The 57,671-nt window shown below is 33.4% G+C and carries 62 protein-coding genes (2 of these 62 cut by a window edge); 31 read left to right on the forward strand and 31 right to left on the reverse strand.

What is annotated here, in order from left to right; translation table 11 throughout:
* From DTUR_RS00285 to DTUR_RS00295, 3 genes are all read right to left on the reverse strand, one after another.
* Window positions 1–758 carry the start of a Na/Pi cotransporter family protein gene (locus DTUR_RS00285; RefSeq protein ID WP_012582481.1) on the reverse strand. 892 nt of this gene lie to the left of the window's left edge, so 758 of the gene's 1,650 nt are visible here — the first part of the coding sequence; it begins with the start codon at window positions 756–758; its stop codon lies beyond the left edge, outside the window.
* A gap of 116 nt (window positions 759–874) precedes the next feature.
* Complete coding sequence (locus DTUR_RS00290; protein WP_012582482.1) at window positions 875–1,888, reverse strand: NAD-dependent epimerase/dehydratase family protein; 1,014 nt, start codon at window positions 1,886–1,888, stop codon at window positions 875–877.
* Between the two features lies 1 nt (window position 1,889).
* A complete protein-coding gene (locus DTUR_RS00295) occupies window positions 1,890–2,474 on the reverse strand; it encodes a TetR/AcrR family transcriptional regulator (protein ID WP_012582483.1) in 585 nt (194 codons plus the stop codon).
* A gap of 173 nt (window positions 2,475–2,647) precedes the next feature.
* Between DTUR_RS00295 and DTUR_RS00300 the strand changes: the two genes are divergently transcribed.
* From DTUR_RS00300 to DTUR_RS00310, 3 genes are read left to right on the forward strand one after another with little or no spacing between them, the layout of a single operon-like run.
* The gene (locus tag DTUR_RS00300) at window positions 2,648–2,893 is read left to right on the forward strand and encodes an AbrB/MazE/SpoVT family DNA-binding domain-containing protein (protein WP_012582484.1); all 246 of its coding nucleotides are present in this window, start codon (window positions 2,648–2,650) and stop codon (window positions 2,891–2,893) included.
* The gene (locus DTUR_RS00305) at window positions 2,890–3,906 is read left to right on the forward strand and encodes an ATP-binding cassette domain-containing protein (RefSeq protein WP_012582485.1); all 1,017 of its coding nucleotides are present in this window, start codon (window positions 2,890–2,892) and stop codon (window positions 3,904–3,906) included. The genes DTUR_RS00300 and DTUR_RS00305 overlap by 4 nt, the downstream gene beginning before the upstream one ends.
* Window positions 3,906–4,688 (forward strand): ABC transporter permease, encoded by a 783-nt coding sequence (locus DTUR_RS00310; RefSeq protein ID WP_012582486.1) that lies wholly within the window; start codon window positions 3,906–3,908, stop codon window positions 4,686–4,688. The genes DTUR_RS00305 and DTUR_RS00310 overlap by 1 nt, the downstream gene beginning before the upstream one ends.
* Window positions 4,689–4,727: 39 nt before the next feature.
* Here the strand turns inward: DTUR_RS00310 and DTUR_RS00315 are convergent, their stop codons facing one another.
* Window positions 4,728–5,747 carry a helix-turn-helix transcriptional regulator gene (locus tag DTUR_RS00315; protein WP_012582487.1) on the reverse strand — a complete coding sequence of 340 codons (1,020 nt, stop codon included), beginning with the start codon at window positions 5,745–5,747 and terminating at the stop codon, window positions 4,728–4,730.
* Window positions 5,744–6,979, reverse strand: coding sequence for a competence/damage-inducible protein A (locus tag DTUR_RS00320; protein WP_012582488.1), 1,236 nt, complete (start codon window positions 6,977–6,979; stop codon window positions 5,744–5,746). Before DTUR_RS00320 ends, DTUR_RS00315 begins: the two co-directional genes overlap by 4 nt.
* Window positions 6,980–7,064: 85 nt before the next feature.
* Between DTUR_RS00320 and DTUR_RS00325 the strand changes: the two genes are divergently transcribed.
* From DTUR_RS00325 to DTUR_RS00335, 3 genes are read left to right on the forward strand one after another with little or no spacing between them, the layout of a single operon-like run.
* On the forward strand, window positions 7,065–8,423 hold the full coding sequence (locus DTUR_RS00325) for an HD domain-containing phosphohydrolase (RefSeq protein WP_012582489.1): 1,359 nt from the start codon (window positions 7,065–7,067) through the stop codon (window positions 8,421–8,423).
* A complete protein-coding gene (locus tag DTUR_RS00330; RefSeq protein ID WP_012582490.1) occupies window positions 8,420–9,592 on the forward strand; it encodes a M20 family metallopeptidase in 1,173 nt (390 codons plus the stop codon). Before DTUR_RS00325 ends, DTUR_RS00330 begins: the two co-directional genes overlap by 4 nt.
* A 39-nt stretch (window positions 9,593–9,631) precedes the next feature.
* Window positions 9,632–11,059, forward strand: a complete 1,428-nt coding sequence (locus DTUR_RS00335) for a phosphomannomutase/phosphoglucomutase (RefSeq protein ID WP_012582491.1) — start codon at window positions 9,632–9,634, stop codon at window positions 11,057–11,059.
* A 31-nt stretch (window positions 11,060–11,090) separates the two neighbouring features.
* Here DTUR_RS00335 and DTUR_RS00340 read toward each other — a convergent pair whose 3' ends face one another.
* The 3 genes from DTUR_RS00340 to DTUR_RS00350 are packed head-to-tail and all read right to left on the reverse strand — an operon-like array spanning window position 11,091 to window position 12,439.
* Window positions 11,091–11,537: a hypothetical protein gene (locus tag DTUR_RS00340; protein WP_012582492.1), complete on the reverse strand. Its 447-nt coding sequence runs from the start codon at window positions 11,535–11,537 to the stop codon at window positions 11,091–11,093.
* Window positions 11,538–11,546: 9 nt separating this feature from the next.
* On the reverse strand, window positions 11,547–11,993 hold the full coding sequence (locus DTUR_RS00345; protein ID WP_012582493.1) for an anti-sigma factor: 447 nt from the start codon (window positions 11,991–11,993) through the stop codon (window positions 11,547–11,549).
* A complete protein-coding gene (locus DTUR_RS00350) occupies window positions 11,990–12,439 on the reverse strand; it encodes an RNA polymerase sigma factor (protein ID WP_012582494.1) in 450 nt (149 codons plus the stop codon). Before DTUR_RS00350 ends, DTUR_RS00345 begins: the two co-directional genes overlap by 4 nt.
* Window positions 12,440–12,507: 68 nt before the next feature.
* On the opposite strand from DTUR_RS00350, the gene DTUR_RS00355 reads away from it, so the two are divergent.
* Window positions 12,508–13,218, forward strand: a complete 711-nt coding sequence (locus DTUR_RS00355; RefSeq protein ID WP_012582495.1) for a glycosyltransferase family 2 protein — start codon at window positions 12,508–12,510, stop codon at window positions 13,216–13,218.
* Window positions 13,219–13,224: 6 nt separating this feature from the next.
* On the opposite strand, the gene DTUR_RS00360 is transcribed toward DTUR_RS00355, so the two are convergent.
* A complete protein-coding gene (locus tag DTUR_RS00360; RefSeq protein ID WP_012582496.1) occupies window positions 13,225–14,457 on the reverse strand; it encodes a glycerol-3-phosphate acyltransferase in 1,233 nt (410 codons plus the stop codon).
* A gap of 73 nt (window positions 14,458–14,530) precedes the next feature.
* Between DTUR_RS00360 and DTUR_RS00365 the strand changes: the two genes are divergently transcribed.
* The 8 genes from DTUR_RS00365 (at window position 14,531) to hypF (ending at window position 22,973) form a co-directional block, all read left to right on the forward strand.
* Window positions 14,531–15,403, forward strand: a complete 873-nt coding sequence (locus DTUR_RS00365; protein ID WP_012582497.1) for a homocysteine S-methyltransferase family protein — start codon at window positions 14,531–14,533, stop codon at window positions 15,401–15,403.
* 99 nt (window positions 15,404–15,502) lie between these two features.
* The gene (gene hypA / locus DTUR_RS00370; RefSeq protein ID WP_012582498.1) at window positions 15,503–15,901 is read left to right on the forward strand and encodes a hydrogenase nickel incorporation protein HypA; all 399 of its coding nucleotides are present in this window, start codon (window positions 15,503–15,505) and stop codon (window positions 15,899–15,901) included.
* The gene (locus DTUR_RS00375) at window positions 15,898–16,635 is read left to right on the forward strand and encodes a P-loop NTPase (RefSeq protein WP_012582499.1); all 738 of its coding nucleotides are present in this window, start codon (window positions 15,898–15,900) and stop codon (window positions 16,633–16,635) included. Before hypA ends, DTUR_RS00375 begins: the two co-directional genes overlap by 4 nt.
* 18 nt (window positions 16,636–16,653) lie before the next feature.
* A complete protein-coding gene (locus DTUR_RS00380; protein ID WP_012582500.1) occupies window positions 16,654–18,333 on the forward strand; it encodes a 2Fe-2S iron-sulfur cluster-binding protein in 1,680 nt (559 codons plus the stop codon).
* 19 nt (window positions 18,334–18,352) lie between these two features.
* Window positions 18,353–18,895: an NADH-quinone oxidoreductase subunit B family protein gene (locus DTUR_RS00385; RefSeq protein WP_012582501.1), complete on the forward strand. Its 543-nt coding sequence runs from the start codon at window positions 18,353–18,355 to the stop codon at window positions 18,893–18,895.
* Between the two features lie 12 nt (window positions 18,896–18,907).
* Window positions 18,908–20,332: a Ni/Fe hydrogenase subunit alpha gene (locus tag DTUR_RS00390; RefSeq protein ID WP_012582502.1), complete on the forward strand. Its 1,425-nt coding sequence runs from the start codon at window positions 18,908–18,910 to the stop codon at window positions 20,330–20,332.
* Window positions 20,329–20,751, forward strand: coding sequence for a hydrogenase maturation protease (locus DTUR_RS00395; RefSeq protein ID WP_012582503.1), 423 nt, complete (start codon window positions 20,329–20,331; stop codon window positions 20,749–20,751). The genes DTUR_RS00390 and DTUR_RS00395 overlap by 4 nt, the downstream gene beginning before the upstream one ends.
* Window positions 20,748–22,973, forward strand: coding sequence for a carbamoyltransferase HypF (gene hypF / locus DTUR_RS00400; protein WP_012582504.1), 2,226 nt, complete (start codon window positions 20,748–20,750; stop codon window positions 22,971–22,973). The genes DTUR_RS00395 and hypF overlap by 4 nt, the downstream gene beginning before the upstream one ends.
* A 3-nt stretch (window positions 22,974–22,976) precedes the next feature.
* Here the strand turns inward: hypF and DTUR_RS00405 are convergent, their stop codons facing one another.
* The gene (locus DTUR_RS00405; protein WP_012582505.1) at window positions 22,977–25,403 is read right to left on the reverse strand and encodes a glycoside hydrolase family 2 TIM barrel-domain containing protein; all 2,427 of its coding nucleotides are present in this window, start codon (window positions 25,401–25,403) and stop codon (window positions 22,977–22,979) included.
* 219 nt (window positions 25,404–25,622) lie between these two features.
* Here DTUR_RS00405 and DTUR_RS00410 point away from each other — a divergent pair, with 219 nt between their 5' ends.
* The 9 genes from DTUR_RS00410 to hypE all read left to right on the forward strand — a co-directional run bounded on the left by DTUR_RS00410 (window position 25,623) and on the right by hypE (window position 34,167).
* Entirely contained in the window at window positions 25,623–27,533 is a 1,911-nt protein-coding gene (locus DTUR_RS00410; protein WP_012582506.1) for an ABC transporter substrate-binding protein, read from the forward strand.
* 65 nt (window positions 27,534–27,598) lie between these two features.
* Window positions 27,599–28,603: an ABC transporter permease gene (locus tag DTUR_RS00415; protein ID WP_012582507.1), complete on the forward strand. Its 1,005-nt coding sequence runs from the start codon at window positions 27,599–27,601 to the stop codon at window positions 28,601–28,603.
* A 40-nt stretch (window positions 28,604–28,643) separates the two neighbouring features.
* Window positions 28,644–29,501: an ABC transporter permease gene (locus tag DTUR_RS00420; protein WP_165442154.1), complete on the forward strand. Its 858-nt coding sequence runs from the start codon at window positions 28,644–28,646 to the stop codon at window positions 29,499–29,501.
* Between the two features lie 18 nt (window positions 29,502–29,519).
* On the forward strand, window positions 29,520–30,494 hold the full coding sequence (locus tag DTUR_RS00425; RefSeq protein ID WP_012582509.1) for an ABC transporter ATP-binding protein: 975 nt from the start codon (window positions 29,520–29,522) through the stop codon (window positions 30,492–30,494).
* Window positions 30,495–30,510: 16 nt separating this feature from the next.
* Window positions 30,511–31,491 (forward strand): ABC transporter ATP-binding protein, encoded by a 981-nt coding sequence (locus DTUR_RS00430; protein ID WP_012582510.1) that lies wholly within the window; start codon window positions 30,511–30,513, stop codon window positions 31,489–31,491.
* A complete protein-coding gene (locus DTUR_RS00435; RefSeq protein ID WP_207285069.1) occupies window positions 31,473–31,706 on the forward strand; it encodes a nucleoside hydrolase in 234 nt (77 codons plus the stop codon). Before DTUR_RS00430 ends, DTUR_RS00435 begins: the two co-directional genes overlap by 19 nt.
* 181 nt (window positions 31,707–31,887) lie before the next feature.
* On the forward strand, window positions 31,888–32,103 hold the full coding sequence (locus tag DTUR_RS00440) for a HypC/HybG/HupF family hydrogenase formation chaperone (RefSeq protein WP_012582512.1): 216 nt from the start codon (window positions 31,888–31,890) through the stop codon (window positions 32,101–32,103).
* Window positions 32,104–33,162, forward strand: a complete 1,059-nt coding sequence (gene hypD, locus DTUR_RS00445; RefSeq protein WP_012582513.1) for a hydrogenase formation protein HypD — start codon at window positions 32,104–32,106, stop codon at window positions 33,160–33,162.
* A gap of 3 nt (window positions 33,163–33,165) precedes the next feature.
* Complete coding sequence (gene hypE, locus DTUR_RS00450) at window positions 33,166–34,167, forward strand: hydrogenase expression/formation protein HypE (protein WP_012582514.1); 1,002 nt, start codon at window positions 33,166–33,168, stop codon at window positions 34,165–34,167.
* 6 nt (window positions 34,168–34,173) lie between these two features.
* Here hypE and DTUR_RS00455 read toward each other — a convergent pair whose 3' ends face one another.
* Complete coding sequence (locus tag DTUR_RS00455; RefSeq protein ID WP_012582515.1) at window positions 34,174–35,007, reverse strand: MFS transporter; 834 nt, start codon at window positions 35,005–35,007, stop codon at window positions 34,174–34,176.
* A gap of 451 nt (window positions 35,008–35,458) precedes the next feature.
* Between DTUR_RS00455 and DTUR_RS00460 the strand changes: the two genes are divergently transcribed.
* Window positions 35,459–36,595, forward strand: a complete 1,137-nt coding sequence (locus tag DTUR_RS00460; protein ID WP_012582516.1) for a DUF362 domain-containing protein — start codon at window positions 35,459–35,461, stop codon at window positions 36,593–36,595.
* A 2-nt stretch (window positions 36,596–36,597) separates the two neighbouring features.
* Here the strand turns inward: DTUR_RS00460 and DTUR_RS00465 are convergent, their stop codons facing one another.
* The 8 genes from DTUR_RS00465 to DTUR_RS09585 form a co-directional block, all read right to left on the reverse strand.
* On the reverse strand, window positions 36,598–37,668 hold the full coding sequence (locus DTUR_RS00465; protein ID WP_012582517.1) for an ABC transporter permease: 1,071 nt from the start codon (window positions 37,666–37,668) through the stop codon (window positions 36,598–36,600).
* Window positions 37,665–38,831 carry an ABC transporter permease gene (locus tag DTUR_RS00470; protein ID WP_012582518.1) on the reverse strand — a complete coding sequence of 389 codons (1,167 nt, stop codon included), beginning with the start codon at window positions 38,829–38,831 and terminating at the stop codon, window positions 37,665–37,667. Before DTUR_RS00470 ends, DTUR_RS00465 begins: the two co-directional genes overlap by 4 nt.
* Entirely contained in the window at window positions 38,828–39,760 is a 933-nt protein-coding gene (locus DTUR_RS00475) for an ABC transporter ATP-binding protein (RefSeq protein WP_012582519.1), read from the reverse strand. Before DTUR_RS00475 ends, DTUR_RS00470 begins: the two co-directional genes overlap by 4 nt.
* Window positions 39,761–39,811: 51 nt before the next feature.
* The gene (locus DTUR_RS00480; RefSeq protein ID WP_012582520.1) at window positions 39,812–40,543 is read right to left on the reverse strand and encodes a pseudouridine synthase; all 732 of its coding nucleotides are present in this window, start codon (window positions 40,541–40,543) and stop codon (window positions 39,812–39,814) included.
* A gap of 46 nt (window positions 40,544–40,589) precedes the next feature.
* Window positions 40,590–42,191: a glycoside hydrolase family 44 protein gene (locus tag DTUR_RS00485; protein ID WP_242603705.1), complete on the reverse strand. Its 1,602-nt coding sequence runs from the start codon at window positions 42,189–42,191 to the stop codon at window positions 40,590–40,592.
* A gap of 478 nt (window positions 42,192–42,669) precedes the next feature.
* Window positions 42,670–43,068 carry a hypothetical protein gene (locus tag DTUR_RS00490; protein WP_012582522.1) on the reverse strand — a complete coding sequence of 133 codons (399 nt, stop codon included), beginning with the start codon at window positions 43,066–43,068 and terminating at the stop codon, window positions 42,670–42,672.
* A 201-nt stretch (window positions 43,069–43,269) separates the two neighbouring features.
* Window positions 43,270–43,524 (reverse strand): hypothetical protein, encoded by a 255-nt coding sequence (locus DTUR_RS00495; protein ID WP_164930933.1) that lies wholly within the window; start codon window positions 43,522–43,524, stop codon window positions 43,270–43,272.
* Window positions 43,525–43,637: 113 nt separating this feature from the next.
* Window positions 43,638–43,844, reverse strand: coding sequence for a HEPN domain-containing protein (locus DTUR_RS09585; protein WP_341271215.1), 207 nt, complete (start codon window positions 43,842–43,844; stop codon window positions 43,638–43,640).
* Between the two features lie 28 nt (window positions 43,845–43,872).
* On the opposite strand from DTUR_RS09585, the gene DTUR_RS00505 reads away from it, so the two are divergent.
* On the forward strand, window positions 43,873–44,136 hold the full coding sequence (locus DTUR_RS00505) for a UPF0175 family protein (RefSeq protein ID WP_012582523.1): 264 nt from the start codon (window positions 43,873–43,875) through the stop codon (window positions 44,134–44,136).
* Window positions 44,136–44,615 (forward strand): PIN domain-containing protein, encoded by a 480-nt coding sequence (locus DTUR_RS00510; RefSeq protein WP_012582524.1) that lies wholly within the window; start codon window positions 44,136–44,138, stop codon window positions 44,613–44,615. The genes DTUR_RS00505 and DTUR_RS00510 overlap by 1 nt, the downstream gene beginning before the upstream one ends.
* A gap of 117 nt (window positions 44,616–44,732) precedes the next feature.
* Here the strand turns inward: DTUR_RS00510 and DTUR_RS00515 are convergent, their stop codons facing one another.
* Together DTUR_RS00515 and DTUR_RS00520 are read right to left on the reverse strand one after the other, a co-directional pair.
* Window positions 44,733–45,137, reverse strand: coding sequence for a HEPN domain-containing protein (locus DTUR_RS00515; protein WP_012582525.1), 405 nt, complete (start codon window positions 45,135–45,137; stop codon window positions 44,733–44,735).
* Window positions 45,134–45,478, reverse strand: a complete 345-nt coding sequence (locus tag DTUR_RS00520; RefSeq protein ID WP_012582526.1) for a nucleotidyltransferase domain-containing protein — start codon at window positions 45,476–45,478, stop codon at window positions 45,134–45,136. Before DTUR_RS00520 ends, DTUR_RS00515 begins: the two co-directional genes overlap by 4 nt.
* A 249-nt stretch (window positions 45,479–45,727) precedes the next feature.
* Here DTUR_RS00520 and DTUR_RS00525 point away from each other — a divergent pair, with 249 nt between their 5' ends.
* Complete coding sequence (locus DTUR_RS00525; protein WP_164930934.1) at window positions 45,728–46,120, forward strand: class I SAM-dependent methyltransferase; 393 nt, start codon at window positions 45,728–45,730, stop codon at window positions 46,118–46,120.
* 189 nt (window positions 46,121–46,309) lie between these two features.
* A complete protein-coding gene (locus tag DTUR_RS09520) occupies window positions 46,310–46,582 on the forward strand; it encodes a DUF86 domain-containing protein (RefSeq protein ID WP_278007873.1) in 273 nt (90 codons plus the stop codon).
* 76 nt (window positions 46,583–46,658) lie between these two features.
* Here the strand turns inward: DTUR_RS09520 and DTUR_RS00535 are convergent, their stop codons facing one another.
* The 4 genes from DTUR_RS00535 to DTUR_RS09390 form a co-directional block, all read right to left on the reverse strand.
* Window positions 46,659–46,856 (reverse strand): cysteine peptidase family C39 domain-containing protein, encoded by a 198-nt coding sequence (locus DTUR_RS00535; RefSeq protein ID WP_164930935.1) that lies wholly within the window; start codon window positions 46,854–46,856, stop codon window positions 46,659–46,661.
* Window positions 46,857–46,881: 25 nt separating this feature from the next.
* On the reverse strand, window positions 46,882–47,067 hold the full coding sequence (locus DTUR_RS00540; protein WP_012582527.1) for a hypothetical protein: 186 nt from the start codon (window positions 47,065–47,067) through the stop codon (window positions 46,882–46,884).
* A gap of 178 nt (window positions 47,068–47,245) precedes the next feature.
* Complete coding sequence (locus DTUR_RS00545; protein ID WP_012582528.1) at window positions 47,246–47,449, reverse strand: hypothetical protein; 204 nt, start codon at window positions 47,447–47,449, stop codon at window positions 47,246–47,248.
* 29 nt (window positions 47,450–47,478) lie between these two features.
* Window positions 47,479–47,820 carry a hypothetical protein gene (locus tag DTUR_RS09390; RefSeq protein ID WP_012582529.1) on the reverse strand — a complete coding sequence of 114 codons (342 nt, stop codon included), beginning with the start codon at window positions 47,818–47,820 and terminating at the stop codon, window positions 47,479–47,481.
* A gap of 285 nt (window positions 47,821–48,105) precedes the next feature.
* Here DTUR_RS09390 and DTUR_RS00555 point away from each other — a divergent pair, with 285 nt between their 5' ends.
* Together DTUR_RS00555 and DTUR_RS00560 are read left to right on the forward strand one after the other, a co-directional pair.
* Window positions 48,106–49,557 (forward strand): hypothetical protein, encoded by a 1,452-nt coding sequence (locus tag DTUR_RS00555; protein WP_012582530.1) that lies wholly within the window; start codon window positions 48,106–48,108, stop codon window positions 49,555–49,557.
* A 60-nt stretch (window positions 49,558–49,617) separates the two neighbouring features.
* Window positions 49,618–52,884, forward strand: coding sequence for a hypothetical protein (locus DTUR_RS00560; RefSeq protein WP_012582531.1), 3,267 nt, complete (start codon window positions 49,618–49,620; stop codon window positions 52,882–52,884).
* Window positions 52,885–53,612: 728 nt separating this feature from the next.
* On the opposite strand, the gene DTUR_RS00565 is transcribed toward DTUR_RS00560, so the two are convergent.
* The 6 genes from DTUR_RS00565 to jag form a co-directional block, all read right to left on the reverse strand.
* Window positions 53,613–53,921: a hypothetical protein gene (locus tag DTUR_RS00565; protein WP_164930936.1), complete on the reverse strand. Its 309-nt coding sequence runs from the start codon at window positions 53,919–53,921 to the stop codon at window positions 53,613–53,615.
* Between the two features lie 7 nt (window positions 53,922–53,928).
* A complete protein-coding gene (locus tag DTUR_RS09525; protein WP_278007862.1) occupies window positions 53,929–54,063 on the reverse strand; it encodes a hypothetical protein in 135 nt (44 codons plus the stop codon).
* A gap of 139 nt (window positions 54,064–54,202) precedes the next feature.
* Window positions 54,203–55,033, reverse strand: a complete 831-nt coding sequence (locus DTUR_RS00570) for a hypothetical protein (RefSeq protein ID WP_012582533.1) — start codon at window positions 55,031–55,033, stop codon at window positions 54,203–54,205.
* Window positions 55,034–55,401: 368 nt separating this feature from the next.
* A complete protein-coding gene (locus DTUR_RS00575; RefSeq protein ID WP_012582534.1) occupies window positions 55,402–56,283 on the reverse strand; it encodes an undecaprenyl-diphosphate phosphatase in 882 nt (293 codons plus the stop codon).
* 9 nt (window positions 56,284–56,292) lie between these two features.
* A complete protein-coding gene (gene mnmE / locus DTUR_RS00580; RefSeq protein WP_012582535.1) occupies window positions 56,293–57,660 on the reverse strand; it encodes a tRNA uridine-5-carboxymethylaminomethyl(34) synthesis GTPase MnmE in 1,368 nt (455 codons plus the stop codon).
* Window positions 57,650–57,671, reverse strand: partial view of an RNA-binding cell elongation regulator Jag/EloR gene (jag, locus tag DTUR_RS00585; RefSeq protein ID WP_012582536.1) — the final stretch only. 602 nt of this gene lie beyond the right edge of the window; the window shows 22 of its 624 coding nt (coding positions 603–624); its start codon lies beyond the right edge, outside the window; the stop codon is at window positions 57,650–57,652. Before jag ends, mnmE begins: the two co-directional genes overlap by 11 nt.

Here is a 57,671-nt window from a genome sequence, read left to right on the forward strand (position 1 = left end):
TTAAAAAATAAATGGGCAAGCGCAGCTCTTTTTGCAGAAATACTTGTACCAATAGAGGCAAGAAGAGCGGTAACACATGTTCCAATATTAGCACCTAATATCACAGGGACCGCAGAAGTCAAATCAATTGCTCCCTTTGCTGCAAGAGCTACCACAATACTCGTAGTAACACTACTACTTTGAATAATTGCAGTTATAATTGCTCCTACAAGTATTCCTAAGACAGGGTTTTTTCCCATTGAGATTATCGCATTATGAAAAGGTTCCCAAGTTCTCAAGGCATGTAAAGAAGAATCCATTAAAGAAATACCCATAAATATCATACCAAAACCAATTAAAGCCTCACCAATATTTCGGATATACTTCCTTTTTCCGGCAAAAAATAAAAGAAAACCTAAAAAAAGAAAATAAGGTGCCACATCAGTTAACTTAAAAGCAACCAGTTGAGCAGTTATAGTTGTTCCTATGTTTGCCCCAAAGATGATACCAAGAGCACCTTCTAATGTCAAAAGTCCTGCATTTACAAAAGCTACTGTCAAAACAGTAACTGCACTACTACTTTGAACTATTGCAGTTACAAGAGTACCAATTAAAAGACCTCTAAAGGGAGAAGAATTTAATTTCTCGAAGATGGAACGAAGTTTAGACCCAACAGCTTTTTCAAATCCTGAGCTCATTTGGAGAATACCATAGAGGAAAAGACCTAAACCGCCAAAGAGAAGTCCCACATCTTTGTAAGTTAAAGGAAAACTACTCATATATCAGTCTCCCTTTATTTATAAAAATTTATCACACCAAAGGTATTATATCATTAATAAATCACCTCCCCTTATTTTTAATCTATTTTTAACTTTTTTAATCTTTTCTTAAATTTTTACCATCTATATCCTTCCCATAATACCTTGAGAGGTATGTATCTACGATTATAATAAGGAGATCTTTTAAGAAGAATATATCTAACCACAGGTCTAAAGAGTTTTATAAAAAATATCTTATATCCCAAAGCTTTCTTTACATCCTCCACGTAGTCTTCAATGGTTCTCCTTTGATAATGAAGTAAATTTTCGCTCTCTGTAGTATCCATCCAGTCTGTGGCAAAAGGTATGTTGGAAAAAGCCTCTTCAGGAAGCATCCCCACTCCAATACCTTCAAGAACTTTCTCCAATATCTCCCTATAATAATACCAACATCTCGGACCACCACCTATAAGAAGAACCTTACCCCATATTTTCTCGCTTCTTACTCCCTTTGCAATGGCATATCCTACATCTTTTGTATGCACATATTCCATTCTGTTATTCAAAGGCACATCAAACATTCCCTTATCAAGTTTTAAATTTACAGGAAGAGAAGCTGCAAGCCTATATATAGCCCAAGTTAAATTAGAGTTTTTTATTAGATTCTCACACTCTACTTTATGCCTGGAATAGTGTTCTGGAGGATTTACAGGATCGTCTACCCTTCTTGGAGGATCTAAATGTTGAGTTAAGCCAAAAACATGTACCGAAGAAGTGAAAATAATCTTCTTAGGAGATGGCATTTCCTCCATAGCAGATATCAAATTTTTTGTTCCTATAACATTAATTTTATAAGCGATGTCAGGCACTGTTTCCGACTCAAGCCCTGTTGCTGAAAGCTTTGGAATAATAAAAGCAAGATGAACTATTACATCCTGACCTTCAAGAGCTTTTTTAATGTCTTCAATTTTTGTAATATCTCCCCAAAATACTTCAATACCATCCCCATATAATTTTTTTAAGTTCTTAAAAATCCTTATATTTTTCTTTGTCTTCAAATCAAAACATCTTACCCTGTCTCCCTGATTAATCAACTCATGAATAGCGCTTTGCCCTATATTACCAAAAGCACCTGTAATTAAAACCCTCATATTAAAAACCTCCCTTTTCTATTTCAGAAATGATTATTCTAATACCTTCTCTCGCAATTTTTTCCCAATCTTCTTCTTCAGCAAAAATCTGTTGAAGAATAGTTCCAATAGAGAAGGAAATTAAAATACAAGAGATTATATTTGAATCTACATCTTTCAAGCTTCCTTCTTTTTTACCTTTTTCAATCAAAAAACTAAAATAACTTTTATATTTTTTGAAATACTCTCTGAGTTTCTCAAGTATTTCTTTATCCTTTATCCCTTGTCTTAAAAATTCTAAAAAAAGAAAAAACTTTTCCTTAGACTCCTTAAATATCTCCCTAAATATCTCTGACATCCTTATTATCCCAGAAGACACTCTGTCTTCATCCTCCAAATATCCATCAATCTTTACCGAAAGATCAAAAAGCCACCTATCCAAGATTTCAAGAAAAAAAGCCTCCTTAGTAGGAAAATAATGAAAAAAAGCACCTTTACTTACTCCAGCCCTTTCACATATATCGGATATACTGGTGGCATCATAGCCTTTTTGAGAGAAAAGCTTCTCTCCACTTAAAATTAGTTTGCTTTTGGTATCAAGTTTCATCTTTAAAACCTCCTTATATACCAACCAGTCGGTATGTAAATATTATAACAAAAAATTTTTTAACGTAAAAATATATTTTTTAAATAAAATTTAACATAAAATTATTGACTTTCATCAATTTTTGATTAATCATATCAGTATGAAAAGTATGATTAGGGAGGTAAAATTGACAAATGAATAGAAAAATTTACGGAATGGCAACCCTCAGTGAGAGAGGTCAAATCGTAATTCCTCAAGAAGCCAGAGAAGACTTAGACTTAAAACCAGGAGACAAATTAATCGTCATGTGTGTAGGACCTAAAAATGCCTTAATGCTTGTAAAATCTGATTCTCTCCTTGAGCTATTCTCGGAGCTTACAAAAGAACTCTCAGAGCTTGAAAAATTTATATCTAACATAAAGGAGGCAGAGAAAGAATGAAAGTAATTGAGGTTAAAGACTTAGCAAAGACTTACTATTCGCCCTTTGGAAATATAGAGGCAGTGAAAGGAATATCCTTTGAGGTAGAAGAGGGAGAAATTTTTGGCTTTCTTGGTCCCAATGGCGCAGGAAAAAGTACCACCATAATGATGCTAACCACTCTTGTAAAACCTACAAAGGGCACAGCCAAAATTTTAGGATATGACGTAGTTCACCAACCCAACGAAGTAAGAAGAGTTATTGGATATGTCTCTCAAGACCTTACCGTAGACGACACCCTCACAGGTTGGGAAAATATGTACCTACAGGGCAGATTTTACCATCTACCTAAGGAAGTAATTAAACAGAGATCCGAAGAACTGTTAAAACTTTTAAGGCTTTATGAAAGGGCAAAAGATAAAGCAGAAACATATTCGGGAGGCATGAGAAAAAGACTTGATATAGCTATGGGTCTTATCCACAGACCTAAGATTTTATTCCTTGATGAACCTACCCTTGGGCTTGATGTACAAACAAGGCAGGACATATGGGAGTATGTTCAAAAGATAAGGAAAGAAAATGGGATGACCATATTCTTAACAACTCACTATATGGAAGAGGCTGATTCATTATGTGATCGTATTGCCATTATAGATAAGGGGGAGATAAAAGCTCTTGATACTCCAAGAAGATTAAAAGATTCCATAGGTGGAGATCTCATATCCTTAAAAATTTCCAATGAAAGCTTAGAAGAAATTTCCAAATTCCTTGAAAAGGTAAAAACTCTTGAGGTTGTCAAAAATATAACATCTCAAGATGGAAGATATACCATTGTAGCATCTAATGCAGAAAAACTTATTCCTATGATATTTTCTATTGCCTATGAATCTAATATTAATATCTCATCCATAACCATGAAAAAGCCATCTTTAGATGACGTTTACCTTGCTTATACTGGTAAAGAGTTTAGAGATGAAGAGGGATCAAAAGAGGATGCTATGAGAATGAGAAGATTAGTAAGGAGGACGAGATAATGAGAACGTTGATGTATGACACTTATTCAGTAATGTGGAGAGAACTAAAACATTGGATGGATCAAAAAGTAAGAATATTGGTATCTATATTTCAGCCCCTAATTTGGCTTGCCCTCATGGGAAACGTAATGGCAAAACTTACAGACAACCCTTTTGGAAGACAGGCTTTTGGAGGTGCCAGTTATCTCTCCTTTATGACCCCTGGAATCATAGTTATGACCTCCCTTTTTGGGGGCATTTTTGGTGGAATCTCTGTAGTATGGGATAGAAGATGGGGATATTTAAATAAAATGCTCGCAGCACCTATTTCAAGAACAGCTATTCCTCTTGGGAAAATGCTTGCTACTGCCATCCAGGGAGCTTTTCAATCTCTTATTGTAGTCATAATTGCATCTCTTTTTGGAGTAGAATTTGCAACAGGAATTCCAGGAATCATTGCCATAATTCTTCTTGCTGCATGCTTTAACTTTACCATGGCAGGACTTTCCATTGCTATAGCATCAAGGATAAAAACCATGGAAGTTTTAACAGCTGTAATAAACTTTCTTACAATGCCTTTAATGTTCACAAGTAGTGCCATGTTCCCAATAAACGTGATGCCCGATTGGCTTGCCACCATTGCAAGATGGAATCCTATAACCTACGTGGTAAATCCATTAAGAACTCTTGTGATAAGTGGTTGGGAGACAGGAGACCTAATAAAAGGATTTCTTTATGTACTTTTCCTCGCCATATTAATGCTTTTCATCGCAAGACATGAGTTCAAAAGAAGTATTGCATAAAAAACAAAAGAAAGAGGGGGAGAAATTTCTCCCCCCCTCTTATTTAAAAACTCCGTATATCATACCTAATCTTCTAATCTCCTTCTTAATCTCATTTCTTAAAGATTCCGGTTCCAAAACCTCTGCATGAGCTCCATATCCCATTACCCATCTTTTTATCTCTTCTCTGTTTGCCATAATTTCATAAATTATGCTTCCATCAGGAAGTTCCTCTATACTTTGAGTCTCATGCCAAATCCTCTCTTTTATCCATCGTGCTTGATAAGGATCAAATTTTATTCTTATTCTTTCTACTTCTCCCTTATTTATCCTGAAGGCAGATTTTATATATTCATAAACATTAAAATCTCTCGGTTTTCTAAACTCTTCATAGGTCTCCCTTATGTTTTTTATCCTATCAAGGGCAAAATCTCTTATTTCTTTTCTTAAATGACAATATCCACAGAAGTACCAAACCCCCTCAAAATTATAAAGATGATAAGGATCTACCTTTCTTTCTGTAATTTTATCAGAGGAAAAAGAATGGTATTCTATTATGATACTCTTCCTCTCTCTAATTGCCTTCAATATCTTCACAAATTTATCCCTTATATCTACCTTCGGTTTTATAAAAGTAAAAGGAATAGAAAGAGCACTTTCTATAGAATCTGAGGGAATCACGTTATTATCTCTCAAAAACAATTCTAATTTATTTTTTAACCTCTCAAAATCTTCCTCAAAATCTGTACCTTTAAATTGATGAAGCATATTGGCAGTAATCAAAAGGGACAAAACTTCACCTTCGGTAAGCTTTGGAAAAGGAAATTCACTTTTTGAAAAGAGATAATAACCTCCATTAGCCTTACTATAAGCAATAGGCATTTTGAAGTCATCCCTCAAGGTCTTTATATCTCTTTTTATGGTTCTTACGCTGGTCTCTCCAAATTCATAGCTTATTTTTCTTGTAATTTCATCTAAACTAATATACTTGTTTTCTTTTATTAAAGAGAAAATCCTATATATTCTTGGAAGCATTTTCCTAAAGGCAAGCTTTCTATTACTACTCACAGTTTTGCTCATAAGTTTAAAAGCCCCCTTCTTAAAAGGTCTAATCCATTTATAGTAGTGTATAACCTAATCCTGTTCCTATCACCGCTAAGTCTTAATTCTTTATATGACATTTCTCCTCTTATGTAAAGCCCTATATAGACAAGTCCAATAGGTTTTTCCAAGGTACCACCTTCGGGACCCGCAATACCTGTAGCAGAAAGTCCAACATCTGTCCCCATTTTTTTGGCTATACCTTCTGCCATTTTCATAGCACACTGAGAACTTACAGCTCCATATTCCTTGAAGATTTCCTCAGGAACATTTAGTTCCTTAATTTTTACCTCATTATCGTAGGCTATAATACTTCCCTTAAAAACCTTTGACACTCCTGGAACATTAACAAGCCTTGCTGAAATAAGCCCCCCAGTACAAGATTCTGCTACAGAAATAGTAAGACCTTTTTCCAAAAGTAAATTAACTACTACTTCCTCAAGAGAAGTTTCTCCTTCTCCATATATATAATCTCCAAGCCTTTTCCTTATTTCCTTTACTACTCCCTCAATCATTTTTTCTGCCTCTTCTTTTGACTTAGCTCTTGCAGTTATCCTCAAAATTGCCTCTCCTTCTTTTGCATAAGGAGCAATGGTAGGATTAGTTTGACTTTTAATCAAATCTTTTACTTTTTCCTCCATAAAGCTTTCTCCAATACCACATACTCTCAAAACTTTGGAGTATATAATTCCAGAAGAAAAAGTTGAAAGATAAGGAACCACATAAGTCTCAAACATGGGAATCATTTCCTTAGGAGGACCAGGAAGAAGGATTAAAATTTTACCTCCCTCTTCCAATATTATTCCTGGAGCAGTCCCCCAATCATTGGGAATTACTCTACTTCCTTCTATAATGTACGCCTGCTTAATATTTCCTTCTGTCAAATTAAGCCCTCTTCTCTCAAAAAATTCTTTAATTCTCTTCAAAGATTCCTCATGAAGTACCAGCTTTTTATTAAAAAATTCCGCAGAAATTTCTTTTGTCAAATCATCCTGCGTAGGTCCAAGTCCTCCTGTAGCAATTACCATATCACTTCTTGAAAAAGCAATTTCCAAAGCCTTTTTCAATCTCTCGGGATTATCTCCTACAGTAGTATGAAAATAAACAGGAATACCAAGATCTGCAAGTCTCCTTGATAAATATTGAGCATTAGTATTCAAAATATCTCCTAAAAGGAGTTCTGTACCCACAGATAATATCTCACACCTCATGATGCCTAAATCATCCTTTCTTTTTTTGTATTAGCTAACTAAAAATGATATCATTTAAAAAGTACTTTTTAAATTATAAAATTTTATGAATGAAGAAAAAATTTTGGAATATTTAAAGATAATTTCAAAAATAAAAGAAGAAGAGAAAAACTTTGAAAATGTTGAAGACTTTATATTTAACATACAAAATCTTCTAAAAAAAGTCTCTTTAAAAATATTCATTGAGAAAAACAAAATAACTGTTTCCTCTGAAAATCTTGAAAATTTGGATAAGAAAGATAACCTTTTTATTCATATAATAACCGAAGATGTAAACCAATTTTTAGAGGGCAAAAATTATTCAAATCTATTCAATGAACTAACTATATCTTTAATTGAGCAGAAAAATGTAGAAGATTTGCTGGATGCCATATTAGAAAAGCTGGAAAAAATAATTCCTTATACCTCAGCCAATATTGCTCTATTAGAGAATGATGCTCTTTATTATCTTTCTTTTAGAGGATATGAAAAATATGGAGTAGAAGATTTTATGAGAAACTTTAAAATGGATAAAAGGGAATTTTATACGTTGAAAACCGTTATGGAAACTCAAAAACCTCTCTTTGTAGAAAACACCGATGAATACCCCAACTGGGTAATTATCCCTGAAACCCAATGGATTAAATCTCATCTTATGATTCCCATTATCTATGAAAATAAAATTTTAGGATTAATAAGTTTTGACTCTGATACCCCATATGGCTTTAAGGAGGAAGATATTGAAAAAGTATATCCACTCCTTCCTCTTCTTGGAATAGCATTAGAAAATGCAAAACTTTATGAAAAATTAAAAAAGGAACTTGAAGAAAGAATAATAGCAGAAGAAAAATATAAAAGATCCTTTTATCAAATTGTAAAACTTGCCTCAGACATTGTGGAAATGAAAGATCCCTACACTTCTGGACATCAGAAAAGAGTAGCAAGAATTTCTGTAATAATTGGGAAAGAATTGGGGCTTTCTCAGGAAAAAATAAGAGCTTTAGCCATAAGTTCTCTACTTCACGATATTGGAAAAATTGGCATTCCTTCAGAGATACTTAATAAACCCTCTTCTTTAAATCCCTTAGAGAGAAGGTTTATTAATATACATCCTGAGATAGGCTATAATCTCCTAAGAAAAATTGAAATCATTAGCGATATTGCTCCCATTGTATATCAGCACCATGAAAGAATAAACGGATCTGGTTATCCCAAGGGTCTAAAAGGAGAAGAAATACTTTTGGAAGCAAAAATTATAGGGGTAGCAGATGTATTTGAAGCCATGACCTCCCATAGACCTTATCGCTCTGCCCTTCCCATAGATATGGCAATAAAAGAACTTGTAGAAAACAAAGGTACTCTATATGATCCTGATGTGGTTGATGCCTTTCTTAAATCTTTGAAAGAAGGGAGGATAATATTGTGAACATAAAAGAAGATATTCAAAAAATTATGCCCGAAGTTATAAACATAAGAAGAGATATTCATATGTATCCTGAATTAGGTTTTCAAGAATTTCGAACCTCCCAATTGATAGCCTCCTATCTTGAAAATTTAGAGTTAGAGGTAAGAAAAAACATTGCCCAAACAGGTGTGCTGGGGATATTAAGAGGAAAGGAGGAAGGGAAAACCATACTTCTCAGAGCAGACATAGATGCCCTACCTCTTGAGGAATTAAACGATGTACCCTACAAATCAAAAAATAAAGGCATCATGCACGCATGCGGACATGATGGACATATCGCCATATTACTCGGAACGGCAAAAATTTTAGCGAAATACAAAGATCAAATAAAAGGGATAGTGAAATTTGCCTTTCAACCAGCAGAAGAACTCCCTCCAGGTGGTGCAGAACCCATGATAAAGGAAGGTATATTGGAAAATCCATATGTGGATAAAGTGTATGCTTTACACCTCGCTAATCATCTGAAGGTTGGAAAAATCGCCGTAAGGAAGGGATTTTTCTGTGCTCAAGCCGATGCCTTTACTATTAAAGTAAAGGGAAGGGGAGGACATGGGTCCACACCCGATAAATGCATTGATCCCATAATTATATCCACCCATATTGTCCAAGCTCTTCAAGAAATCCCATCAAGAGAAATTGACCCCCATACTCCCTTTGTGTTAAGCATATGTAAAATACAAAGTGGAAATACTTTTAATGTTATTCCTGAAGATGCTGAAATAGAAGGAACGGTAAGAACTTTCGACAAAAATCTTGCAGAAACCATCTCTAAAAGAATAGAAACCATATCTAAAAATATTGCCGAAGCCTTTAGAGGTAAAGCAGAAATAGAATACCAATTTGGGTATCCTCCAGGAAAAAACGATGAAAAAGAAGCAGAATTTGTAAAAAAGATAGCAGAAGAGGTGGTAGGAAAAGAAAACGTAATAGAAGATAAGCCATCTATGGGAGGAGAAGATTTTTCATACTTTCTTGAGGAAAGACCAGGAGCTATGTTTTGGCTTGGATCAGGTAATGAAGAAAAGGGACTAAACCATCCTCACCATTCTCCCTATTTTGACTTTGACGAAAGTGCCATGGCCATAGGAATAGAAATGTTTGTTAGAATAGTATTAGAAAATCTGTTATAATTTTTCTTACTAAAATAGAAGAAAAGGAGGGAGCAAAGTATGATCACCTTAGATAGAACCATATTTAGAATGTATGATATCCGGGGAGAAGTTCCCAAGAATTTGAATAAAGATGTAGCAAGGATAATTGGAAAAGCTTATGCAATATTTATAAGAAAAAAAACCAATAAAGACACTCTTACAGTATCGGTAGGAAGAGATGCAAGGATTTCCTCAAAGGAACTTTCTGAAGGCTTAATTGAAGGTTTAAGAAGCTCAGGGATAAATGTGATAGACATAGGATTGTGCCCAACTCCTCTTCTCTATTTTTCCCTTTTTACCCTTCCTGTAGATGGAGGAATAATGATTACAGGAAGCCATAATCCTCCTCAATTTAATGGCATGAAAATCTGTGTGGGAAAAGAGACCATTTATGGACCATTAATCCAAGAACTCTATGAGATTGCTTTAAACCTTAAAGATGAATCTTCCTTAAAAGAAGGCACCTACGAAACTCACGATATTATTTCCTCTTACAAGGAATTTCTTTTAAAGGAATTTCAAAACTCTGCCATAACTAAACTTCCCCAAGGGACAATAAAGATTGTAATAGACTCTGGAAATGGATGTGGAGGTCTTGTAGCTCCTGATGTCTTAAGAAAACTTGGAGTAGATGTAATAGACCTTTTCTCAGAACCCGATGGAAACTTCCCTAATCATCATCCAGATCCGACGATAATGGAGACATTAAAAACTTTAAGAGAGACTGTAATTAAAGAAAAGGCAGATTTTGGGGTTGCTTATGACGGAGATGCAGATAGAATTGGAATAATAGATGAAAAAGCAGAAGTGGTATATGGAGATAGGCTTGCTTATATCTTTGCTAAGGGAATATTAAAAGAGCATCCTGGAGCCAAAATTATAGGAGAGGTAAAATGTTCGAAATTTCTCTTTGATGGTATAGAAAAATTAGGAGGAATTCCTGTCCTTTCTCCTGTAGGACACTCCTTAATCAAAAAGAAGTTAAGAGAGGAAAATGCTCTTTTTGCAGGAGAGATGAGTGGTCATATATTCTTCAATGATAGATTCTTTGGATATGATGATGCTATTTATGCTACTATGAGGCTTGTAGAACTCTACGCTATGGAAAAACTTGAAAACCCAAATTTCGTATTTTCAGACTTTCTAAAAGAATTTCCCAAGGTATATGCATCGCCAGAAATCAGAGTTCATTGCAGTGAGGAAAAGAAGTTTGAAATTATTAAGAATTTCTTTGATAAACTCAAGGAGAAATATCCGGATACTGCTAATAAAGTACAAAAAGTTATAACCATAGATGGTGTAAGATTAGAATTTGACGATGGATGGGCTCTTGCAAGGGCAAGTAATACTGAACCTGTGATTGTCCTAAGATTTGAAGCAAATACCGAGGAAAAACTTAAAAAATATCAAGAAATGTTTGAAAACATTATAAAAGAAGAATGCTAAAAGGGAGAGGTTTTACCTCTCCCTGTGTAAACTAAGAGATAACTCTTCTTACGTACTCAAGCACATTTTCTATTATTTCTTCTGAAGGATCATCCTCTTTCATGATAGTATTAAAAATCTTATCTTCTACCTCTTTAAACTCCTTTCCAAGAGTCCTTGCTATATCTCTTGCACTTAAGTTCCAAGCCTCCCCAAGAATCATTTTAGCAAGATTCAATTCCCTTTCAGAAAAAAGTTCCTCAAGAGGAAATCTCGAGACAGAAAGCTTATAAAGAATCACAATACTCCTACTAAAAGCTGGTTCCTCTATAGAGGAATAACTAAAAATCTCTCCTGTATTTAAATCGAGGGCTACAATTCCATTTAAGGTAGGAGGATCATAATGCTCTATAGCCTTTCTTACGATATCCTCTATATTCATCCTTTGAACTATTCTTCTTATCTTTTTTTCAAGCTCTTTAATATCTCTTTTCTCCAAAAAAATCACCTATTTATACTTTCTATGCAATCCGTTCTGATAAATAAAAAGAAGTAAAGTAAAAAGAAATAAATAAAAGTTAACTTGAAAGAGTATTTGAAAAAGAGAATTCAGCATGAAACTTAATAACAAAAAATCCTGCAAAAAAAATCTTCCTACCCTATATACAAAAAAGAAAATTAAGGAAAGAAGAATAATTTCTAAAGATACAAGTAAAAAAATAAAAACCCTTCTTTTTATTTTTTCATACATCAGCCTATTATAAACACTCTTATAAACCCTACTCCACTCCTTGCCACTCTCTTCTTCAAAAACTCTCTCCTTAAGCTTCTCTTCTATTCTTAAGAAATCCTCAAATTCCCTTCTGCATTCATTGCATTCTTCAAGATGAAGAAAGAAATCTTCACCTATTTCTTCATGTAAAAACATTTTCTCCCTAAATTCTTTACAATTCATTTTTCCTCCTTTAGATAATTATATATCTTTTTCTTAGCTCTATAAATATGACTTTTTAAAGTATTCAATGGGATATTTAGCTTCTCACTTATCTCCTCATAAGAATAGCCTTCCTGATAATAAAGAATTAATATACTTTTTTCTAGAGGAGACAAAAGCTTCCATATATCTTTCTTCTCTATTATTTCTTCAGGATCATATTCATCCTTATCCTCTGTATCCAAATCTAAAAACCTATTCCTCTCTTCGAGGTAATCTATAGCAAGATTGTGAGCTATCCTAAAAAGATAGTTTTTAGCAGTTTTTTCCTCAATATTAGTTTTCATAGCCCTTAAAAAAGTCTCTTGAAGGATATCCTTCGCTGCTTCTTCCTCCCTAAGAAGTTTCCTCAAATACCTATATATCTTTTCACCATAAACTTGAAAATAGCTTATTATATCACTCATTTCATAAAATTATACAATAAAAAACACCTATTGTATTCAATCTTCACTTAATTTATAATTTCATTATTATGAAAGAAGTATTTTTCTCCATAGTAATACCTGCCCATAACGAAGAACTATATATTGATAAAACCATTAACTCGTTGAGGGAAATGGAATATCTAAAAGATAGGTTAGAAGTTATTATAGTAGAGAATGGTTCAACAGACAACACCCTTGAGGTAATAAAAAAATTAGCCCCTCCATGGTTTAAGATCATATCCATAAAAGAGGCTGGGGTTTCAAAAGCAAAAAATACAGGTATTGAAAATCTCTCCTCAGAAAGTGAATGGGTAATATTTTTAGACGCAGACACATATCTTGGACAAAGCTTTTTAAAAGATTTAAGCGAGTTCTTAAGAAAAAATGAGGACAAAAATTTAGGGTGTGGAATGGTTTCCCTTCTTCCCTACCCCGACTACAAGTTAGCAAGATGTTGGTACCACTTTTATAATTTTGCAAACCGAGTCACTAAAACCACAAGATCTATTCAAATTATAAGAAGAGATCTTCTTAAAGATTTAAGGTTTGATGAAAACCTTACCTTTGACGAGGACACTATGATGATAAGAGCCTGCAGAAAAAGAGCAAAATACTTCTTTTTCAAAACAAAAAAAGTTTTTTCTTCTACAAGAAGATTTGAGAAAAATGGATGGGTAAAACAGCTTCTACAATGGATTTATTATGCTTCCCTTCCCTATGAGAAAAAGAAGAAAATAAAATATAAAGTATTAAGATAAGATTCTTTAAAAATATTTCTTTATAAATTCCATTACAGCTCCTGATATTATAGGCACACTAAAGTTATCATCAATGGGATTAGGAATTGCCTCTACAATAAAGGCAACAATTGTCCCTACTAATAAAACATAAAGAGAGATCATTCCTTTAAACCATAAAAAGAAAGACACTACAAGAGCCATACTAAAGAAACCAAGAGACCCTTCTAAGGTTTTCTCAGAATTTTTAAAAATCTTTGTCTTTCCAAAATTTATACCAATCCATTTTGCCATCATATCCCCAAGAGAGGTAAATCCTAAGGAAGCAAAAGCAATTTCTTTTTCAAAAAGAATAAAACTTATAAAAATCCCCAGCAAAAAATTAGTTATAGAAGATATCCTCCCAACTTCCTTCTCTTTAAAAATCTTAAAATTTTTTACTCCCCTAAGCTGGAAGAAATCTTCCATCCTTCTTACCAGAATTCTTAACATATCAAGTAAAAAGAAAATTCCAAGAATACCTCCTATTACTAACAGAACAATAAATTTTGAAAAGAAAACATAAATGGGTATAAATAAAAGAGCAAAAGGTCTTGCTAAAATTCTCCAAAAGGTATGCTTTTCTGTATAAAACCTAAATCCATCTCTTAAAAGATTTTTAACAGCCTCATAACTGATAACTCCAGCCAAAATTGCCAGAAATATGGTATCTAAAAGACTTTTGGTATTAATTAACATAAAAAGAGCTATTATAGGAAAAGCGGTGATAGTAAACACATCTCCTACTCCATGGGTGGCTGTATTTAATAGTAAAAAATAAACGATAAGAAAGATAAAAAACTGCAATATCTGAAAAGATGCAAAGTTCTGAATTAAAAGTTTAAAAAACAAAAAGATAAAAAGACTTAAAGAGGTAGCAAAACCTCTTCCACCCCTAAAACCTAAATAGAAAGGAAATTTATGCCCCAAAACAGCAGAAAATCCTCCAAGATAGACAAAAAAATTAGGAAAATTAAAAAGATACTTTAAAAGAATCATAGAAACAAAACCTTTGGAAACATCATATATGGCGGTAAGTATGGCAGGAAAAATTCCTATAGATCTTTTTACATTCAACACCCCAGGATTTCCATCCCCAAGCTTTCTTATATCTACTTTTTTAAACCACAAAGGCAAAAAATATCCAGGCAGAAAAGAACCAAAAAGATAACCCAAAAGAGCTGAAAATATAGCTTTTATTAAGTTTTCTATAATAACCATAATTTAGACCCCCTAAATTTCAAATTAAAAATATTTTATAACAAATAATAAGAAATATGCTATACTTTAATCCATGAGTAATAAAAAGATTAAACTTCCAGAATTTCTATTTTTTGACGGAGCCATGGGAACAGAACTCCAAAGAAGAGGACTTCCTCCTGGAACTCCCCCTGAAATACTCAACTTAGAAAACCCCTCCCTTGTAGAAGAAGTGCATAAAGATTATATTAAAGCGGGGTCTATGGTAATAGAAACTAATACCTTTGGAGGAAATAGAGTTCGCCTCCAAAGAGCAGGTCTTGAAGAAAAAATTAAAGAGATAAATGAAAAGGGAGTTGAAATAGCTCAAAAAGCCTCCGAAGGGAAGGTTCTTATAGCAGGATCGGTAGGACCTTTGGGAGAACTCATTGAGCCTTACGGAGATATCTCGGAAGAAGAAGCAGAAGAGTTTTTCACAGAACAGATAGAAATCTTAGTAAATTCAGGTGTAGATCTAATACTTATTGAAACCATGATCTCATTAAATGAGGCTCTTATTGCCCTCAAATCGGCTAAAAAGTTTGACATTCCTGTAGGAGTAACCATGAGCTTTGAATGGACAGAAAAGGGAGGAAGAACTCCTTTTGGAGATGAAGTGGAATATTCTATTAAAAAGTTAGAAGAAAATGGAGCAGACTTTGTAGGATCAAATTGTGGAAAAGGGTTCGAAGACATGCTAAAGATTGCCCCTATAATAAGAAGATCCACCCGCCTTCCTGTGCTCATCCAACCCAATGCAGGTATACCCCGGTGGGAAAATGGAAAACTTCTCTACCCCGAATCCCCAGAAAAATTTAAAACCTTTGTTGATGAGATGATAAAATTAAAGATCAACTTCATAGGTGGATGTTGTGGTACAACTCCAAAACATATAGAAGTTTTTAAAGAATTTTATTTAAAAAAGTAAATTTTTTAAAACCAAATATTTTATACCCAAGGGGGTATCTCATTTCTTGATATTTATTTAAAGTTAAGATAAAATCAATAAAAAAGGAATTGTTAAAAAATGCACGAGTGGGCTCTTGCTGAAGCAGTAGTAAAATCTGCAATAGATATGGCTCAAAAGAAAAATCTGAGCCAAATAAAACTTTTATTCCTTAGAGTAGGTGAAGTTCAACAAATTGATATGGAAGTATTTAATTATGCCATAAAGGAGCTTTCTAAAGGAACTATTTTAGAAAATTCCGAGATAAAGTACGAGATTTTTCCTGCAAAACTGGTTTGCAATAACTGTGGAAATATATGGAGTTATATGGAAAGTTTTCAAGGACTTACTGATGAAGAAAAAGAAGCTATTCACTTTATACCAGAGACTATTCACGTATATATGAAGTGTCCAAAGTGTAAAAGTGCAGATTTTGAGATAAAAGAAGGGAGAGGGGTCTTTATAGAGGACATAAAATGACACATGATCCAAGACTTTCAATTATAGACAAAAGATTAGAGAGTGTAAAAAACATTATTGCTATAGGAAGTGGAAAGGGAGGAGTTGGAAAAAGTACTTTCTCTTCACTTCTTTCCTTATTCCTAAACAAAAAAGGCTATAAAATAGGCCTCTTAGATTTAGATATTTATGGACCTTCTAACCATGTCATATTAAATGCAGAAGATAAGTATCCTGAAGAAGAATATGGTTTAAAGCCTGTGAATGTAAATGGAATAGATTTTATGTCCATAATCTACTTTACTCAAAATAAACCTCTGATTATGCGAGGAAAAGAGCTTACTGATACCATCCTGGAGATATTTGCTATTACTCGTTGGAGGGATTTGGATTATTTAATCATTGATATGCCTCCTGGAATGGGAGAAGTACTTTTAGACCTCATAAGATTTATAAAAAACTTACAGTTTCTTATCATAACCAATCCCACAAAAATAGCCTTAGAAACAGTAGAAAAACTTATAAATTTCCTAAAAGAAGGAAATTATCTCATATTGGGCCTTGTGGAGAATATGAAGATAAAAGATGGTAATTTTGTGAAGGAAAAGTGTCAAGAACTGAACATTAAATACTTAGGGCATATCTCTTTCTACGAAAATATAGAAGAAAACTATGGAAATATAGAAAAATTAATAAATCCCTCCTTAGAAAAGGAACTTAATCAAATTGTTTCTAATTTCATACAAAAATCTTGAAAAGAGAGAGGGTGGACTATGGAGAAGATTAAGATTAAGGTCAATGGGAATGAAGTAGAAGTCTCTCCTGGTAAAACAGTCCTTCAGGTTTTAAAAGATATGGGAATCCATGTACCTGTCTTATGCCATTATGAACCTCTTATGCCTCAAGGATCTTGCAGACTCTGTGTAGTAGAAGATAGAGGAGTTTTAAAAACCGCCTGTACCACCCCTGTAGAACCTAATATGGACATAAAGACCGATACTCCTAATGTGATAAACTCAAGAAAGTTAGTACTTCAACTACTCTTTAGCGAAAGAAACCACTACTGCATGTACTGTGAAGTTACAGGAGAGTGTGAGCTACAAGATTTAGGCTACGAATTTGGCTTAGATCACTTTGAATTTCCTACGTACGAAAGAAGATTTCCTGTAGATAACTCTCATGAGTTTATAATGATGGATCACAACCGTTGCGTACTCTGTAGAAGATGCGTAAGAGCTTGCTCTGAAGTAGCAGGACATTTCGTATTAGGAGAGATGGAAAGAGGAATAGATACAATGATCATTGCAGATATGGATGTACCTCTTGGGAATTCATCCTGCACCTCCTGTGGATTATGCGCCCAAGTATGTCCTACAGGAGCAATTATTGACAAAAGATCATCTTACCTTGGAAGGGAAGTTCAGTCAGAAATCATATATGCTAATTGCGATATGTGCCCTGTAGGATGTGGAATGGAAATATACAAGAAAAAAGGAGCTAATTTTATAGTTAAAATATATGGAGATTGGAACTCTGATGTATCTCGCGGACTTCTCTGTAAAACAGGAAGATATCTCTCTTTATATGATGCAAAAGAAAGAGTCGTGGGCATAAAATTGAAGGATGAATTTGGATATAGAAGACTTCATGAAGACAATCTAATAAACATCTTCAAGAGCAAATTAGATAATGCAATTGCCTATGTAGATGGCTCTCTTTTCAATGAAGAGATAGAAATGATAAAAGAAATCTTCAAAGACAAAGTATATTCTCTTTATCCTAATGAGTCTCCTATACCTACAAATATTAAGCTATCTGAGCTTGATGACAAAGAATTTTACGTGGTCATAAATGCAGACCTAAACAGGGAATATGGAGCGGTAGGATCCATTGTAAAGAGAAATGTGATAGGCAAAAAGGCAAAGTTAATGGTGATTGATAAGGAGTTCAATAGCCTTGCTAAGATAGCTGATTATGTATTCAATATAAAGGATCTCAATTTAGCATTAGATATATTAAAGAAGCAAAAAGAAGTAATAATTATTTATAAAGATATTAATGAGGAAGAAAAATCAACTCTCAATTCATTGAACAATGCCAAATTCTTATATCTTCCAAAAGAGACTAATTCTATTGGACTTCAAAAATATGGAATTAAGCATGAAAAAGCAAAAGCAGAAAATGTCTTTGTCTTTGGAAAGAATTTAGAGGGTATAAAAGATCTTCCATTACAAAATTCCTTTGTAGTAGTTTTTACTCCTTATGAAGATGAAATTTTAAGAAGGGCAGATGTTATAGTAGGAACAACTAATGGCTTTGAGAGAGAAGGAACCTTCTATAACTTAGAAGGAAAGATACTTAAGAAAGAAAAGGTCTTAAGACCAGATTTTGATGTATTAGATTTAAAATCTTTCCTTTCCAATGTATTAGGAAAAACTGAAAAAGTATCTTAAAAAAACGAGGTGAAAAACTATGGGAAAGATAAAAGTTGCCTCCATATGGTGTGAAGGGTGTTCAGGATGCCATATGTCCTTTCTTGATATGGACGAAAGATTAGTGGAATTAATAAATAAAGGGCTTGAAATAAACGCTACTCCTATAACGGACTTAAAGATTCCTGACGAGGAAACTGATATTGGAATAATTGAAGGAGCAGTAGCAACAGATCACCATGAAGAAGAAGTAAAAATGATGAGGGAGAGATGCAAAATAATTGTAGCCCTTGGAGATTGCGCAGTCTTTGGTGGTATTCCTACCATGAGAAACTACTTCTCAAAAGAAGAATTATTAGAAAGAGGTTATATCACCACAGAAAGCACCGTAGATGGTAAAATACCAACTTCAAAGGAGATAGGAAAACATCTCCCTAAAACAAAGGCGGTAAATGAAGTAATAAAAGTTGACCTCTATATTCCAGGATGTCCCCCTTCAGCAGATGCCATATATTATGTATTAAAGGAAGTTCTTGAGGGAAGAATTCCCAAATTAGAAGGCGAACTTCTTAAGTATGAATAAGAGGTGATAAATATGGAAAAGAAGATTACTATAAGTCCAGTTACAAGAATAGAAGGACATGCAAGGGTTACTATTCATCTTAATGATGACGGAAAAGTAGAAAGTGCTTTCTTCCATGTAGATCAATTTAGAGGATTTGAAAAATTCTCAGAAGGAAGGCACTTTTCAGAAATGCCTGTTATTACTGAAAGAATCTGCGGTATATGTCCTATAAGTCACCACTTAGCCTCTGCAAAGGCCACCGATGAGATCATAGGCGTAGAAATCCCAAGAACCGCTAAACTTCTAAGAGAACTCATTCACATGGGACAGATTATTCAGTCCCATTCCATGCACTTTTTTGAATTAGCAGGACCAGACCTTATTTTAGGTTGGGATGCAGATCCAAAGATCAGAAATGTGGTAGGATTAATTCAGGAAAATCCAGAACTTGCACTAAAAGCAGTAAAATTAAGAAAATTTGGACAAAGAATTATTGAACTTGTAGCAGGAAGAAGAATACATCCTACCTTTGCAGTTCCAGGAGGAGTTAATTCTTCTTTATCTCCCTCTGCAAGAGACGAAATTTTAAGTGGAATTGATGAAATGATTGGATACATTAAAGAGGGAATAAAAATAGCTGAAGACTTCATAGAAAAGAATAAAGAACTCTGCGACGAATTTGCTTCCTTTCCCACAGGTTATATGGGACTTGTAAAAGAAGATGGTTCTCTTGAGCTTTATGATGGAAAAATAAGATTTATGGATAAAGATGGAAATATACTTAAAGAGTTTAAGCCTCAATATTATTTGCGATATATTGGAGAAAGGGTTGAAGATTGGACCTATTTAAAATTCCCATATTATAAACCCTTAGGATATCCTAACGGAGTTTATAGAGTAGGTCCTTTAGCAAGATTAAACATAGCTGACAAAATTAGCACACCTCTTGCCAATGAAGAATTCAAGAAATTTAAATCCATTAATAATGGAAAACCAGTAGAAGGTTCCATATACTACCATTATGCAAGACTTATTGAAACTGTCTATGCCCTTGAAAGAGCAAGAGAAATCTTAGAAGATCCTGAGGTAATGAGCCAGAATGTATTAAAGATGGGAGAGGTGACTAATGAAGAAGGGGTAGGAGTAGTAGAAGCTCCAAGAGGAACCTTAATCCACCATTACTGGGTAGATGAAAGGGGAACCATTGAGAAGGTGAATTTGATTGTATCCACAGGACATAATAATTGGGCTATGAGTAAAGCAGTAGAGATGGTAGCAAAAGCCTTTGTGGATGGTAAAAATCTTAAAGAAGGTATGCTTAATAGGGTTGAGGGGGCTATTAGATGTTATGATCCTTGTCTTTCTTGTTCTACTCATGCTATAGGAAAGATGCCCATTGTAGTTGAACTATACGACAAAGACGGAAACATCATTGATGTTATAAAGAGAGATTGAAGATATTACTTGTGGGATTTGGAAATCCATATAGAAGAGACGATGGATTAGGAATAAAGCTCCTGGACCTTATAGAACACAATGTAGAGAAAATTAAGGTCCAGGAGCTCACTTTTGATATGGCTGAAATCTTTAAAGATTATGATATGGTAATCTTTATAGATGCCTCCTTAGAAGGTAACGAAATAGTCTTTAGAAGAGTAAAAGAAGAAATTACTTTTTCTCCTCTTACCCATCACACTCCCTGCGAAGAACTTCTATCTTGGACAAGGGTACTATACGGAAAAACTCCAGAATTTTATCTTTTGTCCATAAGAGGATACGATTTTGACTTTGGAGAAGAGCTTTCAGAAAAGGCAAAAGAAAATTTAAAAAAGGCAGAAGAATTCCTTAAAAGTTTTCTTGAAAACCATATATGAAAACCTATAAATTAAGAATTTGGGGGATTGTTCAAGGAGTTGGTTTTAGACCCTTTATCTATAGACTTGCCAAAAGTCTAAACCTTAAGGGATGGGTTCTAAACTCCACAGGATCAGTACAGATACTCATTCAAGGAGAAGAAGAAAATATTGAAAAATTCATGGAACTAATTATAAAAGAGGCGCCTCCTTTATCAAGGATTGAAAGAATAGAAAAGGAAGAAGTAAATTCCGAAGAATTAGAAGATTTTAAAATTCTTGAAAGTAAAGAGGATACAGGTTTTAACTTCATATCTCCTGATATTGCCATATGTGAAGACTGTCTAAGGGAAATGAGAGATCCCAAAGACAGAAGATATAAATATCCTTTTATAAACTGCACCAATTGTGGTCCCCGATATACCATAATAGAAGATCTTCCTTATGACAGAGAAAAAACCACCATGAAGATCTTTGAAATGTGTGAAGAGTGCAAAAAAGAATATCATAATCCTTCTTCAAGAAGATTTCATGCCCAACCCATATCCTGCTATGACTGTGGACCCAAAATTTGGATTCATGGAGATAAAGATAAGGATATCTTTGAAAAAATAGCAAAATATCTTGAAGAAGGAAAAATTCTCGCCATAAAAGGCATGGGAGGATTCCATCTTGCCTGTGATGCTACAAAAGAAGACATAGTGAAAAGATTAAGAGAAAGAAAAAAAAGACCCTCAAAACCTTTTGCCCTCATGATGAAAGACATAGAAATGATAAAAGAATACTGCTTTGTAAGTAAAGAGGAAGAAAAAATATTAAAATCCAAAGAAGCTCCTATTGTGCTCTTAAGGACGAGAGAATTAAAAGATATATCTCCTCTTGTGGCCCCTGGAAACAAATACTTAGGAGTTATGCTTCCCTATACTCCTTACCATCATTTAATTTTTGATTATTTCAAAAAGCCCATTATTATGACCAGTGGAAATTTATCCGACGAACCCATAGCAAAAGACAATGAGGAAGCTATGGAGAGATTAAAAAATATCGCGGATGTATTCGTACTTCACAACAGAAATATTAAGCATCGTATAGATGATAGCGTAGTATTTGTGGAAAACAAAGAAATACAAATTATAAGAAGAGCAAGAGGATATGCCCCAGACCCTATTAAAATTCCCATAAAAATAAAGCCTACCCTTGCCCTTGGAGGAGAACTAAAAAATACTTTCTCCTTAGGAAAGGAGAACTACATATTTATAAGTCCTCATATAGGGGATCTCAAGGATAAAGAAACCTTAGAAGTTTACGAAGAGACTATACAAGAGTACATAAGACTTTTTAAGATCGAGCCAGAACTATTGGTACATGATCTTCATCCCCAATATCTTTCTACGGATTTAGCCCAGAGTTTTAAAAAATATATGGAGGTAAAGTCAATTCAACACCACAAAGCCCATTTCTATTCCCTTCTCCTTGATAGAGGAATCACCAAAGATATAATTTGCTTTACTTTTGATGGAACAGGATATGGGGAAGACGGAAAAATATGGGGAGGCGAAGTATTTGTAGGAAATATAGAGGGAGTAAAAAGGGTCGCCCACTTTAAATACTTTCCTATTGTGGGAGGAGATAGCGCCATAGAAAATCCAAGAAAAATTGCCCTATCATACATACTTAAATATTTTCCTAAGGATGCAGATAAAATAATTTCTATGGATGATTTTGAAAAGAATTTAATTAAAATACTCCTTGAAAGGGAAGAAAATATATTTTACACATCCTCTTGTGGAAGAATCTTCGACCTTATATCTGCCCTCTTAGGAATAAGAGAAAAAATTGACTATGAAGGACAAGCGGCAATTGAGTTAGAAATGCATGCCATGGAATCCTATGAAGAAGGTTATTATCCTTTTAAAATTATCGAAAACGAAATCCTTGAAATTGATATTTTGCCAATGATTGAGAAAATCGTAGAAGAAAAAACCAAAAAAGATAAAAGAGATATTGCAAGAAAATTTCACAACACCATCTCTCAAATAATAATTACCCTTTCAGAAATACTTAGAGAAGAATATAACATAAATAAGGTTGGATTTTCAGGAGGAGTTTTTCAAAATAGACTCCTTTTACAAACCACTATTCCTGCCTTAAAAGAAAGCAAATTTGAAGTATATACCCACCAAAAAGTTCCCACAAATGATGGGGGAGTTTCCTTAGGACAAACTATTATGGGATATAAATAATAATTATTCACACTTTATCACTATTTCTTCCTCCTTTAAATTCTCTCCCCAAGCTTTCAACTTTAGCTCTCCAGGTATTCCCATAATTTTTAATATGGCAAGAGCTCTTCCCTGATATAAACTTATTTCATTTGTCACAAAACTTTCTTGAGAAAGAGGATCGGAACTTCCAAGAGCTACCAATTTACCTACTCCCTCTACTTCCACTCTTATTTTATTTCTTGCATTCTTTACCTCTCTTCCCTTCTCATCCACAGCAACAATTTTTATATAGCTTAAATCTCCATAGCAAGATGAAATCCTATTTCTGTCAGGAATTAATTTTAACTTTATAGGCTCTCCTGTAGTCTCCAAAATATCCCTCCCCACTTCTAACCCATCTTTATAGCCTATAACCTCAAGTCTTCCCGGTTCATAATTTATGTCATAGAAAGTCTTGAACTTTACTTTATCTCCAGCAATTTTTCTTCCCATACTTTTTCCATTCAAAAATAGTTCTACCTCATCAGCGTCAGAATACACATAAACCCTTAAAGGTTTACCTTCCCATCCCTTGAAATTGTAATTCCTCTCTACAGGTTCCCATCCCCAGAGTCTTAAATATATCTTTTTACCATACAATTCAGGAGGAAGAACTGCTATATAAGGAACTTTTCTCAAGCTCCAAACTATATCCCTATAATAGGACTGAGGTTTTTTATCACCACAAATATCTATATCACCACAATTAGAGATTAACCAAGGAAAGCCTCCCAAAAAGTTTTTTGCCTCATTCTCATCCAAAGATGCCCTACCAATACCAGCTTCTCCAAGATAATCCATAGCAGTCCATACAAAATCTCCAATTACATTGGGATTTTTTAAGGTCTCTTTCCAATTATCGTATAAGGTATATGGAAAGGTTTCTGTTCCACAAATTATACGATTGGGATATTCTTTACCATCATCCTCATATCTGTCCACTTTATAGTTATATCCAGCCACATCAAGATACTTGAAATACTTCTCAGTTATCTCTCCCCATCTACTTTTTGTTTCCTCATTGCCTTTCCAAACTCCCAATATTACAGTATTATCTTCTTCCACATCTTCCACCTTTACAGCCTCAAAGGGCAATCCACAAAAAGCAGAAGTTACAAATCTCGTAGGATCCAATTCTTTAACCTTTTTAGAAAGTTTTTCACTCCATTCAAAAATATTTGTATATCCCTTTTCCTTCTCCCAATTTACTCCTGATCCCCAAGTTATCTCATTGCCTATGGACCACATAATTATGGAAGGATGATTAAAATCCCTCTTTATAGTATTTTCCACATCTTCTTCCCAGTATTTTTCAAAGAAAAGATGATAATCATAAGCCCTTTTACCAGCAGTCCACACATCAAAAAACTCTTCCATAACCAACATACCCAATCTATCACAGGCATCAAGAAAAGATGGAGAAAAAGGATTATGAGCGGTTCTCACAGCATTAAAACCATTTTGTTTTAAGATCTCAACCTTTCTTTCTTCAGCCCTATCATAACTGGCACTTCCCAAAATCCCGTTATCATGATGTATACATCCACCTTTAAGCTTAATAACCCTACCATTTAATTTAAAGCCCACATTAGGTACAACCTCAATCTTCCTTATACCAAAATAAGTAGAATCTATATCAGATTCTTTATCATCCATCAATATTTTTGCCTCAAGCCTATAAAGATAAGGATCTTCAATATCCCAGGGTATATAGTTATCAATCTCTAATCCTTTTAAAATAACTTTTTCTTCCTTTCCATCTATTTCAAATTTTTCTTCGCTCTCCTTTATCAATTCATCTTCCTTTGAGAAAATTCTAAATTGCAATTTGGCTTTAACTTTTCTTCCACTGCTATTCTTAACTCCCACTTTTATATTCAAAAAAGCCTTTTTTTCATCTAAGATATCACTTTCCACATGAAGCTCCCAAGGTTTGATAAACACCTCTCCCCCTACTCTCAACCACACATGCCTATAAATACCAGTTCCTGCATACCATCTAGAACTTGGCTTATGGGTATTGTTCACATAAACTAACAGAGTATTTTCTCCCTCATGCACATAATTTGTAATATCTACCAAGAAACTTGAATATCCATAAAAATGCTTCTTAAGAAGGATTCCATTTATATAAATTTCTGAATACCCCATTATTCCTTCAAATTCCAGAATTAAATTCTTTTCTAAAAGTTCTTCATCAATAGGCAAATTCCTTTTATAAAAAATATTACTTCCCGCAGTAAACCCCTCATCAGGTCCCGAAGGATTATCCTTCCTTCTTGGTTTTTCAATGGCTATATCATGAGGAATATCCACCTTTTTCCAATCATCTCTTAAAATAACATGTTCTAAAAAAGCCAAATTTTCTTCTAAATATTCCCAATCTCTATCAATATTTATTTTTAACATTTTACAAACCCCCATCTTAAAATTTAAAGTAAAAAATTTATAGAAATTTTAACTATCTCTAATTGAATTTGTCAAGGTTGTTAACACTTACACAGAATTAAGTCAAGATCAAAAACTAAGAATCTGCTTTAATTGATTTTATAGGAAGAAAATGATATCATAACATTGATTTTAGTAAAAAGTTTTATAAAAACCTGACCTAAAGGGAGGTGTCTTTAAATGAAAAAGCTCCTTTTTATTTTCCTTCTTCTCTTTCTCTTAATTGTTTCCTCTGGAAGCTTTGCCCAAGGTCTTCCTGCTGGTATTCCTAGAGATAAAACCTTAATTCTACCATTCTTATTTGCCCCCCTTCCTGTTCCTGGAAACTGGAACTTATGGGCTGGCTGGAGGGCACAAAACTGTGGATTACATCAATTTGTTACAGAACCTCTTTGGACAATAAACCCCGACGTTGTTAAAGGGGGAATAATCAACGCATTAGCAGCGGCGGACCCTATTTATAACAGTGATTTTACAAAATTAGTAATAAAGCTTAGAAAAGGAATATATTGGAGTGATGGTGTTGAATTTACTGCCGATGATTTAGTCTATACTATTCAAACAGTAAAAGATACTGAGGGGCTTGACTATCATGGAGCAATGCAAGATGTAAAAAGGGTTTATGCTCCAGACAAATATACAGTGGTAGTAGAACTTAACAGACCCAACAGTAGATTCCATACTTTCTTCCTTGAAAGATGGGGCGCCCTAAGACCTATGCCAAAACATATTTTTAGCAAAGTCAAAGATGTACTTACTTACGATTTTAACCCTCCAGTAAGTTTAGGACCCTATGTGTATGTAGCCCATGACCCAGCAGGATATTGGGTGCTTTGGAAAAAGAGAGAGGATTGGAAGAGAACAGTTACTGGACAACTGTTTGGTGAACCAAAACCTGAGTATGTATTATTTATAAACCATGGTACACCAGAGAAACAAAACATGGCTATGCTGAGACACGAACTTGACGCAATACAAGGTACAGCAGAACAAATGCTAACAATGTTAAAAATGAGTAATACCACAAGAAGCTACCGTGATACATGGCCCTATATTGATCCAAGAGACATATCTACCAGAGGGCCAGCCTTTAACCATTTAGTACCCCCATACAATAATAAAGACGTAAGATGGGCACTTGCATTATCCATAGATGTGGTTGAAACAATTATATCTACATATAATGGAATGGCTGCAATGACACCAGGACTTCCTCTCGTAGTTGGTAAAAACTTCTATGATTGGTATTTCAAACCCTTAAAACCATGGCTTGAAAACCTAACATTAGATATTGGCGGTGGACAAAAATTTAAACCTTGGGATTCAAAGGCACCTTGGAGACTATTAGAATGGGCAAAGAAAAACTACAAAGTAGATATTGATCCTAATAATGAAGAAGAGGTAAGGCTCACATTAGGTTATGGATGGTGGAAATATGCACCTGATGTGGCAGAGAAATTACTAATAAAGAATGGATTTAAGAAGATAGGAGGAAAATGGTATTTGCCCGACGGCAAACCTTGGAAAATTACTATATTAAGAGGTCCAGATCCAACAGACATGGCAAATATCTTCATTCTTGGTGTAGCTGAGCAGTGGAAAAAGTTTGGTATAGATGTGGTCTTCAATGTGACAACTGCAGCAGCTACATTGGCCTTAAATGGACAATTTGAAGTACTCAATACAGGGCATGGCGGATTTGCAGGAGAGCCTTGGGGATTGCATCCTGATTTATACTTGTGCTTTAATGCTATGAATAGTAAATATGTCAGACCTGTAGGAGAACCAACCCTCGGTTGGGCTGGAAGATGGAGTGATCCTCGCATGGATAAAATAATTGCTGAATTAGAAAGAACTCGTTGGACTGACTTTCCAAAAATCAAAAAACTTGGCTTAGAAGGTTTGAAAGTAGAAATTGAAGAAATGATATCAATTCCAATAATTAACTGTCCAATAGCTATAGTGTTTGATGAATATTATTGGACCAACTGGCCAAGCCCTAAGAATGATTATGCACGTTGCGACAATTTCACCACATGGCCACAGTTAAAATATATCTTGCATCAAATAAAACCCACTGGTAAAAAGTAAATTATAAAAAATGCGGGCATGGATGTATTCCATGCCCGCCATATAGAAAGAGAGGTAGTTAAGACATGTCTTTTATTAAAAGATATTTAATACCAAGACTGATTCAATATGTAATAGTCACTTTCTTAGGTTTAACCGCTATTTTCTTATTTCCCCGCTTACTTCCAGTGGATCCAATTAAGCAAGAATTAGTTAGGTATCAGACCTTTGGTGTATATGTTTCTCCTGAACAACAAGAACAAATAATGAAAACTCTCAGACAACTTTATGGCCTTGAAGGAACTTTGTGGGAACAATATTTATCCTTCTGGGGAAGATTATTCAAATTTGATTTTGGACCATCCTTATCTCGTTTTCCAACCCCTGTAAATAAAGTAATAGGCATGGCACTGCCATGGACCGTAGGACTTTTGTCATTCACCACTATTATCGCGTGGATATTAGCCGTCATAATAGGAGGAATAGTAGGATATTATAGAAAGAAATGGATGGAAGTATTTGACTTTATTATAATGATTATAAGACCAATTCCATATTATATTACATCTCTCATATTCTTAATACTTTTTGCTTATATCTTCCCCATATTTCCTTTAAGCGGTGGTATAGGCATAGGTACAACTTTAGCTTTTAATCTTTCAACTATTCTAAATATTTTAAAGCATGCTATTTTACCCGCATTAACATTAATTGTTGTCGGCTTCTGCTGGCAGTTTCAGAGTATGAAGTTAATAACTCAAGTCGCCAAAAACGAGGATCATGTAATATATGCCAAAATCGCAGGTATAAGCGATAGTAAAATCGTATCAAATCATGTCATAAGAAATGCCATGCTACCTATGGTAACACAGCTTGGATTACAATTTGGTACAATCTTCAGTGGGACTTTAATAACAGAAATGGTATTCGCATATCCTGGCATTGGATGGATCCTATATGACTCCATAATGAGAGCAGATTATAACTTGATTATGGGCATTATGTGTATTTCGGTAATAGCGGTAACTACTTCTATTTTGTTTCTTGATTTGATATATCCTTTGTTTGATCCGAGAGTACGTTACAGATAAGACTTAATTAAATGGAGGCTTGGTAAAGGTGAGAAAATTAATTGGATTATTCTATGACCTTCTTAAGGATTATCGATTCACCATATCCTTTATTATCTTTCTTTTTTTAATAATCTTAGCAATACTTTCCTTTTTCTCCCCCTATAATCCTCAAAGAACTTATCAAGTACCTTCAGGATTGCCCCCATCTAAGAATCATATCTTAGGAACAAATTGGCTTGGTCAGGATGTTTTCTGGCAACTAACCTTTGCAGTTAAAAATTCCCTTACAATAGCAATTGTTACTGCCTTTTTTTCAAGAATCATAGCTGTAATTGTGGGAATTTTTGCAGGATACAAAGGAGGAAAAACCGACAGAATTCTAATCACTGTAGGGGACACTACAATGGTGCTTCCTTTCCTGATCATCCTAATAATAATATCTATGATTCTAAAAGACTGGACTAATAACTTTTTCAACTTAGGACTTCTTCTTGCTTTTTTTTCATGGGCATGGGATGCAAGAGTTATAAGATCTCAAATATTAAGTTTAAGAGAAAGGGATTTTATAAAAGTAGCAGTACTTTCAGGCATGCCTACTATGAGGATTGTAAGAAAACAGTTATTACCTCATGTTCTTCCCATAATATTTACAACCTTCATTAACAATATGTCTTGGGCTATAGGAATGGAAATTACCTTAGCATATCTTGGTCTTGGAATTGATCCTACTATCCCAACTATTGGAACTATGCTCCAAACAGCTATATATAGACAAGCTTTGTTTATGGGACTTTGGTGGTGGCTTGCTACCCCAATAGTTACCGCCATCTTATTATTCATTGCTCTTTACTGGCTTTCGGTGAGCTTGAGCGAATACTTAGATCCGAGAGCTAGATTTCAAAGGGTAGGAGCTTAATTAGGAGGAATTATTAAGATGGAAAAAATTTTAGAGGTAAAAAACATATCTAAAATATATTCGGTGGGAAGCTTGTTTTCAAGAATAAGAATTACTGCAGTTGATAATGTGTCTTTTTATATTAAACCTGCAGAAATATTTACCTTAGCTGGGGAGAGTGGTTGTGGAAAGACAACTTTATCAAAGATAATACTGGGCTTTGAGGAACCCAATTATGGAGAAATACTTTATGAGGGTAAATCAACAAAAAATATCGATAGAATAGAATTTATGAAAAAGGTACAAGGAGTATTCCAGAATCCATTTGAAAGTTTTAATCCCCTTATTACTATTGAGGACATATTCTTTGAAACTATATACAACTTTAAACTAGCCACAAATAAAAATGAAGCAATAAAAATAATTGAGGAAAAACTTAATGCTGTAGGATTATCCTTTGATGATATTCATAACCGTTATCCCAATGAGCTTTCTGGTGGACAACTCCAAAGGGCATCAATAGCCCGATCTCTTTTAACTAATCCCTCTATTCTTATAGCAGACGAGCCCGTATCCATGGTAGATGCCTCTTTAAGAATGTCCATTATTAATTTATTTTCAAAATTAAAAAATCAAATCGGATTAAGTGTATTATATATAACCCACGATCTTGCCACCGCTTATTATGTTGGTGATCGTATCGCAATTATGTTCCGTGGAAATATTGTTGAAATGGGACCCGTAAATAAAGTGTTATTGTACCCTAAACACCCCTATACTCAACTTCTATTAGAATCAATTCCTAAGGCAGACCCGGAGAAGAAATGGAGAGAAAATGTAACAATTGCAGATATTGAATATACAGAATATTTAAAGGAAGGCTGTAAATTCGCGGGAAGATGTAGTTTTGTCAGAGACATTTGTAAGAAAGAAAAACCAAAAGAAATTATGATAGATGATGTTTTAGTAAGATGTCATCTATATAGCGAAAATAAAACAACTATATCTGCTTAAGGTAGGAGGATTTTGGATGAGTATAATATTAAAAACAGAAAATCTAAAGGCTTTTTATATTTTAAAATATTTGGGAGAAGAAAGGGTTATAAAAGCAGTAAATGGCATAAATTTAGAAATTCCCGAAAATGAAATATATGGAATTGCAGGCGAATCTGGTTGTGGAAAATCTACTTTATTGAAAGTCTTACTCGCCACCTTAGATCCACCACTAAAACATATAGATGGATCCCTTTATTATAATTTTGATAATAATTTCATAGATGTCTTAAGAAGCCCTAAGGAGGAACTTAAAAAATTCAGATGGAAATTTATATCCTACATTCCTCAAGGATCTATGCATGTTCTTAATCCCGTTAAAAAAGTGAAGGATACCTTTCTTGAATTTCTAGAAAGTCATGTTAAAGAAAAAGATAAAAAAGATTATTTAGAATTATCAATAGAGCACTTAAGAGAACTTGGCCTTTCTCCTGAAACATTAGAAGCTTATCCGCATCAGCTTTCTGGAGGAATGAGACAAAGAGTTGTTATTGCACTCTCTACTCTTTTACATCCCCAAATTATACTTGCAGATGAGCCTACAACTGCCTTAGATGTAGTTGCTCAAAGAGCAGTAATTCAACTTTTAAAAAGAATTCAAAATACGCTCCAGAACACCATCATAATAGTAACTCACGACATGGGGATACATGCTCAAATAACCACAAAAATGGCAATAATGTATGCAGGAAAAATTGTAGAAAGTGCTTCTACAAAAGAGATATTTAAAAACCCACTTCATCCTTATACCAAATATCTGATACAATCCTTACCCCATATAGGAGACAAGGAACCAAGAGAAGGAATACAAGGAAGTCCTCCATCTCTTATATCTCTACCTCCAGGTTGTGCTTTCCATCCCAGATGTCCCTATGCTCAGCCAATTTGTAAATCTGAAGAACCAACATTAAAGGAAGTTTCTTCAGAACATAAAGTTGCTTGTTTTATAGCCAGTTAGACATGAACAAAATTCCAGTAATACTTGACACTGACATAGGCACAGATATGGATGACACTTGGGCTTTAGCAATGCTACTAAACTCTCCAGAACTTGATCCAAAATTGATCACTACCGTAAACGGAGATACTTTATATCGTGCCAAACTTGTGGCGAAGTTATTAAAGATTGCAGGAAAAAAGATACCGACGAAAATGGAGCCGAAATTAAAGTAGCCATAAGATTGAAAAACCTTAGTGGTTTCTTAGATCACTTGGTAAAAAGATTACTTTCTTAATAAGATAATTTTAAGGGGGTTTAAGCATGAGGAGAATAAAGAAAGCTAATGCAGACAAATTTTTATGATAAAATAATCTAAATGAAAGCTTAAATTAAAAACTAGCTGGGAGGTAAAATATGTGTCTTGGAGTTCCATTAAGGATTGTAGAAGTAAAAGAGGGAAACATAGCAATAGCTGATATGGGAGGATCTACTTTGGAAATAAGCACTATTTTCACTCCAGAAGTTAAAGTAGGAGATTATGTATTGGTTCATGCAGGATTTTCCATAAGCATTCTTTCTAATGAAGAGGCAGAAGAGATAATATCAGCTTTAGGAGAGCTTGAAAGATAAATGGAAATAAAAGAACTCCTACAAAAGATAAAATCCATTTCTAAAAAAGAAATAAATATAATGGAATTTTGTGGCACCCATACCCATGAGATATTCCGTTATGGTATAAGGCAAATTCTTCCTGAAAATGTTCATCTCCTTTCAGGTCCAGGATGCCCCGTGTGTGTCACTGCAGAAGAAGATATTGACTATATTATTGCTCTTTCTGAAGAATACAATTTGGGTATTATTACCTTTGGAGATTTGGTTAATGTACCAGGAAGCTTGGGAAGTTTAAATCACTTAAGGGCAAAGGGAAAAGAAATAAAGGTAATATACTCTCCCTTAGAAGCATTAAATATTGCCAAAGAAAATCCCAATAAAAAATATCTTCTTGTGGGAATAGGCTTTGAAACTACTGCTCCTCATTTAGCCTATACCCTTATAAAAGCAAAAGAAGAAAATATTAAAAATTTATATTTTCTATCCCTTCATAAACTTACTCCTCCCGCCATGAAAGCCATATTGGATATGGGAGAGATAAAGCTTGATGGAATTATTGGTCCTGGACATGTATCCACCATAATAGGAAGGACAGGATGGAAAGAGGTATTTGAAGCATATAGAATACCCTTTGTAATCATGGGATTTAAACCAGAGGAAATCATACGTGGAATATATCATCTTATAAAGATTATTGAAGAAGGAGAGCCAAAGCTCTTAAATACCTATGAAAAAAGTGTTAAAGAAGAAGGAAATAAATATGCCCTTGAAACCATGTACAAAATATTTAAAAAGGGACCTGCCAATTGGCGTGGTCTTGGAGTCATAGAAAATAGCGGTCTCTTATTGAAAGAAGAATTTGAAGAATTTGATGTGAGAAAAATTTACCCATTAAAAATAGAAAAAAAGCCAGAAAAGAATAATTTTTGCAGATGTGGGGAGGTTTTGAGAGGTGTTTTAAAGCCCACTGATTGTCCTCTCTTTGGAAAGGCATGTACACCAGAAAACCCTAAAGGTCCTTGCATGGTATCCTCAGAAGGAACTTGCTCTGCCTATTACCTTTATGGAGGAGAATAAACCATGGAAGATATGATTCTTCTTTCCCATGGAAGTGGCGGAGAGAGTACAAGAAAACTAATAGAAGAAGAAATATTAAAATATTTCGGAAATGAACTATTAAATGAGCTTTACGATTCTTCAATCTTTGAAACTTCGGGAAGACTTGCCCTCACTACAGACTCCTTTGTTATATCTCCCATATTTTTTAATGGCGGAGATATTGGAAAACTATCCATATACGGAACCATAAATGACTTATCAGTTATGGGAGCAAAACCTCTATATTTAAGTGTAGGATTCATTATTGAAGAAGGACTTACTCTGAGGGAATTCCGTGAGATACTTAAATCCATGAAATTAGCCAGTGAGGAGTGCGGGGTAAAGATCATTACAGGTGACACAAAAGTAGTAGAAAAAGGAAAAGGTGATAAGATTTTTATAAACACTTCAGGTCTTGGGATAATTGAGGAAGGAATGGATTGGAGAGGGAGAGAGATAAAAGAGCAAGATGTGGTAATAATAAATGGAGGAATAGGAGAACATGGGCTTTGTATTATGCTTCAGAGACTTGGTATAAAAACTGATGCAGAGGTAAAATCCGATCTTGCACCATTAAACTCCCTTACTTTGCCCCTTTTAAAAATTTCATCGGGAATTAAATTTATGAGGGATCCCACAAGGGGAGGAGTTGCTGGAGTATTAAATGAGATTGCACAAAAATACAATGTGGAGATTGAGGTAAACGAAGAAAGTCTACCCATAAAATCTTGGGTAAAATCAGCAAGCGAAATCCTTGGTATTGATCCCTTGTATTCAGCTAATGAAGGAAAGGTGGTCATAATTGCTGATAAAAAAGAAGAAGAAAAAATTATGAACTTTTTAAAAGCTCACCCCTTAGGAAAAGATGCAAAAGTAATTGGGGAGGTGAAGGGTAAAGGAAGAAGAGTATATTTAAGAACCAGAATTGGAACAAGAAGAATTCTTGATCCCTTAAAAAGAGACCTTCTACCAAGAATTTGCTAAGAAAGTTTATTTACTCTTTCTAAATATCTTAAGCCCCCATATAGCAGAAATTAATCCAATAACAGCAAGGAAAATATACATCCCTTTGAGCCCTACCATATTAGCCACATTCCCCGAAATAAAAGAAGATAAAGTTTGAGATAAGGCTACAGAAAGATTTAAGATTCCCTGTCCTGTAGCCCTTTCCTTAGGAGAAACTAAATCGTTCACATAAATAGGTGCCACATTTATAGAGATTACAAAAGTAAAAATATGAGTAAAGAATTGAATTAAAATTACCTCAAAGGCTCTTCCTGTAAGAAAATAAAGAAAAGACCTTATAGGCATAGCAAGTCCTGCCAAAAGAAGAAGAGGCTTTCTTCCTACTTTATCTGCCATATGTCCCCAAAAATAGGACATAGGAATTTCAGGTGCAGCACAAACCACAAGTGCCCAACTAATATCACTATTTGTCCCACCTAAATATTTGATCAACAAATTAACATTTCCAGATGTCCCCACAAGAGCAAAACTATAAAAGAACATGAATAATAAAAATTCTCTTACTTCCTTTACCGAAATAAGTCTCTTTACGTCATTAAAAGTTAAAATTTTTGTTTCCACTTTAAATTCGAGCTCTTTAATCGCTAAAAGAATTAGAAAACACAATAAAAATACTAAGGAAATTATAGGAAACATAAAAGTAGATTCCGTTAATTTGGGATAAAAACCCGTAGTTAGCATCATTACTAAAAAACCAATAGGTGCCCAAACTCTTGTGGAAGCAAAGGATTTACTTATGGATGAAAGGGATGCATAATCAAGAATAAGAACATTACTTAGAGTAGTAAGAGTGTCCATAAAAATTCCAAGAATATTATGAAAATTAATTTACCATTTAGAGTCTATTCTAAGTCAATATACAAGTTTTAAAATGGTAGTTTTAAATAATTCCTCCGTAGGTTATAATAAACCCATGGGAAGAATGGTAAGAGAACTTTCTGAAGAAGAAAAAAGACAATACATAGAGAGTTTGAGTAAAAGAGAAAGATAAAAAGCCTTAAAGCTTGCTAAGGAAGTGGTCAAAATCCTACATGAAAAATACAAAGTGGAAAGGATATATTTGGCAAGATATTAATCTTGCAGTATTAGGCATACTCCCTAACCTATATTTTAAAGCCATAGCAGAAATTGAGTAAAGAAATAAACAATAAAAGAGCTTGTGGAAAAGCTCTCTGAGATATGGTAAGAAACAAAGAAGAATCTCTCAGAGTTTCCTAAATTTCTTAAAATCAGTTTAGAGGGAGGACTTATGTCTTCAAAAGTAATTGTATATAATGCAGAATATGAAAAGGAATCCTTAAAAGACAAGATAAAAAGGGCATTAGAATATTTTGATCTTCCTAATTTTAAAGGAAAAAGAGTTTTTATTAAGCCCAATCTTCTCATGGCCTCTTCTCCTGATAAGGCAATTACTACTCACCCTACAGTAATTGAGGCCATTATTGAGATATTAAAAGAGAAAGAAGCAAGAGAAATATTTATAGGAGATACCCCTGGAAATACCTCTACAAATTTGGATCACCTTTATAGGGTAACAGGTATGAAAGAAGTGGCAGAAAGACAAAAAGTAAATCTTGTAAATCTATATACCTATGGAGTGGTTAATATTAAAAGCGAGGTTGCAGGAAATATTCCATTAACTAAATTTATAAAAGAGGTAGATTATATAATTAATGTGCCAAAACTCAAGACCCACACCTTCATGCTTATGACCTGTACCATTAAGAATACTTTTGGACTTGTACCAGGAATGAATAAATCTCGTATGCATGCCATTGCCATAAATCCAGAAAATTTTGCCAAAATTTTGGTGGAGATATTTAGCGAAGTAAATCCCGTGATAAATATTGTAGATGCTATCGTAGGAATGGAAGGAGAAGGACCCTCTGCAGGAACTCCAAGAAAATTTGGAAAGATTATTACGGGAAAAGATCCTGTTGCAGTAGACGTAGTTTCAAGCCTTCTTCTTGGATATAAACCAGAAGAGATTTACACAAATCTCATTGCATATAAAAAAGGTCTTGGAGAGATAAATATCGAAAAAATTGAAGTTATAGGAGAAGAAAAAGCTAAGATCTATAACCACGATGTAGTAAAAGTAAAAAACTTCTATTCCCTTTCCAAAAATGTTCCAGCCTTTATGGGAAGTATCACCTCTTTTCTATATAATAAATTTATTAGACAATATCCCGTTATTGAAGATGAAAAATGTATAAAATGCAGAATATGTGAGAATAGTTGTCCTAATAAAGCTATAACTTACGATCCAAATAAGATGATTATAGATTATAAAAAATGTATATCTTGTTTTTGCTGCCATGAATTATGCCCTCAAAAAGCTATAAGATTAGAGAAAAGTCTCCTTGCCAGAAGACTATTTAGATAAAATTACCTTTCTTCTAAGTTAAAAATATTTCTTCCAGAAATAAATACTAGTATGAGAAATGTAGAAATCATTACAAAAGAGAAAGTTAAAACAAAACTTGATCTACCTTCCTCTATCCCTAAGGAAATTCTCAAAGCTCTTCCCACATAGTATAGAGGTAGAAATTTAGCAAAAACCTTTAAATAACTTGGAAGAAAATCTAAAGGGAAATACACTCCAGAGAAAAACAACATGATATTTACTAAAAGATTTCCTGCATTATTTGCGGTTTGAGGCTCCCTAAATAAAGCAGTTAAAACTATCCCTAAAGCCATCATACCTAAAATTGAAGAAGAAACAGAAAGAAGAAAAAAACCCCAATTTATAGAAAAGTTTATATGAAAAATAAGCTGGACTATTAAAAGAACTAACAGACAGGAAAAAATTCCTACAACAAAATTTCCCAAAACCATTCCTGATATAAAAATTATAGGATTTATGGGAGTTACCGCAAACCTTTTAATAACCTTTCTTTTTCTATAATATCCAAAAAGGGCAATCATGGTAAATATGGCTGATGAAATAGAAAAACTTAAAACTCCAGGAATGATATAACCCAAGCTAGAAACTTGAGCCTTTCCTGGATCAATAAATTCCTCTTCCATTTTTATAAATCCTTTATCCATGCCAACCTCATGCAAGGAATAAGCCTTGGAAAAACTTTCTCCAAAGGTTCTTAAAAAAGGATTTTGCTGAAAAGTTGAGAAATTGATAATAAAATTAAACTTTTCTCCATCAAAAGTTACCCCACCATCAATATTTCCCTTTAAAATATGATTCCTTAAATCAGCTTCATTTTCAAACTCAAAAATTTTAACATTCTCCATCTCTCCAAGAACTTTAACAATTTCAACATCACTTCTTATTACTCCAATCTTAACCCCATAACCATTAGAACCCATCTCCCTTTCACCAAAGACAAACCCAAATATGAGAACAAACACAATAGGAAGAATAAGGGAAAAAAGAAAGGTGAAAGTGTCTCTATAAAAACTTTTAATCCTATACAGGGTTACACTTATAAATGGCTTCATGTTAATTCCACTCTCTTGTATTTTCTTATAGAGATGAACAAAAATAAAGCAGTATATATCAATGGAACTACAATAGTTAAATATATAGGATAAGGTGATGGCGTAATACCAAGAGTATCCCTTATACCTGCAGCAAGATAAGTAATAGGATTAATAACCACAATCCATTTTATAAACCAAGGAACATCACTTACAGGGAAGTATATCCCTCCAAGAAATTGCAAGGGGAAATTGAGAATCTGTCCTATCACTCCTGCAGAATTGGTATTTTTAGAAAAAGCAGATATAAAGAATCCCATTGATGAAAGGGATAACATAGCAAGAAAAACATATAAAAAGAAATAAAAAGATAAGAAGTTCACACTACTTTTATATAAAACTTTTCCTACAAAAGTAACAATTAAGGCTTGAAGGATAAAAAGATAAAGTCGAGAAAGAAAATAAGAGAAAAAGAAATTTAAAGAAGAAATAGGGGTAATACGAAATCTTTTTAATATCTTCCCTTCTCTATACCAGGTAAGCTCCTGTCCAATCCCAAAAAGTCCTGTAAAAAATATGGCAAGAATAACAATACCAGGATATATGAAGTCCACATAAGAAAACCCTGTTTTACTTCCTACAATCTCAGTTTTTACTTCGTATTCTTTTATTTTTGACATCCTCTTAGCAAACTCTAAGTTCAATCTATCCACAATATTTCTCACAACCATACTTGCAGCCTGAGATGAAACATTATGTTTTAAAATATACACTTTAAGAGGGGCAGAATTCTCTCCTAAGCCTAACATCTTCATACTAATATTAGAAATCACAAGACTATCAAAGCCTTCTGGTATCTCTACAATAAGTTTAGTTCTTCCCCTTTTAAGATCCTCTATAAGTTTATCTTTAAGAGAATCATCTTTAAAAACCTTCAAATTAAACACTTTATTCTCTCCTTTGCTTAAATCTTCAAATACTTGAAAAATTATATTGGAAAACTCACCAGATTCTGATTTTATTAAATAAACCTCAAAATTAACCTTTTCTACTTTATACATGGAAGAAAAAATAGTAATAAGAATAACCATGAGAATAACTGGAAATACTACACACCAAAAGACATAAGCTCTTTCTCTTAAGGCAGATTTAAAAAAGTAGATAGAATTCTTGAAGATCATCATTCTTCTCTAAGTTGCTTTCCTGTAAGAGTTAAAAATACATCTTCCAAATTAGGCTGTCTAATAATCTCATTTCTTATGTTGATTCCCCTCTTTTTAGCAGCTCTAAGAAGAATATCTATAGTCTCAAGAACATTATTGGTTTTTAAGATAAGTCGTCTATGCTTTGCATTAAAGGTATAATTTAGTCCCATATTTTCTAATTCCCTTAAAAATTCTCCATCTTCCTCCACATCTACTTCAATCACACTTTCCCCACCAATACTCTTTATCAAATCCTCGGGAGTCCCCTCCCTTATAATCTTTCCGTGATCCATAATACAAACCCAATCGGAGAGAAATTCTGCCTCTTCCATATAATGAGTAGTCAAAACTATAGTCTTTCCTTGTTTTTTAAGTTGTAAAAGCAGATCCCAAATACTTCTCCTCGCCTGTGGATCGAGCCCAGTGGTAGGTTCATCAAGAAAAAGAAGAAGAGGATCATTAATAAGAGCAAGACCTATAGCAAGCCTTTGCCTCTGCCCTCCAGAAAGCTTATCCACATAACTTTTTGCTTTATCTTTTAAGCTTACAAAATCAAGGACATCATCTACCCTTAATCCCTTTTTGTAGAAACTTCTAAACATAGAAAATGTTTCTTTTACTGTGAGGTTGCCTATAAGATTTGTTTCTTGTAAAGATACACCTATAAGTTCTTTCTCTTCTCTTCCTATTTTTTCTACTTGCCTTCCAAATATAGTTATTTTTCCACTATCGGGAGTTCTTAATCCCTCAATAATCTCAAGGGTCGTAGTTTTACCAGCTCCATTGGGTCCTAACAATGTAAAAATAGATCCTTGCTTTATTTTAAAACTAACCCCATCTACCGCTTTAACATTTCCATAGTACTTTTTTAGATTCTCTACTTCTACGATAAACTTAAAATTATTCATAAAATCATTATAAAGTATGTATCAATCATGGTCAACAAAAATCTATAAGTCCTACCCCATCTTCACATAGCTTTTGAGAAGAGAAATTTCCTCCTTTGTAAGTTCCCTATATTCTCCTACCTCTAAGTCTTCGTCAAGAATCAATGGTCCAATCCTTACCCTTTTTAAGTATTTAACCTCATGACCCACTGCATACATTATCTTTTTTACTATGTGATATTTACCCTCGGTTATAGTAATAAGAAGTTCTGATTCTTCAAAGGAAGTTTTTAAGACTTTTACTTTAAAAGGCTTAGTCTTGTATTTTTCTTTTTTTAAGTACATTCCTTCTTTTTCGTACTTTGAAAAGTCTATGTCCGAGATATCTCCTTCCACAATCACAAAATATTCCTTTTCCACATTCCATTTAGGATGAGAAAGCCTATGAGCCAAAACACCATCAGAGGTAATTATAAGAAGCCCCTCGGTATCAACATCCAATCTTCCCACAGGAAAGAGTTTACTCACTATAGGCTCCGAAGCAAAAAGATCCATCACCGTAGGATAATTTTCATCGTAAGTTGCTGTAATATAACCTTTAGGTTTGTTGAGCATAAAGTAATAATTTTCTTTGTATTCAATCTCCTGCCCTTCTATCTCTACAACATCCTTCTCAGGGTTTATATGAAAAGAAGGATCCTCAACAGGGAAATTATTAACATAAACTATCCCTGCCTTAATAAGTTTTTGTACCTCTTTTCTACTACCAAATCCTTGATTCACAAGAAATTTATCAAGTCTCATTTTTAATCAGCCCCTAAGGAGGGGAGAAAAATCCCCCTCCTTATTTTTAAAATACTATATGATAAACTGTTTGGGGTGGTACTTTTAACTCAAAATAGTTATTTTGAATATTGTTTAATTCTCCCATCTTTCTTATCTCAGGAGATTGGTAATCAAATCCATAGATTATACAAGAGGTATAAGTATTATTCCCTTCAATCTTTATTCTGGCAATACCCTCCTTGTCCCAATTCCTGTTAATTAATATTACATGTAATTTTCCTTGATTATCACTATGAATAGAAGCATATACAGGCATATTCTCCACATCAGAAGTCTCTGCTTTAACAGATATATCTCCATATTTAGATCCTTTTCCATCATAATTTAAATAAACATTATAAGCAGAAGAAATATAACTTCCTGTCTCACCCCACCTGGTAGCAAGATAAACTCCATACTTCCCAAATATGCCAAGCACATCTACTTGAGCAATTCCACCCGATATATGATTTCTACCACCATAATCATATTCTGTTATGGCAAGCTTTGTGCCAGGATAATAAGTATCAATAGCCTGCTTTAATTTAGGAATTATAGGTAAAAACTCAGGAAACCATTGATTTATCCAGCTGTTCTCTCCAGCAGTGATCTGACCCTTTGTAGTTGTTTTATAAGTTAGATCCCAAAGAGTTCTTGGAGCTTGCATTCTTGCAATACTCGTATCCTTATCAATACTATTTTCCCCATCAAAGCAAATTCTTACACCTGTAGAAGATTTTGCCTCAGGATACCAATGAAGAGAAAGCACATCAAGAAGCCTCTTACCATAAGAGTCTGATGCTTCTTTCATCCTTTGTAGGTAATAGCTTATAAACCACTCATGACTTCCTTTTACACTATTCCAATCAGGAGCATCTTGAAGAGAATAGTATCCCATAAATCCATAGGATTCATATCCAAAGACTAAAGCACTAGGATCCATCTCTTTTATAACCTTTGCAAGTTCAATAGATTTTGATATAAGTTCATTACAAGTTACTTTATTGGGATGTATTCTTGGATGAGTACTTGACCAAAGATCCGGCTCATTATCAAGAAGATATCCTTTTATTCCTGTAGAAGTATCAGCTTTCCCATATTTGCTAATTAGATAATTCAAAAGTTCATCAATATAAACATAATTATCAGAGGTATCAGGATTTAAAGAAAAACCTACTCCCTTTCTAAATTTTACTTCAGCCCATCTTGAAGATGGAGCAGTTTCATCTTCTGAAACAGCCCCATTAGCATCTTTTGCCACATAGCCTGCCATTTGGAGGGTTACCAAACTAATAGCACCCATACTGAGAGACTGATCATGAAATTTTGTAAGCACAATTGCAGGAACATTATACTGATCTTGAGGTATTCCCATAACCCAAGGTAAATAGTAATCACTGGAATGATCCCAGTCAGATCCTGCATTAGACATATTGGTTTCCCAATTGTATCCTGTAAGTCTATTTCCTCCAATTCTTCTTGCAGTATGTTTTACCCCTTCCACATCTTGGTTTGCCCCATAAATATAGGGACTTATGGGAGTTCTATCCTGATCAGGATTCACAGTAATATTTACTGTAAATTCACCTGTTGGCGTAATAACACCTCCCTGAGATGATTCTTTCACACACCCCGATGTAAAAAAAACTAGGAATAGAATTAAAAGAAAAAGTTTGAAGCCTTTCAAAAAAAGTCCCTCCCTTCTAAAATTCTTCATATATTTTATACCTATTGGCAGGAGTTTTAAAAGAGTTAAAAAGGATTTAAAAATTTTTTCTAGGAAAAGAGAGGAGCCAAAAGAGTTTTGATTTGAAAATAAAGTGCCACAGGCTCAACAGATCCTACTTGGAAACTCCCCTGTACCCTCTCACCTTTCAGCCTCAGGATTTTTCAGATTTCGTAGGAGTACCAGGTTTCTCCAACACCCCTACTACTCTCTAAACCCTAAGTACTCAGTAAGGAGTCTTGCTCCTCCACTTTTCCCCAGCTACCCAAGACTTTACTCAGTGCCAAGGTACATCAGGAGTACCTTTTGGACCCCTTGACGCCTGTGGCAATTATAATTTTAACATAATTTTAAAAATTGTCAAGGGGTATCTTTTATATTAATTTAAAATTATATAAATTTCAGTTGCCACTAACTCTTTTTTATTATTCTCAAGAATGAATCCATTTATAAAAACCTTACTCTTTATTTTAAGAAAACCAAAACCCACACTTTTATGTTTTTTCAATTCCAAACCTTCGTTCGTTTTCACAAAGCTGGCAAAATAAAATTTTGTGCCCGAAGTTATTTTTATACTTACCACATCATTCCTCACAAATCCCTTTATATTTTTGCTATGGCTTTCAACCTTTACCTTAAGAAGCCCAGAAGGACCAATAAACATTATAGATCCTTTAATATTAAAATTTTCTCTTGGTTTTGCCTCAATCAGCTCAGTGTTAATAAGAGAAAATACTAATAACAAAAGAAGAAGAAAAATAAATTTCTTAAATCTCATTCAAAATACCTCCTTTTAAACTTAATTTATCCTAAAAAGCTCATCTGCTCTTTCTTTTATTAGTTTTCTCTTTTCAAGAGTTTTTCAAAAACTTCATCAAAAATTTTAGGAAGGTAACTCTCTAATACTTTAACTCCTTCTTCAGTTATTCCACCCTTTGTAGCAACCTTTTATATTATATCTTCAAAAGTCAAGTTCATATTATAGATTAACTTTGCAGTAATATGTATAAATTAGTATATCTTTTACCTCGTGCATGAGTTCATTAAAAATAGAAGCCAAAAAACCTGGTGCACAACTTTTTATTTCCACCGCAAAAGGAAAATCTTCTTCCCTATTCTCTATGGTTATTGCTCCTGCAAGAGATATAACAGGATAAATTTCTTTTAATTCTAAAAGTTTACTTTTTGACCTTGTAGAAACAATTATTTCCTCAAATTTATCCTTACTTAACAAAATCCCTTAGAAAACTTATGACATTCCCAAACAAAGTAACAAGATATTGTTCTATCTCTTCAGCCAATTTTTAGCCTCCTCTTTATAAGACAGAAAATCTTCCTTTCTATACTCTATAAGCCTTGAAATTCCCCCTCATGACTTTTAGGTTCAAATCCTTTCGTAAAAAGAAGAGCTCTTACCATATGTAGAGTATAGTAATATAAGCGCGATATAGCATCCTTTATTAGTCCGTTCTCAAATAAAATGTTCGCAGATTTGTGAGCTTCTTCTGCTCTTTCTATTTCAACAACTATAAATAGTGTATAATAAATAAAAATTCAAAATCAAAAGGAGATGGAAATTAGAATGAAATTAGAAACCTTAGAGATAAAGATACCAAAAGAAATATTACTACAAGTGAGAAAAGAAGAACTTATTAAAGAAATTAAATTTTTAATTGCTATAGATATGTATGACCGAGGTATTCTCTCTTTGAGTAAGGCAGCTTTATTGGCAGAAATGACCAAAGAAGAGTTTATGGAAATCTTATCAGAGTATGGGGTAGATATAATAAAATATCCAAAAGAAGAATTAGAAGAGGAATTAGAAAATCTTAAAGAAGCAAAATAATGAAGATTGTTGCAAACTCCTCTCCTCTAATAGCATTAGCAAAAATCAAAAAGTTAGATCTGCTTACTTATGAAATTTATATACCAAGGGCAGTCTTTGAAGAAATAACTGAGATAGGAAAAGAGTATAGGGACGAGTTACTCAAGTGGGCAAAAGAAAAAGTACTAAATGTGGAGAATAAAAAAGCAGTAGAATACTTAGAAATAATATTAGGAAAAGGAGAAGCAGAGGCAATAGTACTTTCGGAAGAAATAAAAGCAGATGCTATATTGATAGATGACTTAAAAGCAAGGGAAATAGCAACCCTTAGGGGGTTAAAAGTTGTTGGGACAATAGGCATTCTACTAAATGTCAAAAGACAAGGAACTATTACAGAATTAAAACCTCTTCTTGATGAATTAATAAAAAATGGAATAAGAATAAGCAAAGAACTCTATGAGCATGCTTTAAAACTTGCAAATAGATTATTAAGAAGATAGATGGGAGAGAGTTGCTCTACAAAAATAGTTTTTGGTTTACGCTGCAAAGTAAAGAGATATCCTATAAAAAATAGTGGACGGAACCAGGAACTGAGTTAGAAGAATCCTTAAAAAAAATCATAACAAACCAATTTTCCTAAGATATCTTTCAATTTCTCCTGCTAATTTTTCAGCCTCCTCTTTATAAGACAGAAAATCTTCCTTGGAAAATACATAGAAAGGATTGTAATCTGCCTCTTCTCTATACTTCATAAGTCTTGAAAAAATATGAGCAATCTCTGGCTCAAAAATCCCTTCTTTAATAAAATGCAAGCTTAAAAGCCTTAAAGCTCCTTCATGACTTTTAGGTTCAAATCCTTTCGTAAAAAGAAGAGCTCTTACCATATGTAGAGTATAGTAATATAAGCGCGATATAGCATCCTTTATTAGTCCGTTCTCAAATAAAATGTTCGCAGATTTGTGAGCTTCTTTTGCTCTTTCTATCTCCTCTTTTACATTTAACCTTATATTCTCATCTTTCATATTTCAATTCCTTCTCTTTCTATATCAAGTGCTATTCTCCGCTCTCTTCTTTTCAAGAGCTCAAATTCTTCCCTTGAGATTACTAATGTCGATAAAGGAATGCCATATTCTGTCTCTAAATTAGTGACTATGGAAAGAATATTTCTCTTAAGATTTCTATCCAAATAATTCACAATTATTGCTACATCTATATCAGAATCATTATCATAATCGCCACGTGCTTTTGATCCAAAAAGAATCACAGCTTCAAGATTAGAACCTAAAAGCTCTAAAAGTTTAGTCTTAAGCTCTTTAAGTATTATTCTTTCACTTTCTTCTAAATGATCAATAGCTTTACTCATGTTACAAAAATCCATTTTTTAATTTTACCACACTCTTCCTTCATATACACAGGGGAAGGGAGTTGAGAATAGATTAGTTCCAAAATGTTATATACAGGATCTTAAAGATACGAAGTCATAACCAACATCCTTTTAGAAGCTGTTTTACTTTAAGCCAGACAATATTATTTAACCATAGAAGGGGAATGATAAGAAAATCATAGAAGTAGTGCTAGATAAAAATAACATTTTTGTAATATAATAAATCCTATGAAATCAAATTCAGATATGCTTTCCCTTCCATACGAGAATGAGTTTTTTGACTGTGTCTTATCCTATCATTCAATTTACCATACCAATAAAAAGGGGTTAGAAAAGGCTATCTCAGAGGTACATAGAGTACTTAAAAAAGATGGAGAATTTTATGTGACCTTTAACTCCAAATTTAGTAGAAGCTATAACAACCCTAAAAACACTGTCCTTAAAGACGGTACAATAATTAAGCAGGAAGGAATAGAGGCTGGAATTCCTCATTGTTATTTGGACGAAGAAGAGATTTATATCCTAATAAAGGATTTTGAAATTTTAAGCATGAAATATATAGAAGATATAATTCCAACAAGAAGTAATAAGTATTTTGTCTTAGCTAAAAAGGAAATTTAACTTTTTCTGTAAAATTTCTCTCTCCACAATGTGTTTTAATGAAAAAATAGAGATTATAAAATCTTTTACAACAATCAGTATTATTATCCCCACCCACAATAGAGAAAAGCTCCTTGCTTGCGTGGTCTTTACCTCTCATTGAGTCCTATAAAATTTTAAAAGAGATATATGAAATAAGAGATATATGAAATATATGATAAAACTTTCAAAGAAAAATTAGAACTCTTTGTTACCGGTCTAAGACCTCCAAAAGATTATTCAGATCCTTTTAGAGTTCTTTTTGAAAATGTTTTTTTGGAAAAAGCGTTCTTTGAAAGTTTGGTGAATATGGTCAAATTTAGGGACAGATTAGTACATATATATTGGGAGATTGATAATGAGTTTTTATACTCAATTTTAAAAAACAATGTTAAAGATTTAAAAGGTTTGATCAATAGAATAATTGAAATTTTAGAGCTCTAAGGTCCTACGTAAAAGGTACAAATGTAGTTTTATAACCCTTTGTTTCATATCCCTCATAATTTGCAAATCTTTTTAACTAGAGTAAATTTAAACCTTTTTCAAGGGATAATTCATCTTTTAAGAAATTCAATACTTCAAACTCTTCTACTTTTTCACCAAAATAATTTAAAAGAGTAGCAATAGCACAAGCTCTGCAGGTGTGTTCCGTAGTCTGAATTATTACTTTCTCCCTTTTTATTTCTTGATAACTTTTGGCTTTGTTAATTTGTTTCAATATAATTTATAGTTTATTTTTTCTTTCATAAGAAAAGTTGTCCCTCAACTTTTTCAAGTTCTTCGTCAGATAGCTCTTCTCCTTGAGGAAGATTTACTTTTACCTGAATTTGAGCTGTTGGAACAGCAGGGGTTTGTGCAAAAACAGGTAGAAAGATAGGTACCAGTATGACGAATATAAGAAGAGCTATGAAAAGCCAAATACTAAACATCTCCTTGATAAAAACTCTCTCTCAATATAAGTGGAAAACCGTTGGAAGACCTTCATTTCTTAAAAGTAATACTTACGTCTCTACCAAGCGCTAAGATAAATTTGAAAGAGAACATAGCAAATTAAAAAATTTTAGAGGGGAGACTTTCTCCCCTCTTTATGACTCTTTTAACCTTATGTTAGTATCCAACTCCTATTAATTTTAGGAGTTTATCCGTCCATGTCCCTAACTTAATAATTATGAAAGAAAAAATATCTACGAAAATTCTAAGTATAGTCGCAGAACATATGAATAGAACTAATATTTGAATTAAGAGTCTTATAGGTCTCTTAAGAGTCATTGGACCAAAGATATCTTTTGTAATCTTTAACAATTTTTCCATTAAAATACCCCCTTTTCTTATAAATTTTCTTATAAAGCTACCGAATCTGAGACACTCAAAGAAAATGATCCTACAGTGATACCTACTCCGGATATTCCTATGTAAACTCTAAAATTTGCTTGTCCCCTTGCCCAAGCAATATTTGTCCCTACAGTTCCATAGGAACAAGAGGTAGTAACTTCAGCAAACATACCAGAGGAAGCAACAACATTAGCATTAACAGAGACTACTTTTCTTGTATCATAATTATAGTAAAAACTACCAAGAAGTACAACGGCCCCACCAAAAACTAGTGGACCAGCATTACTTGTATACTCTGCATAATCATATAAAGTTCCATATCCTATGCGAGAGGAAGAGTTATATATCAATATCTTCCTTTTAGGATCTTTTTTATGAATAACTTACCCTTCATTTCTATAACAGATAATTTTTGGAACATTATGTAAACACCCCTTTCTACTTAATGTTTTGTTTTTTATTTTACCTTCCCGCATATGACTTTCAAATTTACCCTATCTGGAAATATTGATGAAATCTTGATTTTGAAAGGGTAAATTTTTAGGTTTTTTTAAAATTTTTTAAAGTGAAACATTTTACAAAAAATAACTTGAAAAGTGGTATAATTAATCAAAAAGTTTTCTCAATTTTGAAAGATGCCAAGTAAAATTCCACATATAAATAGAATCATATCTACCTACGGTTCCTATGCAAAGCCATTCTTAAACTGGGCTTTAGAAATGGCAAAAATTCCTCCACCTTGGAAGCATTATTTCATTGCTTTGAAGTTCTATTGGAAAAGAGAGTACTTTTTATCTTTAGCTGAATTAGAAAAAGCACTTGATAAGTGTAATAGTAATAAAACGCTATATTATCTAATCCTTACCGAAAAACTTTCAATATTATCAAATATTAACAGTAGAGAAGGAAATGCAATTTATGAAAAATTAAAACGAGAATTTCCTTATATCCCTTCTTATGTAAGAAATATTGCGTCCCCATCCCTCCTTCATTATTATGCTACTAACTTCCCATCTAATCTTCGAAAATTCCGTATTTGGAGCAACAAGTATCCTTTGGATCCTTCCTCCAAAACTTTTATCCTTTTAGGTAAAGCAAGAGAAGAGATAAAAGGAAAAAATATTAGAAAAGCTATATCTTATTACTCTGAAGCTTTTAGAACTTCCCTCTCTATTCCTCATCCCACAGGAATCATCAATAGTTTAAATGATGCCTCTTGGTATCTTAAAGAAAAACATCCCAAATTTTCCCTTTTATTAGCTAAAAAGGCTGTTTATTATTCTGCTTGGTATAGAGAAGATCTATCATATGGTTTTGCTGTCCTTGATACTCTCTTTGAGGTACAGAGAATTAATAATGACCCTTCCATTTGTGAAACCTCTATGATCATCCAACATTATTATAAATCTTTACCAAATTCTTCTGGAAAGTACACTAAAGAACACTACAAAAAACTTTTTGAATTCTCTAAAAAATTTTGCTTTAATTTAGAAGCTTCCTTCTATGAAAATGATGGAAAGAGGATAAATATCTTTGAAAATTTCCAGAAATCAATAGAAATACTAAATAGCATGTCAAAAAATAAAAGAGAAATTTTAATCCTTTCAACCTTTATGAGTATTTGCAATAGAAAGATGTTATTCCCCTTTATTTCCAAAAACCTTAAAAATATATTAGCTTACTCTGAAAGTATTAAAAAAATCATTAACCTTGCAAATAAAAATTTTGAAATCATAAGATTTCTATCATACATATCTACTGACCACCCATTCCTAAAAGCAAGAAAAGATTTGGCAACAAAATTTTTGGAGACCTTGCATCCTAATAAGAAAGAATTTTTCATAAGTTTTTACCTCTCTCTAAAAGAAAAAGAAAGAGAATTTATAGATACCTTCATAAGAAATTATGTAAGATATGATAGAGATTGGAATATTAAGATTCATACCCCAGAGGAAATAATTCCTTTCATTAAAAAATTTCAACTGAAAGAATTACCATCTTCTTTAGCTTATTTCTCCTTTGAAAAAAGAGAAAGAAGAGAGTTTGATAGTTTAATAAACCATATTTATTCCTTATTTATTGACTAACTTTAGCTTTCATATTAAAATAAGTTTTATAATGAAACAATTTTTATTATGGAGGGTTTTATGAATCCCAAAATTAAATATGAGGTGGATAAAAAGAAAGATTTGACTTTTAATATTTACAATTACAACTATGCCTTCCCCTTTTCCAGCTTCCTTCCCGGAATATCTGGAATTTTAGGAATCCCTATGTGGTGTTTTTATGTAAATAGGGGACAATGTATTACAAGTTTTGGATTCGAGAGTAAAGATGGTGCTATACTTGAGTTTCATCCTGCTAACAAAGCCTATAGGCTTACTCCTATATATGGTTTTAGAACCTTTATAAAAATTGACAATGTTTTTTATGAGCCTTTTAGAGAGTCCCCTGAAAATGAAACTTTTGAGAGAGAAAATTATATGAGTATAACTCCCTATGATCTTACCATATATGAGATAAACAAAACCCTAAATATCTCTTGCAAAGTGAACTACTTTACTCTCCCTAATGAGCCTGTAGGAGCCTTAATAAGAATTTTTACTATAAAGAATCATGGAGAAAACGAATTGAACCTTGAAATTATTGATGGTATACCTCAATTTCTACCCTATGGACTTACCAATGAAGTTATGAAGAATATGTCAAGAACCATTGAAGCCTGGTATAGGGTAGACAATTTAGAGAATAATGCACCCTTTTATAGGCTTTATACAACCTTTCAGGATATAACCGAAGTAAAGGTAATAAAAGAAGGACATTTTTATTTTGCTCTCTCAGAAGACGAAAAACTTCTTCCTGTAATAATAGATCCTGATCTCATCTTTTATCCTTCTAATGATTTCTCCTATCCTTATAAATTTGCAAAGGGAAAATTTACCCTTCCTAAGGCAGTATTTTATGGGAATAGAACTCCCTCTGCTTTCTCCTACACTATAATTACTCTTTCTCCAGATGAGGAAAGATCCATAATATCTTTTGCAGGAAAGGCAGATTCCTTGGAGAGATTAAATAAAATAGTAAAAGATTATGCTCATAAAGAATTTGTCGAGAAAAAAGCTAAAGAGAATGAGATACTCATAAAGAGCATTATGGATAATGCCTTTGTACATAGTGCTTCAAAAGAATTTAATTCTTACGTGAGACAAAGCTTTCTTGATAACCTTTTAAGGGGAGGCCTCCCTATTACTTTAAACTATAATTCTAAAAAAGATGTAATTTATCTCTTTGGAAGAAAACATGGAGATTTAGAAAGAGATTATAACTTCTTTACCCTCGAAGCTAATTATTTCTCTCAAGGAAATGCCAACTACAGAGATATAAATCAAAATAGAAGAAATGATATCTATTTTAATCCTGATGTAGAACACTTCAATATATGGTATTTCATAAACCTTATTCAGCTTGATGGATATAATCCATTAGTAATAAAGGGAGTTAAATACCTTATAAAAGAAGATGTTTTAGGAGAATTAAAAAATTGGGTTTCCGAATATATAGAAAAGGAGTTAAAAGAAATACTTCAAAAACCTTTTATTCCTTTTGACGTAATAAAGGTTCTTGAAAAGTACAACTATGAGCTGAAAAAGGGAAATCTTATTGACTTTATCTCATTCCTACTTACAGGTAGTAGAAAAATAGAGTTTGCAGAACATGGAGAAGGATATTGGATAGATCATTGGTTTTACAACTTAGATCTCATAGAGAGCTATGAGTCTATATTTCCAGATAAAATGGAAGATCTCCTTTTAAATCAAGAGATTTTCACCTATTATGATAACTCTGAAATTGTGCTTCCAAGAGAAGAAAGGTATGTTCTTACAGAAAATGGAGTACGCCAATATAGATCTTTAAGAAATGATGAAGAAAAAGTAACTCTTATAAGATCAAGGAAGATAGAGCCTAATAAAGTAAGAACCAAATATGGAAAAGGAGATATTTATTATACCTCTTTACTTTCCAAACTTATTGCCCTTGCTACTGTTAAATATTCAACTCTTGATCCAGAAAATATAGGAATAGAGATGGAGGCAGGAAGACCTGGCTGGAATGATGCATTAAACGGTCTTCCTGGACTTTTTGGATCATCAGTAAATGAAACTTTTGAACTCAAAAGACTTCTCTTGCTTATAAAATCATGGATTGAAAAATACAAACTTTATGAAAGAGAAGTGAGAATTCCAAAAGAATTATCAGAACTTTTAAATTCCCTTGTGGAAATAACAAAAGAAAATCTTAAAGGTAAGATATCAAACTTTGAGTTTTGGGATAAAAGTTCAAATCTAAGAGAAGAATATAGAGAAAAAACTAAATTGGGTATATCAGGGGAAGAAATATCCATAAGACTTTCTGAAATTTTAAACATCTTGGATCTATTTTTAGAAAAATTAAATAAAGAGCTTGAAAGAGCCTTTGATAAAGAAAAGGGACTTTATCATACATATTTTTATTATGATCTTGTGGATTATGACATTATAGAAAAAAATGGAAAAAAGGTAATAAAACCAAAGAAATTTGTAAGAAAAGATATGCCCCTTTTCCTTGAAGGACAAGTCCACTATCTCAAAACTGAAAGGGACAAAAATAAAAAGAGAGAGATCATGGAGAGAATAAAACAAAGCGATTTATATGACAAAAAATTGAAAATGTATAAAGTTAATGCTCCTTTGGACTCTGCCCCCCTTGAAATTGGGAGAATCAAAGCTTTTCTTCCTGGATGGCTTGAAAATGAAAGCATATTCTTACATCTTGAATACAAATATCTCCTTGAAATATTAAAAGCAGAAGAATTTGAAAAATTCTATGAAGAAATGAAAAATTGTCTTATACCCTTTATGAATCCAGAAACATATAGAAGAAGCATATTTGAAAATGTATCCTTTATTGTGAGTAGTAGAAACCCTGATCCAAATCTTCATGGAGCAGGATTCTCTGCAAGACTTTCTGGAAGTACTGCAGAATTTTACCATATGCTCCTTGTTATGGCTTTTGGTAAAAATCCATTTTACCTTGATGAAAACAATAATCTTTGCTTTAAACCAACTCCATCAATACCGGATTTCCTTTTCACCATAAAAGACGAATTTGTAAATTATTACGGCTGTGGTAAAGAAGAAAAAATATTCATACCTAAAAATTCTTTTGTTATAAACTTCCTTAAAAATACCCTTATCTACTTTATAAATCCTAAAAGGAAAAATACTTTCGGAGAAAATGGAGCTAAGATAAAAAAATACATATTATACAGCAGTAATGAAGAAAAGGAGGAAATAAATAGAGAAATACTAACATCTCCATACTCTTATAATTTGAGAAGTGGAGTTTATGAAAAATTAGAAATCGTCTTAGAATAAGATATAATCTATAACCTAATCAGCCTCCATAAGCCTCCTTCTTTCCTAAAAAAAGGAAAAATACTTTCGGAGAAAATGGAGCTAAGATAAAAAAATACATATTATACAGCAGTAATGAAGAAAAGGAGGAAATAAATAGAGAAATACTAACATCTCCATACTCTTATAATTTGAGAAGTGGAGTTTATGAAAAATTAGAAATCGTCTTAGAATAAGATATAATCTATAACCTAATCAGCCTCCATAAGCCTCCTTCTTTCCTAAAAAAAGGAAAAATACTTTCGGAGAAAATGGAGCTAAGATAAAAAAATACATATTATACAGCAGTAATGAAGAAAAGGAGGAAATAAATAGAGAAATACTAACATCTCCATACTCTTATAATTTGAGAAGTGGAGTTTATGAAAAATTAGAAATCGTCTTAGAATAAGATATAATCTATAACCTAATCAGCCTCCATAAGCCTCCTTCTTTCCTAAAAATAGGACTTACAATCCCATACTGGGAAAGACCATCAAGAGACCTTGGATAAGCTTTTATTGTAACATTTTCCCCTTCAGCTTTATATTCTTTTACTATAAAAATTGTGTTTTCGGAAATCAAATTTTTTAACTTTTCCCTTCAGATAGTAAGCAACACCTTTCTTTCAGGACTCATATAAGAAAAGATATCTAAGGAAAATAGGGAGTATTTTTCATTAAGTTTTTTGTAAATCCAGTAATATACATCTATACTCTCATCTTTATCGGAACATACCACATAATAGGGTAAAATATTTCTTCTTTTTTATCCCCCATAGTCCACACTTTAACATATATCCTTGCTCTCAAATCTCCTTCCCCATCACTTTTTATGAAAAATCCCGCTGGAATACTCCAAACTTTTGTGCCTAAGCTTACTGAATAACTCATATCCCTTGGATCAAATTCAAACACAAAATCCTTTCCCGCTCCCGTTCTAATATCCATCTCCTCATCTTTATGTTGAGAGCCACGCAGTCCAGAATCACTTTCAAACATCCTTATTTGTATTCTCACCCTCCTATCATCCCAAAGAGGCTTTAAAACTCCCCATATAGTATAATGATACCCCATTGGAAAAACCAAAAGCTATCTTTATAAGTTGAAGGGAAAGTAAAAGAATGAAAAATAAAGAATAAATAAATAGTTTATTTTTCATAACTTCTCCTCCCATACAAGGGAAAGCAGAGAAGCAATTAAATAAGCTTTATCTCTGCTTTCCCAGACTTACATTATGTTATCTGCACGTGTTCCATCATGTTTAATCAAACTTAAGGTGAAGCCATCTTGGCGATTATCTACTGCACCAGCCATAACTCCAGGTTGTGCCGATAAACATATACAGGTCCTTTTGAAAAAGAGGGAGTAAACTGTATATTCTGCCCATTACTTCTCATCCTTACTTCACCTTTAAAACCATTTTTTGAGTTTGGAACAACTACCATCCATAACACCCATGCACCACTTACTGTCCTTCCACTATCATCTAAAATACATAAATCAAAACCATCAGGTGCATTATTTTGGGCACCACTTATCAATGCTTTACCATCTTTTTGAGCATTTGTTACTATAACTGGAGTTGAGGATAGCCTTGGAAAAGATATATGTTGTCCATGGCTTGCTATTAAAACTCCGCCTATTACCTCTTGGGTTGGAGAGGGAACAAAGGCTATCCATTGAACCCATGCATTGGGCACTGCTCTTCCCTGATCATCGGTTAAATAAAGAAGAAAATTATCTTTTGCAAGATTAACTGCACAACTTGAAATTGCTTTACCATTAATTTGTGCCGATGTTATGACTATAGGATTATATGCTTGAGATTTGACAGCAACCCATTCATAAGCTTCAGTCATAGAAATAAAGCCATCACCATTTCTATCGGTTCTATTATCACTTGTTCCTCCTAAAAGAGCATTTCTCCATTCTCCAGCCCAGCCAAATCTGTTAGTTTGGTTAGCATTAACCGAAGTAATAACAATTACTCCTTTTCTGCTTATATCATCTACCACTGCACCACTATAACAAGGATTAAAACTTGCAATAATTACTTTCGCACCTTCTATTGGAAGCTTGTCCCTATGAGTTATTATCCCTTCTAAGGTAGCATAAGATAGCTGAGGCAAGAGGAAGCAAAAGAATCATTAATATCAAGGAAAAACAAACTTTTTTAAGCATTATTTTCTCCTTTCTAATTTTAAAATGAGGCACTTTTACATTATACAAATATTGAACAGAAAGTTAGATGAAGAAATTATTCTCTTTTATGAACATTTGGTAGAACCGATAAAACTTATTGGAACTATTATAACCCTTGCTGCAAGGAGGTTCTGCAGGAAAAGAGGGGTCAAGTGCTCAAATTGGAGCAGGGCTTGTCTCATTTTTTCAGACCTTTTTAAGTTTGATTATAGGGATAGGAAAAAACTTGTAAGAAGTTCTACTTCCATCCTTATTCTGATAAAGCCACCTTATCAACCATAGATAGGGCAAGCTTTTAATTACGCTCTTTCTCACCTCTTACCATCCTAAAAATTAAGTAAACTATAGCTACTCCAAAAACTATAAGAGACAAAACTTGGAGATTAAAATACGCAAGCAAAATAGCTAAGGCAAGGATAAATCTATAATAGGAAAAAACTTTTAAAGAGGCTTTTTTAACATAATTTAAAAGTAGATGAATAGTTAAGATACCTACAATAAAAGCTACAATTGCTCCCCAAAGTATCAAAGAAAGAGATCCCAAATCTCCGCTTTTTATCACATGGAACAATTTAAAAAATACTGCACCACCTATTATAGGTAGGGAAAGATAAAAGGAAAATTTGGTAGCCTCATCCCTTTTTAACCCTGTAAACATGCCTCCTGATATGGTAGAGCCCGATCTTGATACCCCTGGAAAAAGGGAAAGAACTTGCCAAAAACCTATAATAAGACCCCTTTTTAAATTAAGATCTTTTATTTCAAGATTTTTCTTTGAGTATTTCTCAAGAAGTAAAAATATAATGCCAAAAGAAATTACTCCTATAAGGATTATCCAGATAGCAAAGGAATAAACTTGAGGCTGAGATATTTTTTCCACAAAAGGATCTAGAAAAACTCCTAGGATTCCTGCAGGCAAAGTAGCAAGTACAATAAGTCCCAATATTCTTCTTTTTTCTCCTCCTTTAAATATACTTACTAAGAATTCCCACCAATCTTTTAGAAAATAAATGAGAACTGCCCAAAAAGTCCCAAGGTGAAGTCCCACATCAAAGGAAAGCCCAAAATCAGGAATCTTTACCAGATAAGGGATCAAAATAAGATGAGCAGTACTGCTTATGGGAAGAAACTCCGTAATTCCTTGCACTATTCCTAAAATAATAACCCAAATATTCATTTCTACCTCCTATTTCCCTACACAGAAATTTGCAAAAATTTTATCTGCTATATCCAAGGAAACCTCTTCCCCAAGAATCTCCCCAAAGGCTTTCTCCATATCGTATAAAATATCTCCGAGAATATCTAAACTCTGAGGAAGATTTATAAGAACACTTATACCTTCTTCACAAAATTGATAAATCTCCTTTAATTTTTCCCTATGATATACATTTAAAAATATTCCATCTTCCAATTCTTGAGAGGAAATATGTCTCTCAATAGCTTTTTCAAGATCTTCTATCCCTATTCCCTCTTTTGCTGACACAAAGATCTTCTCTATATCCTCTGAAAAGACTGAAAGTTCTACCTTTTGAGGAAGATCTACTTTGTTTATAACAAGGATTATCTCTTTATTCTGATAACTTCTAATCTTCTCAAAAAGATTTATCTCTTCTTCGGAGATTTCACCACTTCCATCTACCACAAAAAGGATCAAGTTGGACTTTTCAAGAATTTTTTCGGTCTTTTCCATCCCCATTTTATCTAAGATATCCTTAGGTATGCCAAGTCCTGCAGTATCATAAATCTTAACAAGATGCCCTGAGGAAAGGTAAAGCTCGCCTTCTATATAATCCCTTGTAGTTCCAGGAATAGGAGTTACTATAGCTCTATCTTCCTTCATTAATGCATTAAAAAGACTTGACTTTCCAACATTTGGTCTTCCTACTAATATAACTCTATATCCTCCTTTAATCCAATCTCCTCTTTCTGCCTTTTCCAAAAGATAAGAAACCTCTCTTTTTATCTCTTCAAGCCTCCTTAACCAATCTTCCCTTTCTCTTTCTTCTACATCTTCAGGAAAATCCATAGAAGCTTCCAAATATATTCTCAAATGCTCTACTTTAGATTTCAATTCTCTCAGGCTTTTTGATACTTCACCTTTTAATTTTGATAATGCTCTTTTCAAGGCAGTTTTGCTTTCCGCTCTTATAATCTCGTTTATACTTTCTGCCTGCAGAAGATCAATTTTTCCATTCAAGAAAGCCCTTTTTGTAAACTCTCCTCTTTCTGCAATCCTTGCTCCTTCCTCCACAAGAATCTTCAAAATTTCTTCAAGAATAATAGGACTCCCATGGGTAAAAATCTCCACCATGTTTTCACCAGTATAGGAGTTAGGTGCTTTATAAATTGCTACAAGCACCTCATCTATAATCTCATCTTTGTAGATTATATTTCCATAATGAAGAGTATGGGATGAAACTTTTTCAAGATCTTTATTTCTCCTTGGGCTAAAAACTCTTTTAACAATGTTTATTACATTGGGTCCACTTAACCTTATAACACCTATAGCGCTAAAACCAAGAGGGGTTGCTATAGCAACAATATCATCCTTCATTTTTCCTAGGA

The organism is Dictyoglomus turgidum DSM 6724 (assembly GCF_000021645.1).
GTDB lineage: Bacteria > Dictyoglomota > Dictyoglomia > Dictyoglomales > Dictyoglomaceae > Dictyoglomus > Dictyoglomus turgidum.

Bases quoted from the DNA above. Each gene is read 5' to 3' on its own strand.
- DTUR_RS00350 (WP_012582494.1), bottom strand. From the start codon at position 12,439: ATGAGTGATATAATAAGCTATTTTCAAGTTTATGGTGAAAAGATATAT.
- DTUR_RS00305 (WP_012582485.1), top strand. From the start codon at position 2,890: ATGAAAGTAATTGAGGTTAAAGACTTAGCAAAGACTTACTATTCGCCC.
- DTUR_RS00290 (WP_012582482.1), bottom strand. From the start codon at position 1,888: ATGAGGGTTTTAATTACAGGTGCTTTTGGTAATATAGGGCAAAGCGCT.
- hypF (WP_012582504.1), top strand. From the start codon at position 20,748: ATGAAAACCTATAAATTAAGAATTTGGGGGATTGTTCAAGGAGTTGGT.
- DTUR_RS00480 (WP_012582520.1), bottom strand. From the start codon at position 40,543: ATGAGACTTGATAAATTTCTTGTGAATCAAGGATTTGGTAGTAGAAAA.
- DTUR_RS00325 (WP_012582489.1), top strand. From the start codon at position 7,065: ATGAATGAAGAAAAAATTTTGGAATATTTAAAGATAATTTCAAAAATA.
- DTUR_RS00465 (WP_012582517.1), bottom strand. From the start codon at position 37,668: ATGAAGCCATTTATAAGTGTAACCCTGTATAGGATTAAAAGTTTTTAT.
- DTUR_RS00390 (WP_012582502.1), top strand. From the start codon at position 18,908: ATGGAAAAGAAGATTACTATAAGTCCAGTTACAAGAATAGAAGGACAT.
- DTUR_RS00355 (WP_012582495.1), top strand. From the start codon at position 12,508: ATGAAAGAAGTATTTTTCTCCATAGTAATACCTGCCCATAACGAAGAA.
- DTUR_RS00375 (WP_012582499.1), top strand. From the start codon at position 15,898: ATGACACATGATCCAAGACTTTCAATTATAGACAAAAGATTAGAGAGT.
- DTUR_RS00455 (WP_012582515.1), bottom strand. From the start codon at position 35,007: ATGGACACTCTTACTACTCTAAGTAATGTTCTTATTCTTGATTATGCA.
- DTUR_RS00525 (WP_164930934.1), top strand. From the start codon at position 45,728: ATGAAATCAAATTCAGATATGCTTTCCCTTCCATACGAGAATGAGTTT.
- DTUR_RS00430 (WP_012582510.1), top strand. From the start codon at position 30,511: ATGAGTATAATATTAAAAACAGAAAATCTAAAGGCTTTTTATATTTTA.
- hypE (WP_012582514.1), top strand. From the start codon at position 33,166: ATGGAAGATATGATTCTTCTTTCCCATGGAAGTGGCGGAGAGAGTACA.
- DTUR_RS00475 (WP_012582519.1), bottom strand. From the start codon at position 39,760: ATGAATAATTTTAAGTTTATCGTAGAAGTAGAGAATCTAAAAAAGTAC.
- DTUR_RS00560 (WP_012582531.1), top strand. From the start codon at position 49,618: ATGAATCCCAAAATTAAATATGAGGTGGATAAAAAGAAAGATTTGACT.
- DTUR_RS00345 (WP_012582493.1), bottom strand. From the start codon at position 11,993: ATGAATTGTAAAGAATTTAGGGAGAAAATGTTTTTACATGAAGAAATA.
- DTUR_RS00405 (WP_012582505.1), bottom strand. From the start codon at position 25,403: ATGTTAAAAATAAATATTGATAGAGATTGGGAATATTTAGAAGAAAAT.
- DTUR_RS00300 (WP_012582484.1), top strand. From the start codon at position 2,648: ATGAATAGAAAAATTTACGGAATGGCAACCCTCAGTGAGAGAGGTCAA.
- DTUR_RS00460 (WP_012582516.1), top strand. From the start codon at position 35,459: ATGTCTTCAAAAGTAATTGTATATAATGCAGAATATGAAAAGGAATCC.
- DTUR_RS00315 (WP_012582487.1), bottom strand. From the start codon at position 5,747: ATGAGCAAAACTGTGAGTAGTAATAGAAAGCTTGCCTTTAGGAAAATG.
- DTUR_RS00440 (WP_012582512.1), top strand. From the start codon at position 31,888: ATGTGTCTTGGAGTTCCATTAAGGATTGTAGAAGTAAAAGAGGGAAAC.
- hypA (WP_012582498.1), top strand. From the start codon at position 15,503: ATGCACGAGTGGGCTCTTGCTGAAGCAGTAGTAAAATCTGCAATAGAT.
- DTUR_RS00545 (WP_012582528.1), bottom strand. From the start codon at position 47,449: ATGGAAAAATTGTTAAAGATTACAAAAGATATCTTTGGTCCAATGACT.
- DTUR_RS00385 (WP_012582501.1), top strand. From the start codon at position 18,353: ATGGGAAAGATAAAAGTTGCCTCCATATGGTGTGAAGGGTGTTCAGGA.
- DTUR_RS00505 (WP_012582523.1), top strand. From the start codon at position 43,873: ATGAAATTAGAAACCTTAGAGATAAAGATACCAAAAGAAATATTACTA.
- mnmE (WP_012582535.1), bottom strand. From the start codon at position 57,660: ATGAAGGATGATATTGTTGCTATAGCAACCCCTCTTGGTTTTAGCGCT.
- DTUR_RS00410 (WP_012582506.1), top strand. From the start codon at position 25,623: ATGAAAAAGCTCCTTTTTATTTTCCTTCTTCTCTTTCTCTTAATTGTT.
- DTUR_RS00520 (WP_012582526.1), bottom strand. From the start codon at position 45,478: ATGAGTAAAGCTATTGATCATTTAGAAGAAAGTGAAAGAATAATACTT.
- DTUR_RS00415 (WP_012582507.1), top strand. From the start codon at position 27,599: ATGTCTTTTATTAAAAGATATTTAATACCAAGACTGATTCAATATGTA.
- DTUR_RS00470 (WP_012582518.1), bottom strand. From the start codon at position 38,831: ATGATGATCTTCAAGAATTCTATCTACTTTTTTAAATCTGCCTTAAGA.
- DTUR_RS00575 (WP_012582534.1), bottom strand. From the start codon at position 56,283: ATGAATATTTGGGTTATTATTTTAGGAATAGTGCAAGGAATTACGGAG.
- DTUR_RS00360 (WP_012582496.1), bottom strand. From the start codon at position 14,457: ATGGTTATTATAGAAAACTTAATAAAAGCTATATTTTCAGCTCTTTTG.
- DTUR_RS00515 (WP_012582525.1), bottom strand. From the start codon at position 45,137: ATGAAAGATGAGAATATAAGGTTAAATGTAAAAGAGGAGATAGAAAGA.
- DTUR_RS00510 (WP_012582524.1), top strand. From the start codon at position 44,136: ATGAAGATTGTTGCAAACTCCTCTCCTCTAATAGCATTAGCAAAAATC.
- DTUR_RS00365 (WP_012582497.1), top strand. From the start codon at position 14,531: ATGAGTAATAAAAAGATTAAACTTCCAGAATTTCTATTTTTTGACGGA.
- DTUR_RS00380 (WP_012582500.1), top strand. From the start codon at position 16,654: ATGGAGAAGATTAAGATTAAGGTCAATGGGAATGAAGTAGAAGTCTCT.
- DTUR_RS00310 (WP_012582486.1), top strand. From the start codon at position 3,906: ATGAGAACGTTGATGTATGACACTTATTCAGTAATGTGGAGAGAACTA.
- DTUR_RS00540 (WP_012582527.1), bottom strand. From the start codon at position 47,067: ATGTTTAGTATTTGGCTTTTCATAGCTCTTCTTATATTCGTCATACTG.
- DTUR_RS00425 (WP_012582509.1), top strand. From the start codon at position 29,520: ATGGAAAAAATTTTAGAGGTAAAAAACATATCTAAAATATATTCGGTG.
- DTUR_RS00295 (WP_012582483.1), bottom strand. From the start codon at position 2,474: ATGAAACTTGATACCAAAAGCAAACTAATTTTAAGTGGAGAGAAGCTT.
- DTUR_RS00335 (WP_012582491.1), top strand. From the start codon at position 9,632: ATGATCACCTTAGATAGAACCATATTTAGAATGTATGATATCCGGGGA.
- DTUR_RS00490 (WP_012582522.1), bottom strand. From the start codon at position 43,068: ATGAGATTTAAGAAATTTATTTTTCTTCTTCTTTTGTTATTAGTATTT.
- DTUR_RS09525 (WP_278007862.1), bottom strand. From the start codon at position 54,063: ATGAAAAATAAACTATTTATTTATTCTTTATTTTTCATTCTTTTACTT.
- DTUR_RS00320 (WP_012582488.1), bottom strand. From the start codon at position 6,979: ATGAGGTGTGAGATATTATCTGTGGGTACAGAACTCCTTTTAGGAGAT.
- hypD (WP_012582513.1), top strand. From the start codon at position 32,104: ATGGAAATAAAAGAACTCCTACAAAAGATAAAATCCATTTCTAAAAAA.
- DTUR_RS00555 (WP_012582530.1), top strand. From the start codon at position 48,106: ATGCCAAGTAAAATTCCACATATAAATAGAATCATATCTACCTACGGT.